Source organism: Streptomyces sp. NPDC008137 (assembly GCF_042957035.1).
GTDB lineage: Bacteria > Actinomycetota > Actinomycetes > Streptomycetales > Streptomycetaceae > Streptomyces.
The window spans coordinates 1-57,443 of sequence record NZ_JBIBHN010000003.1; the positions used below are offsets into that span (position 1 = coordinate 1).

The 57,443-nt window shown below is 72.0% G+C and carries 48 protein-coding genes and 1 pseudogene; 33 read left to right on the plus strand and 16 right to left on the minus strand.

The window, feature by feature from the left end; genetic code table 11:
* Positions 1-210: 210 nt before the first annotated feature.
* The 4 genes from alr (at position 211) to ACFZBT_RS06025 (ending at position 3,577) form a co-directional block, all read left to right on the plus strand.
* Complete coding sequence (gene alr, locus ACFZBT_RS06010) at positions 211-1,380, plus strand: alanine racemase (RefSeq protein ID WP_391098929.1); 1,170 nt, start codon at positions 211-213, stop codon at positions 1,378-1,380.
* A 107-nt stretch (positions 1,381-1,487) separates the two neighbouring features.
* Positions 1,488-2,747, plus strand: a complete 1,260-nt coding sequence (locus ACFZBT_RS06015; protein ID WP_391098931.1) for an alpha/beta fold hydrolase — start codon at positions 1,488-1,490, stop codon at positions 2,745-2,747.
* Positions 2,716-3,234, plus strand: coding sequence for a tRNA (adenosine(37)-N6)-threonylcarbamoyltransferase complex ATPase subunit type 1 TsaE (gene tsaE, locus ACFZBT_RS06020; RefSeq protein ID WP_391098934.1), 519 nt, complete (start codon positions 2,716-2,718; stop codon positions 3,232-3,234). The genes ACFZBT_RS06015 and tsaE overlap by 32 nt, the downstream gene beginning before the upstream one ends.
* Positions 3,235-3,409: 175 nt before the next feature.
* Positions 3,410-3,577: a hypothetical protein gene (locus tag ACFZBT_RS06025; RefSeq protein WP_391098937.1), complete on the plus strand. Its 168-nt coding sequence runs from the start codon at positions 3,410-3,412 to the stop codon at positions 3,575-3,577.
* 117 nt (positions 3,578-3,694) lie between these two features.
* On the opposite strand, the gene ACFZBT_RS06030 is transcribed toward ACFZBT_RS06025, so the two are convergent.
* The 6 genes from ACFZBT_RS06030 to ACFZBT_RS06055 form a co-directional block, all read right to left on the minus strand.
* On the minus strand, positions 3,695-4,048 hold the full coding sequence (locus tag ACFZBT_RS06030) for a MerR family transcriptional regulator (RefSeq protein ID WP_391098940.1): 354 nt from the start codon (positions 4,046-4,048) through the stop codon (positions 3,695-3,697).
* A 563-nt stretch (positions 4,049-4,611) separates the two neighbouring features.
* Positions 4,612-4,923 carry an SCO5918 family protein gene (locus ACFZBT_RS06035; RefSeq protein WP_391098943.1) on the minus strand — a complete coding sequence of 104 codons (312 nt, stop codon included), beginning with the start codon at positions 4,921-4,923 and terminating at the stop codon, positions 4,612-4,614.
* Positions 4,924-4,972: 49 nt separating this feature from the next.
* Complete coding sequence (locus ACFZBT_RS06040) at positions 4,973-5,206, minus strand: hypothetical protein (protein WP_391099844.1); 234 nt, start codon at positions 5,204-5,206, stop codon at positions 4,973-4,975.
* A 128-nt stretch (positions 5,207-5,334) separates the two neighbouring features.
* Positions 5,335-6,846: a DEAD/DEAH box helicase gene (locus tag ACFZBT_RS06045; RefSeq protein ID WP_391098946.1), complete on the minus strand. Its 1,512-nt coding sequence runs from the start codon at positions 6,844-6,846 to the stop codon at positions 5,335-5,337.
* 190 nt (positions 6,847-7,036) lie between these two features.
* A complete protein-coding gene (locus tag ACFZBT_RS06050; RefSeq protein WP_346184139.1) occupies positions 7,037-7,240 on the minus strand; it encodes a cold-shock protein in 204 nt (67 codons plus the stop codon).
* Positions 7,241-7,641: 401 nt separating this feature from the next.
* Positions 7,642-8,196 (minus strand): hypothetical protein, encoded by a 555-nt coding sequence (locus tag ACFZBT_RS06055; protein ID WP_391098950.1) that lies wholly within the window; start codon positions 8,194-8,196, stop codon positions 7,642-7,644.
* Positions 8,197-8,456: 260 nt separating this feature from the next.
* On the opposite strand from ACFZBT_RS06055, the gene tsaB reads away from it, so the two are divergent.
* Genes tsaB through ACFZBT_RS06075 form a run of 4 tightly spaced genes read left to right on the plus strand, consistent with a single transcriptional unit; the run spans position 8,457 to position 10,963 of the window.
* Positions 8,457-9,110, plus strand: coding sequence for a tRNA (adenosine(37)-N6)-threonylcarbamoyltransferase complex dimerization subunit type 1 TsaB (gene tsaB, locus ACFZBT_RS06060; RefSeq protein ID WP_391098953.1), 654 nt, complete (start codon positions 8,457-8,459; stop codon positions 9,108-9,110).
* A complete protein-coding gene (gene rimI, locus ACFZBT_RS06065) occupies positions 9,107-9,613 on the plus strand; it encodes a ribosomal protein S18-alanine N-acetyltransferase (protein WP_391098955.1) in 507 nt (168 codons plus the stop codon). Before tsaB ends, rimI begins: the two co-directional genes overlap by 4 nt.
* Entirely contained in the window at positions 9,606-10,709 is a 1,104-nt protein-coding gene (tsaD, locus tag ACFZBT_RS06070; RefSeq protein WP_391098958.1) for a tRNA (adenosine(37)-N6)-threonylcarbamoyltransferase complex transferase subunit TsaD, read from the plus strand. Before rimI ends, tsaD begins: the two co-directional genes overlap by 8 nt.
* Positions 10,706-10,963, plus strand: coding sequence for a hypothetical protein (locus ACFZBT_RS06075; protein WP_391098961.1), 258 nt, complete (start codon positions 10,706-10,708; stop codon positions 10,961-10,963). Before tsaD ends, ACFZBT_RS06075 begins: the two co-directional genes overlap by 4 nt.
* 9 nt (positions 10,964-10,972) lie before the next feature.
* On the opposite strand, the gene ACFZBT_RS06080 is transcribed toward ACFZBT_RS06075, so the two are convergent.
* Positions 10,973-13,288, minus strand: coding sequence for a glycoside hydrolase family 3 N-terminal domain-containing protein (locus ACFZBT_RS06080; protein ID WP_391098963.1), 2,316 nt, complete (start codon positions 13,286-13,288; stop codon positions 10,973-10,975).
* Positions 13,289-13,451: 163 nt separating this feature from the next.
* Here ACFZBT_RS06080 and ACFZBT_RS06085 point away from each other — a divergent pair, with 163 nt between their 5' ends.
* The 5 genes and pseudogenes from ACFZBT_RS06085 (at position 13,452) to ACFZBT_RS06105 (ending at position 18,073) form a co-directional block, all read left to right on the plus strand.
* On the plus strand, positions 13,452-14,540 hold the full coding sequence (locus ACFZBT_RS06085; RefSeq protein WP_391098966.1) for a substrate-binding domain-containing protein: 1,089 nt from the start codon (positions 13,452-13,454) through the stop codon (positions 14,538-14,540).
* A gap of 213 nt (positions 14,541-14,753) precedes the next feature.
* Positions 14,754-14,912, plus strand: a pseudogene (locus ACFZBT_RS06090) (cellulose binding domain-containing protein); the annotation flags it as partial.
* A 94-nt stretch (positions 14,913-15,006) separates the two neighbouring features.
* A complete protein-coding gene (locus ACFZBT_RS06095) occupies positions 15,007-16,050 on the plus strand; it encodes an LCP family protein (protein ID WP_391098969.1) in 1,044 nt (347 codons plus the stop codon).
* A 140-nt stretch (positions 16,051-16,190) separates the two neighbouring features.
* Entirely contained in the window at positions 16,191-16,547 is a 357-nt protein-coding gene (locus ACFZBT_RS06100; RefSeq protein WP_391098971.1) for a YciI family protein, read from the plus strand.
* A gap of 254 nt (positions 16,548-16,801) precedes the next feature.
* Positions 16,802-18,073: a sigma-70 family RNA polymerase sigma factor gene (locus tag ACFZBT_RS06105; protein ID WP_391098973.1), complete on the plus strand. Its 1,272-nt coding sequence runs from the start codon at positions 16,802-16,804 to the stop codon at positions 18,071-18,073.
* Positions 18,074-18,084: 11 nt separating this feature from the next.
* Here the strand turns inward: ACFZBT_RS06105 and ACFZBT_RS06110 are convergent, their stop codons facing one another.
* Positions 18,085-19,248, minus strand: coding sequence for an SAM-dependent methyltransferase (locus tag ACFZBT_RS06110; protein ID WP_391098976.1), 1,164 nt, complete (start codon positions 19,246-19,248; stop codon positions 18,085-18,087).
* Positions 19,249-19,338: 90 nt separating this feature from the next.
* Between ACFZBT_RS06110 and ACFZBT_RS06115 the strand changes: the two genes are divergently transcribed.
* The 4 genes from ACFZBT_RS06115 (at position 19,339) to groL (ending at position 23,251) form a co-directional block, all read left to right on the plus strand.
* A complete protein-coding gene (locus ACFZBT_RS06115; protein ID WP_391098978.1) occupies positions 19,339-20,262 on the plus strand; it encodes a polysaccharide deacetylase family protein in 924 nt (307 codons plus the stop codon).
* Positions 20,259-21,026 carry a polysaccharide deacetylase family protein gene (locus ACFZBT_RS06120; protein ID WP_391098981.1) on the plus strand — a complete coding sequence of 256 codons (768 nt, stop codon included), beginning with the start codon at positions 20,259-20,261 and terminating at the stop codon, positions 21,024-21,026. The genes ACFZBT_RS06115 and ACFZBT_RS06120 overlap by 4 nt, the downstream gene beginning before the upstream one ends.
* 169 nt (positions 21,027-21,195) lie before the next feature.
* Positions 21,196-21,504: a co-chaperone GroES gene (gene groES / locus ACFZBT_RS06125; protein WP_003974211.1), complete on the plus strand. Its 309-nt coding sequence runs from the start codon at positions 21,196-21,198 to the stop codon at positions 21,502-21,504.
* Positions 21,505-21,625: 121 nt separating this feature from the next.
* Complete coding sequence (gene groL, locus ACFZBT_RS06130; protein ID WP_391098983.1) at positions 21,626-23,251, plus strand: chaperonin GroEL; 1,626 nt, start codon at positions 21,626-21,628, stop codon at positions 23,249-23,251.
* Between the two features lie 72 nt (positions 23,252-23,323).
* On the opposite strand, the gene ACFZBT_RS06135 is transcribed toward groL, so the two are convergent.
* From ACFZBT_RS06135 to ACFZBT_RS06145, 3 genes are all read right to left on the minus strand, one after another.
* Positions 23,324-24,031, minus strand: a complete 708-nt coding sequence (locus ACFZBT_RS06135) for an ester cyclase (RefSeq protein WP_391098986.1) — start codon at positions 24,029-24,031, stop codon at positions 23,324-23,326.
* An 85-nt stretch (positions 24,032-24,116) separates the two neighbouring features.
* Positions 24,117-24,890, minus strand: coding sequence for an SDR family NAD(P)-dependent oxidoreductase (locus tag ACFZBT_RS06140; protein ID WP_391098988.1), 774 nt, complete (start codon positions 24,888-24,890; stop codon positions 24,117-24,119).
* A 94-nt stretch (positions 24,891-24,984) separates the two neighbouring features.
* Positions 24,985-25,653, minus strand: coding sequence for an MOSC domain-containing protein (locus ACFZBT_RS06145; RefSeq protein WP_391098990.1), 669 nt, complete (start codon positions 25,651-25,653; stop codon positions 24,985-24,987).
* Positions 25,654-25,733: 80 nt separating this feature from the next.
* On the opposite strand from ACFZBT_RS06145, the gene ACFZBT_RS06150 reads away from it, so the two are divergent.
* Positions 25,734-26,630 (plus strand): LysR substrate-binding domain-containing protein, encoded by an 897-nt coding sequence (locus ACFZBT_RS06150; RefSeq protein WP_391098993.1) that lies wholly within the window; start codon positions 25,734-25,736, stop codon positions 26,628-26,630.
* A 48-nt stretch (positions 26,631-26,678) separates the two neighbouring features.
* Here ACFZBT_RS06150 and ACFZBT_RS06155 read toward each other — a convergent pair whose 3' ends face one another.
* Positions 26,679-27,008, minus strand: a complete 330-nt coding sequence (locus ACFZBT_RS06155) for a WhiB family transcriptional regulator (protein ID WP_184591351.1) — start codon at positions 27,006-27,008, stop codon at positions 26,679-26,681.
* A 380-nt stretch (positions 27,009-27,388) separates the two neighbouring features.
* On the opposite strand from ACFZBT_RS06155, the gene ACFZBT_RS06160 reads away from it, so the two are divergent.
* The 4 genes from ACFZBT_RS06160 to ACFZBT_RS06175 all read left to right on the plus strand — a co-directional run bounded on the left by ACFZBT_RS06160 (position 27,389) and on the right by ACFZBT_RS06175 (position 32,120).
* Positions 27,389-28,000, plus strand: coding sequence for a response regulator transcription factor (locus tag ACFZBT_RS06160; protein ID WP_003948568.1), 612 nt, complete (start codon positions 27,389-27,391; stop codon positions 27,998-28,000).
* Positions 28,001-28,616: 616 nt separating this feature from the next.
* Positions 28,617-29,204: a sigma-70 family RNA polymerase sigma factor gene (locus ACFZBT_RS06165; RefSeq protein WP_184591349.1), complete on the plus strand. Its 588-nt coding sequence runs from the start codon at positions 28,617-28,619 to the stop codon at positions 29,202-29,204.
* Between the two features lie 166 nt (positions 29,205-29,370).
* The gene (guaB, locus tag ACFZBT_RS06170) at positions 29,371-30,879 is read left to right on the plus strand and encodes an IMP dehydrogenase (RefSeq protein WP_391098996.1); all 1,509 of its coding nucleotides are present in this window, start codon (positions 29,371-29,373) and stop codon (positions 30,877-30,879) included.
* 116 nt (positions 30,880-30,995) lie between these two features.
* Entirely contained in the window at positions 30,996-32,120 is a 1,125-nt protein-coding gene (locus tag ACFZBT_RS06175) for a GuaB3 family IMP dehydrogenase-related protein (protein WP_391099000.1), read from the plus strand.
* 646 nt (positions 32,121-32,766) lie between these two features.
* Here ACFZBT_RS06175 and ACFZBT_RS06180 read toward each other — a convergent pair.
* The gene (locus ACFZBT_RS06180) at positions 32,767-33,975 is read right to left on the minus strand and encodes a nucleotide sugar dehydrogenase (RefSeq protein WP_391099003.1); all 1,209 of its coding nucleotides are present in this window, start codon (positions 33,973-33,975) and stop codon (positions 32,767-32,769) included.
* Between the two features lie 270 nt (positions 33,976-34,245).
* On the opposite strand from ACFZBT_RS06180, the gene ACFZBT_RS06185 reads away from it, so the two are divergent.
* Positions 34,246-35,952, plus strand: a complete 1,707-nt coding sequence (locus tag ACFZBT_RS06185) for an FAD-dependent oxidoreductase (RefSeq protein WP_391099005.1) — start codon at positions 34,246-34,248, stop codon at positions 35,950-35,952.
* An 82-nt stretch (positions 35,953-36,034) separates the two neighbouring features.
* On the opposite strand, the gene ACFZBT_RS06190 is transcribed toward ACFZBT_RS06185, so the two are convergent.
* Positions 36,035-37,078: a serine hydrolase gene (locus tag ACFZBT_RS06190; RefSeq protein WP_391099007.1), complete on the minus strand. Its 1,044-nt coding sequence runs from the start codon at positions 37,076-37,078 to the stop codon at positions 36,035-36,037.
* Positions 37,079-37,250: 172 nt separating this feature from the next.
* On the opposite strand from ACFZBT_RS06190, the gene ACFZBT_RS06195 reads away from it, so the two are divergent.
* The 8 genes from ACFZBT_RS06195 (at position 37,251) to ACFZBT_RS06230 (ending at position 52,329) form a co-directional block, all read left to right on the plus strand.
* The gene (locus ACFZBT_RS06195) at positions 37,251-39,293 is read left to right on the plus strand and encodes a protein kinase (protein WP_391099009.1); all 2,043 of its coding nucleotides are present in this window, start codon (positions 37,251-37,253) and stop codon (positions 39,291-39,293) included.
* A 154-nt stretch (positions 39,294-39,447) separates the two neighbouring features.
* Positions 39,448-41,976, plus strand: coding sequence for a protein kinase (locus ACFZBT_RS06200; protein ID WP_391099011.1), 2,529 nt, complete (start codon positions 39,448-39,450; stop codon positions 41,974-41,976).
* A gap of 167 nt (positions 41,977-42,143) precedes the next feature.
* Positions 42,144-43,874 (plus strand): protein kinase, encoded by a 1,731-nt coding sequence (locus ACFZBT_RS06205; protein WP_391099014.1) that lies wholly within the window; start codon positions 42,144-42,146, stop codon positions 43,872-43,874.
* 105 nt (positions 43,875-43,979) lie between these two features.
* Positions 43,980-45,194, plus strand: a complete 1,215-nt coding sequence (locus ACFZBT_RS06210) for a protein kinase (RefSeq protein WP_391099017.1) — start codon at positions 43,980-43,982, stop codon at positions 45,192-45,194.
* A gap of 82 nt (positions 45,195-45,276) precedes the next feature.
* The gene (locus ACFZBT_RS06215; RefSeq protein WP_391099019.1) at positions 45,277-46,938 is read left to right on the plus strand and encodes a protein kinase; all 1,662 of its coding nucleotides are present in this window, start codon (positions 45,277-45,279) and stop codon (positions 46,936-46,938) included.
* A 71-nt stretch (positions 46,939-47,009) separates the two neighbouring features.
* Positions 47,010-48,695, plus strand: coding sequence for a protein kinase (locus ACFZBT_RS06220; RefSeq protein WP_391099022.1), 1,686 nt, complete (start codon positions 47,010-47,012; stop codon positions 48,693-48,695).
* Between the two features lie 144 nt (positions 48,696-48,839).
* Complete coding sequence (locus tag ACFZBT_RS06225; protein ID WP_391099024.1) at positions 48,840-50,468, plus strand: succinic semialdehyde dehydrogenase; 1,629 nt, start codon at positions 48,840-48,842, stop codon at positions 50,466-50,468.
* A 73-nt stretch (positions 50,469-50,541) separates the two neighbouring features.
* A complete protein-coding gene (locus ACFZBT_RS06230; RefSeq protein WP_391099027.1) occupies positions 50,542-52,329 on the plus strand; it encodes a GMC family oxidoreductase N-terminal domain-containing protein in 1,788 nt (595 codons plus the stop codon).
* Between the two features lie 82 nt (positions 52,330-52,411).
* Here the strand turns inward: ACFZBT_RS06230 and ACFZBT_RS06235 are convergent, their stop codons facing one another.
* Complete coding sequence (locus ACFZBT_RS06235) at positions 52,412-53,374, minus strand: LAETG motif-containing sortase-dependent surface protein (RefSeq protein ID WP_391099030.1); 963 nt, start codon at positions 53,372-53,374, stop codon at positions 52,412-52,414.
* Between the two features lie 231 nt (positions 53,375-53,605).
* Here ACFZBT_RS06235 and ACFZBT_RS06240 point away from each other — a divergent pair, with 231 nt between their 5' ends.
* Positions 53,606-54,742 carry a hypothetical protein gene (locus tag ACFZBT_RS06240; RefSeq protein WP_391099033.1) on the plus strand — a complete coding sequence of 379 codons (1,137 nt, stop codon included), beginning with the start codon at positions 53,606-53,608 and terminating at the stop codon, positions 54,740-54,742.
* A 459-nt stretch (positions 54,743-55,201) separates the two neighbouring features.
* Here ACFZBT_RS06240 and ACFZBT_RS06245 read toward each other — a convergent pair whose 3' ends face one another.
* A complete protein-coding gene (locus tag ACFZBT_RS06245; RefSeq protein ID WP_391099036.1) occupies positions 55,202-55,504 on the minus strand; it encodes a chorismate mutase in 303 nt (100 codons plus the stop codon).
* Between the two features lie 355 nt (positions 55,505-55,859).
* Here ACFZBT_RS06245 and guaA point away from each other — a divergent pair, with 355 nt between their 5' ends.
* Positions 55,860-57,440, plus strand: coding sequence for a glutamine-hydrolyzing GMP synthase (gene guaA / locus ACFZBT_RS06250; RefSeq protein WP_391099038.1), 1,581 nt, complete (start codon positions 55,860-55,862; stop codon positions 57,438-57,440).
* The last annotated feature ends 3 nt before the right edge of the window (positions 57,441-57,443 follow it).

The window sequence follows — 57,443 nt, forward strand, 5'->3', positions numbered from 1 at the left end:
TCCGCCTTGCAGCTGCACGCACCAGGCCCCGCTCACCGGCGTCGAAGAAGTGCTGCCGATTCCCTGCGCCGTGATCCAAACGACAGGCCCTAGTCCTCAAGCGCCGGACGGGCTGAAGATGCGGCTGAGGGGCCTCGTCCTCAAGTGGCACGGGCGGAAAGCGGGGTCGCTGCCCCGGCAGTGTCGGGGCGCTCTGAGACACTGTTCGCGATGAGCGAGAGAACAGCCCCGCGGACCGCGCCCCTGCGGGCCCGTGCCGAGATCGATCTGGCCGCCCTGCGGGCCAATGTGCGGGCCCTGCGTGCCCACGCGCCGGGCGCGGCCCTGATGTCCGTGGTGAAGTCCGAGGCGTACGGCCACGGGGCTGTGCCGTGTGCCCGGGCCGCTGTCGCAGCCGGGGCGGACTGGCTGGGCACCGCCACGCCCGAGGAGGCCCTCGCCCTGCGGGCCGCCGGGCTGCCGGGCCGCATCATGTGCTGGCTGTGGACGCCCGGCGGGCCCTGGCGCGAGGCGATCGAGGCCGACATCGACGTGTCGGTCAGCGGGATGTGGGCCCTGAAGGAGGTCAGCGCGGCGGCCCGGACCGCCGGGCGGCCCGCCCGGGTGCAGCTCAAGGCCGACACCGGCCTCGGGCGGGGCGGCTGCCAGCCCGGTGACGACTGGGCTCAGCTGGTCGGCGGGGCCCTGCGCGCCGAGGCCGAGGGGCTCCTGCGCGTCACGGGACTGTGGTCGCACCTCGCCTGTGCCGACGAGCCCGGGCATCCCTCCATCGCCGCCCAGCTCGCCCTGTTCCGGGAGATGGTCGCGTACGCCGAGGAGCGGGGCGCCCGGCCCGAGGTCCGGCACATCGCCAACTCGCCGGCCACGCTCACCCTGCCCGAGAGCCACTTCGACCTGGTCCGCACCGGCATCGCCACCTACGGCATCTCGCCCAGCCCCGAGCTGGGCACCCCGGCCGACTTCGGGCTGCGCCCGGTGATGACGCTGTCCGCCTCGCTCGCCCTGGTCAAGCACGTACCGGGCGGGCACGGGGTGAGCTACGGCCACGGGTATGTGACGCCCGGCGAGACCACCCTCGGCCTCGTCCCCCTCGGGTACGCGGACGGCATCCCGCGGCACGCCTCGTCGGCCGGACCGGTCCTGGTCGAGGGCAAGTGGCGCACGATCGCGGGGCGGGTCGCCATGGACCAGTTCGTGGTGGACCTGGGCGGCGACGAGCCCGCGGCGGGCGCCGAGGCGGTGCTCTTCGGGCCCGGGGACCGCGGTGAGCCCACCGCGGAGGACTGGGCCCAGGCGGCCGGAACCATCGCATACGAGATCGTGACACGGATCGGAACGCGCGTTCCGCGCGTCTATGTGAATGAGGAACAGGACGGGTAACTCGCACAGGGGGCCGTCACACGAAAAACGACAGGCACCCTGGCAACACCAGCACCATCCGACCCAGTGAGTCACCCGATGAGAACCCCGGCGAAGAGGAGCGGTACGTGAGCGAGAGCAGTGCGGAGGCCGTCGCGAACGCAGCCTCCGCGGCCGTCGCGGCCTCCGCCGCGGGGGCGGCGGGAGGCTGGCGCCGGGCGACCGGCATCGCCGGCGTCGCGATAGGCGTGGTGGCCGCGGGCGCGGCCGCCGGTGTCGCCCTGGAGCGGATGACGGTCGGCCGGGGCATGCGCCAGAAGGCCCGCCTCGCCCTGGACTCGGCGGGACCGTACGGCTCGCTGCGCGGCATGCCGGGCAAGGCGTTCGCCGACGACGGTACGGAGCTGTACTACGAGGTCGACGACCTCGACCCGGAGGCGGCGCCCGCCGCCATCGGCCCGCGCCGACGGAGGCTCTTCGGGCGCAAGGCACCCGCCCCCGTCACCGTCGTCTTCAGCCACGGCTACTGCCTCAGCCAGGACTCCTGGCACTTCCAGCGGGCCGCGCTGCGCGGCGTCGTACGGACCGTGCACTGGGACCAGCGCAGCCACGGCCGGTCCGGCCGCGGCGTGGCCCAGACGCGGGACGGCGAGCCGGTCACCATCGAGCAGCTCGGCGCCGACCTGAAGGCCGTCATCGACGCGGCCGCCCCCGAGGGGCCGATCGTGCTGGTCGGCCACTCGATGGGCGGCATGACGGTGATGGCGCTGGCCGACCGGTACCCCGAGCTGATCAGCGAGCGGGTCGTCGGGGTCGCCTTCGTGGGGACGTCGTCGGGGCGGCTCGGCGAGGTCAACTACGGGCTTCCGGTCGCCGGCGTCAACGCGGTACGGCGGGTGCTGCCCGGCGTGCTGAAGGCGCTGGGGCAGCGGGCCGACCTGGTGGAGAAGGGGCGCCGGGCCACCGCTGACCTGTTCGCCGGGATCATCAAGCGGTACTCCTTCGCGTCCCGGGACGTCGATCCGGCCGTCGCCCGGTTCGCCGAGCGGATGATCGAGAGCACGCCGATCGACGTGGTCGCCGAGTACTACCCGGCGTTCAACGACCACGACAAGACCGAGGCACTCGGGTGCTTCGCCGACCTGCCGGTCCTCGTCCTGGCCGGGGTGCAGGATCTGGTCACACCCAGTGAGCACAGCGAGGCCATCGCCGATCTGCTGCCGGACGCCGAGCTGGTGCTGGTGCCGGACGCGGGGCATCTGGTCATGCTGGAGCACCCGGAGGTGGTCACCGACCGCCTCGCCGACCTGCTCACCCGCACGGGTGCCGTCCCGGCAGGGGCTACCGTGAAGGGCTATGGAAGCACCAGCACCGCACAGCCCGGCTGAGCCCGGATCCGTCCAGATCACCGTCACGTCCCCCGAGCAGATGCGGGAGCTGGGCCGCCGGCTCGCGAAACTGCTGCGCGCGGGTGACCTGGTGATGCTCAGCGGAGAGCTCGGGGCGGGCAAGACGACACTGACCCGTGGGCTGGGGGAGGGCCTCGGCGTACGCGGGGCCGTCACCTCGCCGACCTTCGTGATCGCCCGGGTGCATCCCTCGCTGGGCGACGGGCCGCCCCTGGTCCATGTCGACGCCTACCGGCTCTCCGGCGGGCTCGACGAGATGGAGGACCTCGACCTCGATGTCTCGCTGCCCGAGTCCGTGATGGTCGTGGAGTGGGGCGAGGGCAAGGTCGAGGAGCTGACCGAGGACCGGCTCCAGGTCGTCATCCACCGCGCGGTGGGCGACACGACCGACGAGGTCCGGCAGATGACGATCACCGGAGTGGGCGAACGCTGGGCGTCGGCGGACCTGAGCGTGCTCGCCGCGTGAGGTCGTGAGTCCGTGAGTTCGTGAGCCGCGTACGTCGCGGTGTGCGGTCTTTTGATGAACGTTCCGACAAGACGTCGGCAAGATGTTGCGTTCGGCGTCTTGTGCGTGGTCACATGGTATCCAGTCCGTGGTTAGGTGAACCTAACTTCGTTGCCCCGGCCTTCGGGAGGCATCCATGCCGGCTACAGAGAGCAAGGCGCAGCCGCAGCCGTTCGCGGTCGCCGGGGTGTCCATGCGCGATCTGCTGGCGGCCGGCGAGGCGGCGGCCCTGGTCTCCACGCCCCCGCGCGCTCCCGAGCCGGAGTTCTCGGAGCGGGCCCCGGAACACCGCGAAGCGGCTTAGGGCCAGGCCCTGGTGGTGTGACCGCACCGTTCGCCGGGTCGGTGCTCGTGGCGGCAGGTCGTGCGCCGGGCGGCGCCAACGAGGGGCGAAGCCGCCCGAGCCCTGGAGCGGGGGCGCTCAGCTGGAAGCGGGACCGGAACTGCCGGGAACCTCGTGCCCGGCACGGCGGCGGTACTCGGCGTTGATGCGCTGGGCTTCCTCGAGCTGGTCCTCGAGGATGACGATGCGGCAAGCGGCGTCGATCGGGGTGCCTCGGTCGACGAGCTCTCGGGCGCGCGCCGCGATCCGCAGCTGATAGCGGGAGTACCGGCGGTGTCCGCCCTCCGAGCGGAGCGGAGTGATCAGCCGGGCCTCACCGATGGCCCGGAGGAAAGCCGGGGTGGTGCCGAGCATCTCGGCGGCCCGCCCCATCGTGTACGCGGGGTAGTCGTCGTCGTCCAGACGATCGCTGAGCGGTGTATCTGCTGTCATGTCACCTCGTTGTGCAACGCGTCGAGGGGCCCTGGTGCCGTACGGCACCAGGGCCCCGAAGGAAATTCAACACCATCTGTCGGCCCTCATGCTGCGCCGACCTTCTGCTTTCCGCTACCGGCCCTGCGGGAGGGGGGTGCGGGGATCGCGGTGCGTGACCGGGGACCACCTTCCAATCCGGGGTCTTGCGGTACCCGGGCCGAGTGCTCCTCGGGCCGGGCGATCCTGATGGCGTCTGCTCCTCCGTCCCTCTTCCGAACCAGTCACTGGGCGAACTGGTACTGCGGAACCGTTCACGTACTGCACCCGCCAGTTCGTGTCTGCCGGGTCTCGCTTGACCTCGTCTACGAGAAAAATGCTAACCGTGCCAGAGCTCAATGTCTACTCTGACGAGAGTAGATTTCAGCTCCCTGGTGGCGCAGATAGCCTGTGGTCGGCCTTGATGGGCGGCAGCCTCGGACCCCGGGAGGGGCGGAACGGACGGTGAGACGGCGATGAGGGCCCTGCCGACGCGCGTCGGCAGGGCCCTCATCGGGATCTTGGTGGCGGTTTCCCGCCCGTGCTCATCCCTCCAGGGGCGGGGCGCCGAGCAGTGCCGACGCCGTCTGGAGCGGAGTGGGGACCCGCGCGGCCGCGGTCGGGGCATGGTCGTGGCAGGTGAAGCCGAGACGGGTCATGGCCCGGATGACTTCGCCGCTGGTGAAGTCGCGGCGGTCCTGCCGGGTGATGACCTCGCCGACCTGCTTGACCGGGTAGCGGCGGCGGCCGATGGCCACGGACTCAGCCGTGACGAGCTCGGGCGTGATGCCCTTCATCGAGGTCAGTACTCCGCTCTTGGTCAGGTCGAACGGGTACCGGGCGATGACGCAGCGCATTGTGCCCCCGCGGGGAGAAGGAGAACGGGCTGATCGGGCCCGAGGCGGATCAGTGGGAGAGGTCGAGGACGATGTCCCGTAGACGGACCCGGTCCGTGTACGTGGCACTGTCGCGGTGAACGGCGAGTTCGGCCCGGGTGACCGAGCCCGTGCACTGGTCGTCCCCGTCGCACAGGAGGAGGTACTCGACCCGGGCACCGGCCATGACGGACAGAGCGACCTCCACCGTCATGTCGTCCCGGACCCGGGGGCCGGACGCGGGCATGTCGTAGGCCAGGGCCATGGGGGAGAGATCCGCCTCGTGTCGCCGTTCCTGAACCGGTGTCAAAGCCGCCTCCTCGTAGATGGGTGAGCTCTTGATCGACGCGCTCAAGGCGTGTCGCCCGTCAGCGACGTCCCCGGACGGCACATCTAGGCCGTCTGGTCGAAGGAGGGCCGCTGTGGCCTGCGCCGCCCCGCTCGCCCGGTGGCGCGCCCCTGGGCGGGACGGTCGTGGCGGCCTCGGGACGAGGGAGCGTCGGAAGACGCGGCGCGGCGGGAGCGGGGCGTGGCCGGCGGGGTGATGACGACGGGGACACCGGAAGGGGCCTGGGCGCCAGTGATGCGGCTCAGCTCCGCTTCACCCGAACGCACCGCGGTGATCCGGGGGGTGATGGCGGCCGAAGCCATCAGCCGGCTCATGCTGCGGCGCTGGCCGGGGGTCACGAGGGTGACGACGCTGCCGGACTCTCCGGCGCGGGCGGTCCGGCCGCCGCGGTGCAGGTAGTCCTTGTGGTCGCCCGGTGGATCCACGTTGACGACCAGGTCGAGGTTGTCGACGTGGATACCGCGGGCCGCGACGTTGGTCGCCACCAGCACCGTCACATGTCCGGTCTTGAACTGGGCGAGTGTCCGCGTGCGCTGGGGCTGGGACTTGCCACCGTGCAGCGCCGCGGCGCGGACGCCGCTGTCGAGCAGGTGCCGGGTCAGCCGGTCCACGGCGTGCTTGGTGTCCAGGAACATGATCACCCGGCCGTCTCGCGCGGCGATCTCGGTGGTCGTCCGGAACTTGTCCGCTTCGTGTACGTGGAGCACGTGGTGGTCCATCGTGGTGACAGCCCCCGCCGACGGGTCGACGGAGTGGACCACCGGGTCCGTCAGGTAGCGGCGGACCAGCAGATCGACGTTGCGGTCCAGGGTGGCCGAGAACAGCATCCGCTGCCCTTCGGGACGCACCTGGTCGAGCAGGGCGGTGACCTGGGGCATGAAGCCCATGTCGGCCATCTGGTCGGCCTCGTCGAGGACGGTGATGCCGATGTCGTCCAGTCGGCAGTCGCCACGATCGATGAGGTCCTTGAGCCGCCCCGGCGTCGCGACGACGATCTCCGCCCCGGCCCGCAGCGCACCGGCCTGCCGGCCGGCCGACATCCCGCCGACCACGGTCGCCAGCCGCAGTCGCACGGAACGGGCGTACGGGGTGAGCGCGTCGGTCACCTGCTGGGCCAGCTCGCGGGTGGGGACGAGGACCAGGGCGAGCGGCTGCCGGGACGCCGCGCGCCGGCCCGCTGTGCGGGCCAGCACCGCGAGGCCGAAGGCGAGGGTCTTGCCCGACCCGGTACGGCCGCGGCCGAGCACGTCACGTCCGGCGAGGGAGTTCGGCAGGGTCGCCCCCTGGATGGGGAACGGCACGGTCACGCCCTCGTGGCCGAGCGCGGCCAGCAACGGCTCCGGCAGGGCGAGGTCGGCGAACGACTCGACGGCGGGCAGCGCGGGCGTGATCGTCTTCGGCAGTGCGAACTCGCCCTGGCGTGCGGCCGGTCGACGCTCGTAGCCGTTGGAACGCCGCGACGCTCCCGAGCGCTGGGCGGCAGTACTCCGGGAGCGGTCGTAGGTGCGGGTTGTGCGGGTCGTGCGGGTCGTGCGGTCAGTGCGTGCGCGGTTCAAGCGGAACCTTCCTCGATGTGGGCACGTAGGCACGTAGCAAGGAATTTTCCGCAGCAAAATGAAAGGCGCAGAGAATCGCCAGAAACGAGCCGGAGATGACGGGCGGGAGTCGGCGCCCTGAAATGCGGCGAGCTGGGGCCCGCACCCCAAGGTGCGGGCCCCAGCTGCGAAGTATGCGTTGCCGCCGGTGTCAGGCGGAAACGATGTTCTCGGCCGTCGGGCCCTTCTGGCCCTGCGCGATGTCGAACGACACCTTCTGGCCTTCCTGGAGCTCGCGGAAGCCCTGGGCGGCGATGTTCGAGTAGTGGGCGAAGACGTCGGCGCCGCCGCCGTCCTGCTCGATGAAGCCGAAGCCCTTTTCCGCGTTGAACCACTTCACGGTGCCAGTAGCCATGTCAATTCTCCTTCGGAGACGATGTTCGAAATTCACCCTCTGTGAATTCCGCGTCGCCGTGCTGATTAACCGTCGGAAAATGAACCTTCTGGCAACCACACCTGCAACTGAGATCGACATTAGCACGGCGAGCTGGGACCTGTGCGGTCGAAAATTCTGATCCGTTCTGCGGTCGAGGAATACTCGCAGTGGACCGCAGCTATTTCTCACGTCACGGATACAGATATTGGTTCCGTGCGGGTGAAGTGTTCCTGCCGATCACTTCCGGCGCAGCGCCATGACCTCCGCCGATGAGCCATCCGCCGATGCCGTCGCCATGGCCGGACGAGGTGACGGCGAGCGCGCTGAGACCCCGCTGTCGCGATGAAGGTCACATCGCTCCGCCCTGTGCGGTCACCGCACTAGCGGACCACGACGACCTTGCGGCCGATCGTCGCGAACGTCCACATCGCGTCGCCGTTCACGCGTGACTCGCGGATGCCGCCCGTGCGGACCTTCGGGTCGGGGGTGGCGGTCGAGCCGGGCACGGCCGCGCTGAAGCCGATGACCACGCCGTCCACGCTGGTGAAGCGCACGACGTGCTCGACGGGGATGCCGTCCGAGCCGGTGATCGCGTTCGATCGGGAGGTCACCGAGTAGCTGCCCGGGGCCGGATCCACCGCGCTCGGGTCGACCTCGAACGTGCGCGTGACCACCTCGTCAGTGCCGACCAGCCACACCCGGTCGCCGCTCAGGGAGTACACGACCCGGGCGCCCTGGCCGGAGCCGCCGGGCAGCGCGGAGGGGTCCTTCTCGGGCTGGGGCGCCTTCGAGGCGCCGGCCTTCGGCGTGGCGCCCGCCTGGGGCCTGCCGAGGCCGGCCGGGACGGTCGCCGACGCCTGATAGGCCAGGTAGCCGACCGTCGTGAGGGCCGCGGCGGTGAGCCCGGCCACGATTCCCGAGCTGCTGACTGCCACCGGCGGCCACCTCCGCGTCGTACGTACCTGCCGTGACGGTAGGTGACGGTAGCAGCAGGTGACGGCCCGGCAGGCGCTGCTCCGCCGGGCTCGATGCCCGTGTCGAACGTCCTCCCCGCCGCGCGATCCCGGGCACGCGCGCCCGCCGCGCCGCCGGGTCGTCCCCGAACGGCCGGAACCGGTCCGGCCCCGGGCCTCGCGACCGACGGGCGGAGGGCGGTACGTCCGACTCGGGCCCGGCGGAGCCGTAGGCTGTTTGCGTGCTCTTGCTCGCTCTGGATACCGCCACACCCGCCGTCACCGTCGCGCTGCACGACGGCCGCGACGTCATCGCCTCGTCGAGTCAGGTGGACGCGCGGCGGCACGGGGAACTGTTGCTGCCGGCGATCGACCGGGTGCTCGCCGAGGCCGGTCTGAAGCTGGACGCCGTCACCGGGATCGTCGCCGGCACCGGTCCGGGCCCGTACACCGGGCTGCGGGTCGGGCTGATGACCGCCGAGACCTTCGGGCTGGCGCTCGGCGTCCCCGTGCACGGCCTGTGCACGCTGGACGGCCTCGCCTTCGCCGCCGACCTCGGGGGCCCGTTCGTCGTGGCGACCGACGCCCGCCGCAAGGAGGTGTACTGGGCGCGCTACGCCGACTCCCGCACCCGACTCACCGACCCGGCCGTCGACCGGCCCGCCGACATCGCCGAGCAGGTCGAGGGCCTGCCCGCGGTCGGCGCGGGCGCGCTGCTCTACCCGGACACCTTCCCCAAGGCGCACGAGCCGGAGCACGTCTCCGCCGCCGCCCTCGCCCGGCTGGCCGCCGAGAAGCTGGCGGCGGGCGAGGAGTTCCCCGCGCCCCGGCCGCTGTATCTGCGCCGACCGGACGCCCAGGTCCCCAAGAACTACAAGGTGGTCACCCCCAAGTGACCGAACCCGTGGTGTGTGCGCTGCGCGAGATGCGCTGGTGGGACATCGACCCCGTACTGGAACTGGAGCGGGACCTGTTCCCCGAGGACGCCTGGTCGCGTGGCATGTTCTGGTCCGAACTGGCCCACTCGCGCGGGCCGGAGGCGACCCGGCGGTACGTGGTCGCCGAGGCCGACGGGCGGATCACCGGCTACGCCGGACTGGTCGCCACCGGTGAGCAGGCCGACGTCCAGACCATCGCCGTAGCCCGGGACCGGTGGGGCACCGGCCTCGGCGGGCTGCTGCTGGCGGAGCTGCTGCGCGCGGCGACCGCGTTCGAGTGCGCCGAGGTGATGCTGGAGTGCCGCGTCGACAACGTCCGCGCGCAGAAGCTCTACGAGCGCTTCGGCTTCGAGCCCATCGGCTTCCGGCGCGGCTACTACCAGCCCGGGAACGTGGACGCCCTGGTGATGCGACTCACCGACCCTTCAACTTCCGTACAAGGAACCGAGATCAATGGCTGACGAACCGCTCGTCCTCGGAATCGAGACCTCCTGCGACGAGACCGGCGTCGGCATCGTCCGCGGCACCACCCTGCTGGCCGACGCCATCGCCTCCAGCGTCGACGAGCACGCCCGCTTCGGCGGCGTGGTCCCCGAGGTCGCGAGCCGTGCCCACCTGGAGGCGATGGTCCCCACCATCGACCGCGCGCTGAAGGAGGCGGGCGTCAGCGCCCGCGACCTCGACGGCATCGCCGTCACGGCCGGTCCGGGCCTCGCCGGTGCCCTGCTGGTCGGCGTCTCGGCGGCGAAGGCCTACGCGTACGCGCTCGGCAAGCCCCTGTACGGCGTCAACCACCTCGCCTCGCACATCTGCGTGGACCAGCTGGAGCACGGCCCGCTGCCCGAGCCGACCATGGCGCTGCTGGTCTCCGGCGGCCACTCCTCGCTGCTGCTGTCCTCGGACATCACCTCCGACGTCCGCCCGATGGGCGCGACCATCGACGACGCGGCCGGCGAGGCCTTCGACAAGATCGCGCGGGTGCTGAACCTGGGCTTCCCGGGCGGCCCGGTCATCGACCGCTACGCGCGCGAGGGCGACCCGAACGCGATCGCGTTCCCGCGCGGCCTGACCGGCCCGCGCGATCCGGCCTACGACTTCTCCTTCTCGGGGCTGAAGACGGCCGTGGCCCGCTGGATCGAGGCCAAGCGGGCCGTGGGGGAGGAGGTCCCGGTGCGCGACGTGTCGGCCTCCTTCCAGGAGGCGGTCGTGGACGTGCTGACCCGCAAGGCCGTCCGGGCCTGCAAGGACGAGGGCGTCGACCACCTGATGATCGGCGGCGGTGTCGCCGCCAACTCCCGGCTGCGCGCCCTGGCCCAGGAGCGCTGCGAGGCGGCCGGGATCCGGCTGCGGGTGCCGCGGCCCAAGCTGTGCACGGACAACGGCGCGATGGTCGCCGCGCTCGGCGCCGAGATGGTGGCCCGCAACCGGGCCGCGTCGGGCTGGGACCTGCCGGCCGACTCCTCACTGCCGGTGACGGAGCCTCATGTGCCGGGCGGTCACCAGGGCCACCACCACGACCATGTGCACGAGGTCAGCAAGGAGAACCTCTACCCGTGACGGTCGCCCTGATGTGGGAGGCGCGGGCCGTGGCCGGGCGGGGCGAGGACCTGCTCGCCTGGGCACGCGCCCAGGAGCTGTCCCGCGAGCCGCTGCGCCGGGAGACCCTGCGCGCTCCCCAGGACCGGGTCCTGGTCCTCACCTGGTGGGACGCTCCGTACGACGCCGAGCTGCCCGAACTGCCGGAGCCGGACGGGGAGCTGGTGACCCGGGCGGTGCACCGGTGGCGGTTCGAGTCGCTCGGCGTGGACTGAGCGGGCCGGTCACTCCACGCCGCCGACCTCCGTCTCGCAGCGCAGCCGCCGGTCGGTGCCGAGGACCCGGACCGGGCCGGTGAGGGTGAGACGCGCGGTGTGCCGTACGTCCGCGCTCGATGCCGCCAGCCGCAGTTCCAGGGCGCCCGGCTCGACCACCCGGCGGCCCGCGCGGTCGGTGAAGGACGACAGGTCCGCGTGGAAGCGGAACGTCACCCGGACCGCTTCGCCGGGGGCCGCCGGCACCCGCTGGTAGCCGATCAGCCGCATGTCGGGGCGGGTCACGGACGCCACCGGGTCGTGCAGATACAGCTGCACGACCTCCGCGCCGTCCCGGTCGCCCGTGTTGCGGACCGTTACCGACACGTCGTACGAGCCGTCCGTGCCGATCTCGACCGGACCAGGGTCGCTGCTCTCCCAGGCGAACGCCGTGTACGAGCGGCCGTGGCCGAAGGCGTACAGCGGCGTCGGGTCGAGGTTGCTGACCTCGCCCGCGAGTCCGAGCGGCGGCTGGAGATACGTCCAGGGCTGGCCGCCGGGGACCTGCGGGACGCTCACGGGGAGCCGGCCCGACGGGTTCACACGGCCCGACAGCACGCCCGCGACGGCCGGACCGCCCTCCTCGCCGGGGAAGAAGGCCTGGACGACGGCTCCCAGGCGCCCGTGCCACCGCCCGAGGGCGTACGGCCGGCCGGTCAGCAGGACCAGGACCACGGGCACCCCGGTGGCGATCAGCGCGTCCAGCAACTCGCCCTGGGCCCCCGGCAGACCGAGGTCCGTCGCGTCGCAGCCCTCGCCCGAGGTGCCGCGCCCGAACAGGCCCGCCCGGTCGCCGAGGACCGCCACGCACACGTCCGCCTCGGCGGTGCGGGTGACGGCCTCCTCGAAGCCCGCGGTGTCCGGGTCCGTCACGTCGCAGCCCTGCGCGAACGTCACCTTGGCGTCGGGGAGTTCGGTGCGCAGGGCGTCGAGGACGGTCGGGATCTCGATGCCGGTCGGCACCTCGGGGTGGTGGGTGAGGACGTGGGACGGGAAGGAGTAGCAGCCCAGCATGGCCAGGGCGTCGGCGGCCCGGGGGCCGACCACCGCGATCCGGGTGTCGGGGGCCAGCGGGAGCAGGCCGTCGGGGTTGTCGAGCAGGACCACCGACTCCTCGGCGAGGCGGCGGGCCAGGATGCGGTTGCCCGTGGAGTCCAGGTTCACCGCGGTGGCCGGCTCGGGGGTCCAGTCCTCGTCCAGCAGGCCCAGTTCGCACTTCTGGAGCAGGACCCGGCGGGCCGCGCGGTCCACGAGTTCCTCGGGGACCTGGCCCGACCGGACGGCGGCCGGCAGCGGATCGCCGTAGCACTTGAGGGTGGGCAGTTCGACGTCGATGCCGGCTTCGAGGGCGGCGTGGGCCGCCTCGGCCGGGGTGCCGGCGACGCGGTGCAGGGTCTGCAGGAATCCGATGCCGAAGTAGTCGGCGACGACCGTGCCGGTGAAGCCCCACTCCTCGCGCAGGAGCCCGGTCAGCAGCTCGGGGTCCGCCGAGGCCGGCACGCCGTCCCGCTCGGTGTAGGCGGCCATCACCGAGCGCGCCCCGCCCTCGCGCAGCGCCATCTCGAAGGGCGGGAGCGTGACGTCCGCGAACTCGCGGACACCGGCCCGTACCGGTGCCAGATTGCGGGCGCCCGCCGAGGATGCGTACCCGGCGAAGTGCTTGAGCGTGGCGACGACCCCGGCCGACTCCAGGCCCCGCACATAGGCCGAGCCGACCGTGCCGACCAGGTACGGATCCTCGCCGATCGTCTCCTCCACCCGGCCCCAGCGCGGATCGCGTACGACGTCCAGCACGGGCGCGAGGCCCTGGTGGACGCCGGCCGAGCGCAGGTCGTCGCCGATCCGGCGGGCCATCTCCTCGACCAGCGGCGGATCCCAGGTCGCGCCCCAGGCCAGCGGCACCGGGTAGGCCGTCGCCTGCCAGGCGGTGAAGCCGGCCAGGCACTCCTCGTGCGCGATCGCCGGGATGCCGAAGCGGCCGGCCTCGGTGATACGGCGCTGAGCGCGGGCCAGGGCACGCACGCCGAGAGCCGGGTCCACGGGGGCGGTGCCGAAGGAGCGTGTGAGCTGGCCCAGGCCGCGCGTGATCAACTCGTCCCATGCTTCGGCGGAGTAGTCCACGGTCATGTCGTGCTGATGCGGAGCGACCCCCTCGCCGTCCGTCGAAGCGCCCACCCACACGCCGTACAGCTGGGCGGTCTTCTCGTCCAGGGTCATCCGGGAGAGCAGGTCGTCGACGCGGGCGGCGGCGGGCAGCGCGGGGTCACGCCAGGGCACGGTGGTCATGAAGCTCCTGTCGGGTGGACGGACGGCCCTCTCACGGACTGTGCTGACGAGCGCTTCTCGTGAACGTGTCTACGAATGTTTCGATGTGTGCTCCGAATGTTCCGGGAACCTATGGCGCCACGAGGACTTCGTCAAGAGGGCCCGCAGGGTTACGATCGCCGCCATGACTTCCCCGGAGCCCGCTGAAAGCCGGCCGCAAACCCGGACGCAAGACCGGACGCAAACCCGGACGCAGGGGCGCACCGCGCAGACCGCGACGCTCGCCGAGATCGCCCGTGAGGCCGGTGTGTCGGCGCCGACTGTTTCGAAGGTCCTGAACGGCCGTGCCGATGTCGCCCCGGCCACCCGGGCCCGTGTCGAGGACCTGCTGCGCGCCCACGGCTACCGGCGCCGCCGCGCCGAGGCGACCCGTTCGCCCCTGATCGACCTGGTCTTCCACGAGCTGGAGAGCGCCTGGGCGATGGAGGTCATCCGGGGCGTGGAGAACGTGGCGCGGGACGCCGGGCTGAGTGTGGTGCTGTCGGAGAGCGCCGGGCGGCTCACCCCCGGGCGGACCTGGGCCGACCAGGTCGCCGCGCGCCGCCCGCACGGCGTCGTCCTGGTGCTGTCCGGGCTCGACGCGTCCCAGCGAGCGCTGCTGACCAGCCGCTCCATCCCGTTCGTGGTTATGGACCCGGCCGGCGACCCGGGCGCCGACGTGCCGTCGATCGGCGCGACCAACTGGCAGGGCGGCCTCGCGGCCACCCGGCACCTGGTCGAGCTGGGGCACCGCAGGATCGGCGCGATCACCGGGCCCTCGCAGATGATGTGCAGCCGCGCCCGGGTCGACGGCTACCGGGCCGCCCTGGAGACGGCCGGGCTGCCGGTGGACCCCGGGCTGATCGCGGACGGCGACTTCCACCACGAGGCCGGCTACCGGCGGGGCCTGGAGCTGCTGCGCCGCCCGGACCGGCCGACCGCCGTCTTCGCCGGGAACGACCTCCAGGCGCTCGGGCTGTACGAGGCCGCGCGCGAACTGGGGCTGCGCATCCCCGAGGACCTGAGCGTGGTCGGGTTCGACGATCTGCCGGTGGCGCCCCTGGTCGGGCCGCCGCTGACGACCGTACGGCAGCCGCTGACGGAGATGGCCGAGGCGGCGGCCAAGCTGGTCCTCGACCTGGGCCGCGAGGGTTCCCCGGCGGCGACCCGGGTGGAGCTGGCGACGAGCCTGGTGGTGCGCAGCAGTACGGGGGAGCCGCCGGCCGGAAGGTGACGTATTGACGGGTGGGCTTGACGGGTGGGCGGGCGTCTCCGCACTCCTCCGAAGCCAATCGGTTGCACCACCGAAACTTTCGGAGGCATCGCGATGAGATCGCTGAGATCAAGCATGAGATCGCTGAGATCGGGCTTCGTCACCTCCCTGCCGGCCGGCGCCGTGACGGCCGGTTCCCTGCTGGTCGCGGCTCCCGCGGCACACGCCGCCGACACCCCGCCCTGGAACGCGAGCTGCACCCAGTCGGGGGCGGCAGTCAGTTGTGTGAACGCCTCGCACAACGGTTCGGTGCCGGATGGTGGTTCGGTGACGTTCGGGTTCAACGGCTCGTGGAGCGGGAGCAATCCGGTGCTGGTGGTGACACTGGGGTGAGAACGGGCCCGTCCGGCCCACGAAGTCTGAGAATTTCCGAAGAAAAGGCGCGGCGAGGGCCCTGCCCGTAATAATTCGGACTTACGTTCCTGGCGTGACGGGACGCGAGGGGAACGGCGACGAGAGCAGAGGCACGGGCCGGCGGTCGACCGCGCTGCGGACCGCCGGCCTCACCCTGACGGCCCTGCTGATGCTGGCCGCCGCGGCGGCGGGCTGGGCCTACTGGCAGCTCGACAGCAACATCAAGAGCATCGACATCGACAACGCGCTGGGCGACAACCGCCCGCCGAGGCCGGTGATCGCACCCTCGCCCTCCGCTTCCGCTCTGCCCAGCGGGGCGCTCAACATCCTGGTCCTGGGCTCGGACTCGCGCGGCGGCGAGGAGAACCAGAGGCTCGGCGGCGGCGACAGCTCGGGTGCCCGCTCCGACACGGCGATGGTCGTCCACCTCGACGCCGGGCGGACCAGCGCGACGGTGGTGAGCATCCCGCGCGACACCCTGGTCACGCGCCCGTCCTGTCCGCGCTCCTCCGGAGGGGCGACGGCGGTGGCCTATCAGTCCATGTTCAACAGCGCGTACGCGGTGGGCGGTCCGGTCTGCGCCGTGAAGACGGCCGAGTCGCTCACCGGCGTCCGCATGGACCACTACATCGAGATCGACTTCTCCGGCTTCGCGAAGCTCGTGGACGCGCTGGGCGGCGTCACCGTCACCACCGAGGAGGACATCGCCGACGACCACAGCCATCTGCGTCTGAAGGCGGGCACCCACCATCTGGACGGCACCCGGGCCCTCGCCCTGGCCCGTACCCGGCACGGCATCGGCGACGGCAGCGACCTCGGCCGCATCGGCCTCCAGCAGACGCTGGTGAAGGCGCTGCTGGAGCGGATCGCCGCACAGAACCTGCTCACCGACCCGGCGAAGCTGTACCGGGTCGCGGACGCGGTGACCGCCGGCCTCACCACCGACACCGGCCTGGACTCCCTGACCGATCTGACCCGGCTCGGGCAGAGCCTTCAGGGCCTGTCGGCGAGTCGGGTGCGGACGGTGACGATGCCGGTGGTGCGGGCGCCGTCGGACCTCAACCGGGTGGTGGCCGAGGAGCCCGAGGCGGGGAGGCTGTGGGAGTCACTGCGCTGACCTGCGGGAACGTGGCTCAGGGTTGAGCCGGAAAAGAATCTCGAAGAAAACGCGGCGACCGTGTCGATCCCGGGGTCTCCCGATCGACGTAGGGATGAGAGCGGGGAAGGGCCCCGCTCCGAAGGACCCGAGGAGTCACCATGCCGCGCTTTCTCACCCTGATCCGCATCGACGAGAAGAACGCACCGGCCGAGGGCCCGAGCCCCGAGCTCATGGAGCGGATGGGCGCGCTCCTGGAGGAGATCACCAAGGCCGGGGTCATGCTCGACACGGCCGGGCTCACCCCGAGCTCGGACGGCAGCCGGGTGACCTGGGAGGGCGGTCGGCTGTCCGTCACGGACGGGCCGTTCACCGAGGCCAAGGAGGTCATCGGCGGCTACTCGATCAGCCAGTGCAAGGACAAGGCCAAGGCGATCGAGTGGGCCAAGCGGTTCCTGTCCGTGCACGAGGACTACTGGACGATCACGGCTGAGGTCCGGCAGATCACCGAGGACTGACGGGGCCTGGCCTGGCGCCTTGCGGTTTCGTCGTGGGTCGGGGCCGTGTCGGGGGGTGTCCGTCCTCGGAACGTCGCGATGGGGTCGGACGCCGACTGACTGTTCGTTGACGCGACAACCGCTGCGGGCGGACACCCCCCGACACGGCCCCTTCCGCGCGTGCGCGGGTGCGGGTCCGCGTCGCTGCCGGCTGGCTTGCCGTGGGTGTCTGACTGAGTGAATCGCTTGGACGGGTGCCGCCGAGGGTGTCTGATGTGGGCTGTGACAGCGCAGCCCGCCCCGGACCCGAGCGGCACCGGCACGGCAAAACGGTCTTCCGCATCGAGTCGCCCCGCGTCATCGCCGGCGTCGCCCGGATCGTCCGGGACGTCGGCATCGCCGAGGAACTCGCGCAGGACGCCCTGGTCGCCGCCCTGGAGCAGTGGCCGCGGGACGGGGTGCCCGACAACCCCGGCGCCTGGCTCATGGCCACCGCCCGCAACCGCGCCGTCGACCTGGTCCGCCGACGGGAGAACTACGCCCGCAAGCTGACGGAGATCGGCCGCGATCTGTCGACCGTGTCTGCCCCCGAGGAGCCCGCGGACCCCGACGACATCGACGACGACCTGCTGCGCCTGGTCTTCACCGCCTGCCACCCGGTGCTGTCCACCGAGGCCCGCACCGCCCTCACCCTGCGCCTCCTCGGCGGCCTCACCACGGCCGAGATCGCCCGCGCCTTCCTGGTCCCCGAGGCGACGGTCGCCCAGCGGATCGTGCGTGCCAAACGCACCCTGGCCACGCGGAACATCGCCTTCGAGGTGCCCTCCGGACCCGACCGCGAGGCCCGTCTCGGCTCCGTCCTCGACGTCATCTACCTCATCTTCAACGAGGGCTACGCCGCCACGGCCGGCGACGACTGGCTCCGCCCGTCCCTGTGCGAGGACGCCCTGCGGCTGGCCCGGGTGCTCTCCTCGCTCATGCCGAAGGAGTCCGAGGTGCACGGCCTGACCGCGCTCCTGGAGTTCCAGGCGTCCCGCACGGCGGCCCGCACCGGCCCCTCCGGTGAACCGGTTCTCCTGGAGGAGCAGGACCGGGCCCGCTGGAACCGCATGCTCATCGCCCGTGGCGTCGCGGCGCTGGGCAGAGCCGATGCCGCCTCCTCGGGCGCTCCGGGCCCGTATCTGCTGCAGGCCGCCATCGCCGGCTGCCATGCGCACGCGTACACGTACGAGGAGACCGACTGGCCGCGCATCGCCGTGCTGTACGGCCTGCTGGCCGCCCGCTCCCCGTCCCCGGTCGTGGAGCTGAACCGCGCGGTGGCCGTCTCCATGGCCGAGGGCCCGGCCGAGGCCCTGACGATCGTCGACGCCCTGACCGACGACCCCGCCCTGCGCGACTACCACCTGCTCCCCAGCGTCCGGGCCGACCTGCTCGCCCGGCTGGGCCGAACGGCGGAGGCCCGGGCCGAGTTCGAACGGGCGGCGTCGCTGACACGGAACGAGAGGGAGCGGGAGCTGCTGCTGCGCCGGGCGGCGGAACAGTCCTGACGGTGTCCCGGCTACGCGGGGTGCCCGATGAGCATCGCCGGTGCGCCCGCCACCCGGGTCAGGAACACCGTGGCCGCGTGCGGGCCCTGCGGCTTGACCTTCTTGCGGAGTTCCTCCGGCTCGACGGCCGAACCCCGCTTCTTGACGGTGAGCGTGCCGACCTGGCGTTCCCTCAGCAAAGCCTTCAGCTTCTTGACGTTGAAGGGGAGATGGTCGGTGATCTCGTAGGCGGTGGCGTAGGGGGTCGGGCGCAGGGTGTCGGCCGTGACGTACGCGATGGTCGCGTCGAGCAGGCCGCCGTCGACCCGGTCGGCCACCTCGGAGACCAGGTGGGCCCGGATCACGGCGCCGTCGGGCTCGTACAGGAAGCGGCCGGGTGGGCGGACCTCCGGGTCGGGCAGGCCGCGGGAGGGCAGGGTGCGGGGGCCCGGCAGCAGGGTGGCCCGGACCGCCCCCGGCTCGGTGCCGAACCACAGCACCGCCTCCTTCACGTCCCCGCCGTCGGAGATCCACTCGGCCTCCGCGTCCTCGGGCACCGCCTCGTGCGGGATGCCGGGGGCGATCTTCAGCGCGGCGGCCCGGGGGGCCCTGCGGGCGGCCGACACCGCCCAGGACAGGGGCGGTGAATAGGCCTCGGGGTCGAAGATCCGGCCCCGGCCGCCGCGCCGGGCGGGGTCGACGAAGACGGCGTCGTAGCCGGTCGTGTCCACCTCCGTGACATCGGCCTCCCGCACCTCGATCAGGCCGGCGAGACCCAGCGCGTCGGCGTTCGCCCGCGCCGCCGCGGCCGTCATCGGGTCCCGGTCCACGGCCAGCACCCGGATCCCGGCGCGCGCCAGCGCGATCGCGTCCCCGCCGATGCCGGAGCACAGGTCGGCGACCGAGGTGATCCCCAGGTCCTTCATCCGCTGGGCGCGATAGGCCGCCACACTCGCCCGGGTCGACTGCTCCACCCCGTTCGGCGTGAAGAACATCCGCCCCGCGTCCTCGGCCCCGAACTTCACCGCGGCCCGCTGCCGCAGCCGCGCCTGGCCCAGCGCCGCCGACACCAGCTCGGCGGGATGCGCCCGGCGCAGCCGCGTCGCCACGGCCAGCTCCTTCGCCGGGTCGGTGTCCCGCACCTCGTCGAGGAGGGCGCGGCCTTCGGGGGTGAGGAGGAGGGCGAGATCGTTCACCGGATCATTGTGGGCCAGTCGGTGGACGGTGTGCCGTCGGCCGCGGTGTCGGGGCGGGTTCGCGGCCGCCGACTGCGAGGATCCGGCATCATGCGAGCAGTCGTACAAAATGACAAAAGACGGGCAACGGGCGGCGTACGCATCGGACTCGTCGTGCTCGCCCTCGCCGCCATCGCCTCGGGCTGCGCGCAGACGGACGCCGGCCGGGTCGCCCCGGCCGGCGGTCAGCAGCCCCTCGAGGCGCCCCCGGCCCGCGCGCTCGACTCCTACGCCACCAAGCTGCGCGCCGCGCACGCCGCCCGTATCGCCGCGGCGCACCGCTGGGGGCTGCGGAGAGTCCCGCTGGCGGCCCCGCCGGCTCCCGGGAAGAAGCCCAGGATCAGGACCCGTAAGGGCTTCGAGGTGGACGGCCACCGGGAGCTGGACCTGCCACCCGTCTTCACCACGATCCCCACCCGGGACAAGGTCGTCTTCCTCACCATCGACGACGGCGCCGAGAAGGACCCGGAGTTCCTGCGGATGATGAGCGACCTCGACGTCCCGTACACCGCCTTCCTCAGCGGCTACCTGGTGAAGGACGACGACCGCTACTTCCGGCAGATGCAGTCCAGGGGCGTGGTCCTGAACAACCACACCCTCTGGCACCGCTACATGCCGGGTTTGTCGTACCGCGCGCAGCGGCGCGAGATCTGCGGCATGCAGCGCTTCATCGAGCGGCGTTACGGCACCCGCCCCACCCTCTTCCGCCCGCCCTTCGGCAGTTACGACAGGGCGACCCTGCGCGCGGCGAAGGCCTGCGGCATCGAGTACGCGCCCCTGTGGAACGCGGAGGTCTTCGCCGACCACTGGGAGTACCGCGAGGCGGACCGGAGGCTGCGCCCGGGCGACATCGTCCTCAGTCACTTCCGGGGCCGCGAGCAGTGGAAGGGCGCGATGCCCGACATGATCCGCCGCTTCCTGAACAAGGTCACGACCGAGGGATACGCGGTGGGGCGGCTGGAGGACTACCTGTGAGGCGGCTGCCGACGGCCGCCGCGCTCTGTGCGGGCCTGCTCCTGCTGGCCGGATGCGGCGGGGCGGCGGGGGAGCGGGCGGCAGCGGACGGCCGGGGCCAGGACCCGGCATCCGCGGCCGGCCCCCTCGCGCGTCCGGCGCTTCTGCCGCCCGTCGTGGACCGGGTCCGCACCCGGGACCCGGTCGTCTTCCTGACCTACGACGACGGCGCCGAACGCGACCCCGCCTTCGCCGGCCTCGTCCACGAACGGCGGCTTCCGGTCACCCTGTTCCTCACGGACAGCGTCGCGGGCCCCGGATACGGCCGGCTCGCCCGGCTGCGCGCGGTCGGCGCGTCCCTCCAGAACCACACCCTCGACCACCCGGCCCTGCGCGGCCTGCCCTACGCCGGCCAGCGCGCCGAGATCTGCGGCCAGCAGCACAAACTCCGCACCCGCTTCGGCGTCCGCCCCCACCTCTTCCGCCCGCCCTACGGCACCTACGACCGGGCGACCCTGCGCGCCGCCGCCGACTGCGGCAGCACGGCGGTCGTCCTCTGGCGGGCGTCCCTGTCCGCCGACGGCGAACTGACGTACACCCACGGCGAGCGGCGCCTTCGCCCCGGCGACATCATCTCCGTGCCATCGGCCCCGACGGAGCCCCTGTCGCCGACGGAACGGACCGTCCGGCTGCTGGGGGAGATCGAGGGGCGGGGGCTGCGGGTGGGGCGGCTGGAGGACTACCTCCGACACGAACTCCCCGGCCGACGCGCCGCGGGCAATTAGCAGTCCGCTTGACCGAGTGCTAATCGCGGTCATAGTCTCGGCTCTGGCACTCACCACTGGAGAGTGCCAACACAGCGACGGGCAGGTCCGGCACCCGCGACGACGGATCCACCTGGTCGCCACCTCAGACAGTTAACCCCGTGAGATCTCCGAAGGGGGAGGTCGGATCGTGACGACCACCAGCTCCAAGGTTGCCATCAAGCCGCTCGAGGACCGCATTGTGGTCCAGCCGCTCGACGCCGAGCAGACCACCGCCTCTGGCCTGGTCATCCCGGACACCGCCAAGGAGAAGCCCCAGGAGGGCGTCGTCCTGGCCGTGGGCCCGGGCCGCTTCGAGGACGGTAACCGTCTTCCGCTCGACGTCTCCGTCGGCGATGTCGTGCTCTACAGCAAGTACGGCGGCACCGAGGTGAAGTACAACGGCGAGGAGTACCTCGTCCTCTCGGCTCGCGACGTGCTCGCGATCGTCGAGAAGTAATTCACCCCGCATTACCAGCATTGCAGTGAACTGCGCCCCTGGCCCCCGCGATCTTATGAAGCCGGGCGTCGGGGGCGCGGTTCGTTTCACCCACGTTTTCCGAGAGGGCTGAACCGCTCCCATGGCGAAGATCCTGAAGTTCGACGAGGACGCCCGTCGCGCCCTCGAGCGCGGCGTCAACAAGCTTGCCGACACGGTCAAGGTGACGATCGGCCCCAAGGGCCGCAACGTCGTCATCGACAAGAAGTTCGGCGCCCCCACCATCACCAACGACGGTGTGACCATCGCCCGTGAGGTAGAGGTCGAGGACCCGTACGAGAACCTCGGTGCCCAGCTGGTCAAGGAGGTGGCGACCAAGACCAACGACATCGCGGGTGACGGTACGACCACCGCGACCGTGCTCGCCCAGGCGCTCGTGCGCGAGGGCCTGAAGAACGTCGCCGCCGGCGCCTCCCCGGCCGCCCTGAAGAAGGGCATCGACGCCGCCGTCGCCGCCGTCTCCGAGGACCTCCTCGCCACGGCCCGCCCGATCGACGAGAAGTCCGACATCGCCGCGGTCGCCGCGCTGTCCGCCCAGGACCAGCAGGTCGGCGAGCTCATCGCCGAGGCCATGGACAAGGTCGGCAAGGACGGTGTCATCACCGTCGAGGAGTCCAACACCTTCGGTCTGGAGCTGGACTTCACCGAGGGCATGGCCTTCGACAAGGGCTACCTGTCGCCGTACTTCGTGACGGACCAGGAGCGCATGGAAGCCGTCCTGGACGACCCGTACGTCCTCATCACGCAGGGCAAGATCTCCGCCATCGCGGACCTGCTGCCGCTGCTGGAGAAGGTCATCCAGGCCAACGCCTCCAAGCCGCTGCTGATCATCGCCGAGGACGTCGACGGCGAGGCGCTGTCCACCCTCGTCGTGAACAAGATCCGCGGCACCTTCAACGCCGTCGCCGTGAAGGCCCCCGGCTTCGGCGACCGCCGCAAGGCGATGCTGCAGGACCTCGCGGTCCTCACCGGCGCCACGGTCGTCTCCGAGGAGGTCGGCCTCAAGCTCGACCAGGTCGGCCTGGACGTCCTCGGCTCCGCCCGCCGCATCACCGTCACCAAGGACGACACCACGGTCGTCGACGGCGCCGGCAACAAGGACGACGTGCAGGGCCGCGTCGCCCAGATCAAGGCCGAGATCGAGTCCACCGACTCCGACTGGGACCGCGAGAAGCTCCAGGAGCGCCTCGCGAAGCTGGCCGGCGGCGTGTGCGTCATCCGCGTGGGTGCCGCCACCGAGGTCGAGCTCAAGGAGCGCAAGCACCGTCTGGAGGACGCCATCTCCGCGACCCGCGCCGCGGTCGAGGAGGGCATCGTCTCCGGTGGTGGCTCCGCGCTCGTCCACGCCGTGAAGGTCCTGGAGGGCAACCTCGGCAAGACCGGCGACGAGGCCACCGGTGTCGCCGTCGTCCGCAAGGCCGCCGTCGAGCCGCTGCGCTGGATCGCCGAGAACGCCGGCCTGGAGGGCTACGTCATCACCTCCAAGGTCGCCGAGCTCGACAAGGGCCAGGGCTTCAACGCCGCCACCGGCGAGTACGGCGACCTGGTCAAGGCCGGCGTCATCGACCCGGTCAAGGTCACCCGCTCCGCCCTGGAGAACGCCGCCTCCATCGCCTCCCTCCTCCTCACGACCGAGACCCTGGTCGTCGAGAAGAAGGAAGAGGAGGAGCCGGCCGCCGCGGGCCACGGCCACGGCCACGCCCACTGAGGCACCGACCTCGTAGCAGAAGCCCCCGTTCCGCCTCGCGCGGAACGGGGGCTTCTCCCTTGTGCGGGTGCTTCACAACTCCAGCGGATCGAGCGCCCCGAGCTGCTGCATCAGCCCCAGCCGGTCGTACTGCCACCAGCCCTCGGCGATCTTCCCGTCCGGAGTGCACCGGTGGACGGTCGTCCCGGTCATGGTGACGTCCTTCCCGGTCGGCGGAATCCCGAGGAAGTCGCCCTTGTGGTGCCCCTTCCAGGTCCACCGGGTGCACACCCGGTCGCCCTGGGCGAGCTGGTCCTCGATCGTGAACGAGAAGTCGAACCCGCCTCGCCACACCTCCACCTCGCGCCGCAGCGCGTCCAGCCCGATGACATCCTGCACATTGGCGGGATCGTGGTCGTGGTAGTCCTCGATGAACACGTCGTTGAACGGGGGCGCCGCACCCTGCCCGGGCGCCTGCTCGAAGAACCCGCGCGCGGCGGCCGCGTACAACTGCTCGTCCCGCACCACGTCCAGATCCGTGAACGTCGGTGCCTCGTCGCAGAGCGCCACCATGTCCTGGAAGATCCGGTCGGTCTCCGGAAGCCCGGAGTTCCGCATCGCCTCCTCGTACGACGGGAACTCCACGATCTCGACCACGTGCGACGCGTCGGCCCGGTCCTTCGCCACCACACTGTGCGACGCGGTCCGCTTCCCTTTGGTCTGCTCGACCCACCTGTCCATCAGCCGGTTCATCTCGTCGAGCCGGCTGGTCCTGCATTCGATGAGCTGTACGAAGGTCATGGCCTCGCCTCCGGCCCCCCTGGGTCCGGTGGAACAGCTCCAATTGTCCCAACGGGAGCTGCCAGTCGCCTCCTGACCCCAGGTCCTACTGCGGTCCGTACTTCCGCCCGGTCCTGGACGACACCGCCCCGAGCATCCCTCTGGGCACCAGCTTCGCCGCACCCATCAGCGCCTTGTAGCGCGGATCCGGGATCGACAGCGTCTTGCCCCGGGCCAGATCGTGCAGCGCCGCCGCCACCAGCTTGTCCGCGTCGAGCCACATCCAGCCCGGGATGTTGTCCGTGCCCATACCGGCCCGGTCGTGGAACTCCGTGCGCACGAAGCCGGGGCAGAGCGCCATCAGCCGTACGCCGCTGCCGGCCAGGTCGCGCGCCGCGCCCTGCGTGAACTGCACGACCCAGGCCTTGGACGCACCGTAGGTGCCCCGCGGGACGAACGCGGCGACCGACGCGACGTTGACGACGCCGCCCCGGCCGCGCTCCCGCATGCCCTCGGCCGCCGCCGACGTCAGCCGCAGCACCGCCTCGCAGTGCACCTTGAGCATCCGCAGCTCATCGGCCATGGAGACATCGAGATAGCGGCCCTTGTTGCCGAAGCCGGCGTTGTTGACCAGGAGGTCGACGGGGTTCTTGCGGTCGCCCAGCCGGGCGGCCACCGCCTCGATGCCCTTGTCCTGAGCCAGGTCGGCCGTCAGCACCTCCGCCTCGATGCCGTGCCCGTCGTGCAGCTCGGTCGCCTGTTCCCTGAGCCGCTTGGTGTCGCGCGCCACCAGCACCAGGTTGTGCCCGTCGGACGCCAGTCGCCGCGCGAACGCGGCCCCGATGCCTGCCGTCGATCCCGTAATCAGAGCCGTTGTCATGGCAGAAGGTTAGTGACCCGGACTGAGTGCGTCCGCTTCCGGACGGGGCCTTCGCAGGTTAAGGGTCGGTGGAGACCATCGCGGTGAGACGCTGTCAGGCCCCGTTCTTCTCCACGTACTCACGCGCCCGGCGCAGCACCTCCGGGTGCAGCGCCTCGCCCGCCGCCAGCAGCCGCGGCAGCAGGGTCCGTTCGGTGGTCACCGCCCGGAACTGCAGGGCCACGGTGACATCGTGGTCCGGCCGGTGCAGGATCTCGACGGCGTCGCCCGCGCGGATCGCCCCGGGCTCGATCACTCGCAGATAGGCTCCCGGCGCGCCCCGCCGGGTGAACCGCTTCACCCAGTGCTTCTCCTCCAGATGACCCTGGAACGTACGGCACGGGATCCGCCCGGAGGTGATCTCCAGGACCACCTCGGGCCCGATGCGCCAGCGCTCACCGATCAGCGCGCCGGACACGTCGAGCCCCTGGGTCGTGAGGTTCTCGCCGAACGCCCCGTCGGCCAGCGTCCGGCCCAGCTCGCGCTCCCACTCGTCCAGGTCCTCACGCGCCATCGCGTACACCGCCTGGTCGTCGCCGCCGTGGTGCTCCAGCTTGCACACCGCGTCCCCGGCCAGCCCGCTCCCGCCGATGCCCTTGGGCCCGGGCGCCGACACCCGCACCGCCCCGTCCACCGGCCGCTTGTCGATCCCGGTCACGCCCGCCGGGTTGTCCGTGTACGGCACGGTCTGGGCACGGCCCAGATTCACAGACAGAAGCTTCATACCCGCACGGTAAGGGACCGGGTCTCAAAGCGGCGACGCATTATTCGTCTCGGATTCAAAGGGTCGCTTATTCTCGAAGGGTGATCGAAGCCCGTCATCTCCGCGTACTGCGCGCCGTCGCCGCCACCGGTTCCTTCTCCGCCGCGGGGCGTGAGCTGGGCTGCACCCAGCCCGCCGTCAGCCAGCAGATGAAGGCCCTGGAGACCTCCGTCGGCACGCCACTTCTCATCCGCACCGGGCGCGAGATGCGCCTGACCCAGGCCGGCGAGGCGCTGGTGCGGCACGCCGCCGGGATCCTCGCCGGGCTCACGGCCGCGGAGGAGGAGATCGCCGCCATCGCCGGGCTGCGCGCGGGACGGGTCCGGCTCGTCTCCTTCCCCAGCGGCAGCTCCACCCTCGTACCGACGGCCCTCGCCGCCCTGCGCGCGGCACATCCGGGCACCCGCGTCTCCCTGGAGGAGGCCGAACCGCCCGCGTCGGTCGGCCTGCTGCGCGAGGGCGACTGCGACGTGGCGCTCGCCTTCCGCTACGAGGGCGCGGCGGGTGCAAAGGAGTGGGACGACCTCGTCGTACGGCCGCTGCTGTCGGACCGGCTCGTCGCCCTCGTGCCGGAGCGGCACCGGCTCGCGGGTGCGGGGACCGTCGCCATCGGCGAGCTCGCGCGGGAGTCGTGGATCGCGGGCTGCCCCCGCTGTCGCGGCCAGTTGGTCGAGGTGTGCGCGGCGGCCGGCTTCACGCCCCGCATCGACTTCGCCACCGACGACTACCCGGCGGTGGTCGGCCTGGTCGGCGCCGGACTGGGCGTGGCCGTACTGCCCCAGCTGGCCGTCGAGTCGGTGCGGCCCAGGGGAGTGCGCACCGTGACGCTGGAACCGGCGGTGCGGCGGGAGATCGTCGCGCTCACCCTGCCCGACCTCGCACAGGTCCCGGCGGTGTCGGCGACGCTGGACCAGCTCGCGCGGGCGGCCGTCCGCTAGCGAAAACCACGCGCAAGCACGCGCGCGTCTGTCTGCAGAAACGTTATTTCAGTGGTGCGAGGCGGTGTGCCCGCCCGGTGCCGACGCCGACACCAGCCGGTTGCGCGCCCGCCCCATGAGCTCTTCGCGCTCGTCCTCGGTCAGCCCGCCCCACACGCCGTACGGCTCACGCACCGCCAGGGCGTGAGCTGCGCACTCGGCGCGTACCGGGCACCTCATGCAGACCTCTTTGGCCGAGTTCTCGCGAGCACTCCGAGCCGCACCGCGCTCGCCCTCCGGATGGAAGAAGAGCGAGCTGTCCACCCCGCGACAGGCAGCCAGCAGCTGCCAGTCCCACAGGTCCGCGTTCGGTCCGGGAAGGCGGGAGAAATCTGCCATTACGTGACCCCTTGTTGCCGTTCTGGGCGGATCCGGTGTCTACGACCGTACAACTACGATCTAAGGAGATGAAAATATGACTCATTGCGAATCTAGCTCCAGACACTGGCAAAGCGGAAGAAATGGGTCTGAATGGGGCATAGGTTGTGATGAAAGTTCGCGGGTCTGCTGCGCATGTCTGCACCGTGTCCGCCCCCTCACGTAGAGTGCCGAAGATGACAGCCGACCCCGTAACTCTTTCGAGTGACCGTCGTTGAGAGGGCGAGGCGGTTGAAGGAACAAGCGCTCGGACAGGCGTCCGAGACGGTCGACCGCACAGGTGACGAATCCGTACCAGCCTGGAGGCTCAAGGTGACGCGCATCAGCTGCGGAGGGCGGTCATGACTTCCGTCCTCGTCTGCGACGACTCCCCGCTTGCCCGAGAGGCGCTCCGTCGCGCGGTCGCGACCGTGCCCGGCGTAGAGCGCGTGACGACGGCGGCCAACGGCGAGGAAGTCCTCCGCCGCTGGGGGGCCGACCGCTCGGACCTGATTCTGATGGACGTACGCATGCCCGGCCTGGGCGGCGTCGAGACGGTCCGGCGGCTGCTGTCCGCCGACCCCGGTGCGCGCATCATCATGCTCACCGTCGCCGAGGACCTGGACGGCGTGGCGCTCGCGGTCGCCGCCGGTGCCCGCGGCTACCTGCACAAGGACGCCTCCCGCGCCGAACTGCGCGCGACGGTGACGCAGGCCCTGGCCGACCCGACCTGGCGGCTCGCCCCGCGCCGGCTGCGCTCGGCCGAGATGGGCGCCGCGCCCACGCTCACGGCGCGTGAGATCCAGGTCCTCGAAGGCATGAGCCACGGCCGCTCGAACGCGGAGATCGGCCGCGAGCTGTTCCTCTCCGAGGACACCGTCAAGACGCACGCCCGGCGCCTGTTCAAGAAGCTCGGCGCCTCGGACCGGGCCCACGCGGTGGCGCTCGGCTTCCGGTGGGGCCTGGTGCGCTAGGTCGTGTCCGCAAAGTCCCTCCTGCCCCGCGAAGCCTGGCACGCACTCTCGCCGCACCGCACACAGTCCCGAGTACGCCCAGTACGAGGGACCGCGTCCGGCGCACCGAGAGCGCGCACCCGCCGCAAGGCCCGCCCTCCGGGCGGACGAAGGGACTTTGCGGACACGACCTAGGGCCTGCCGTTCGGATCGGGTCGCAGGGAGCTGACGGCATCGCGTCGGCGCCGGCTTCGAGGCGGGTTGTCCGGCGCGGGTCGTGGAGCGGGGGCGTGTGGACGCCCCCGCGAGAGCCGGGCCCACGCTTGCCCGTGGGGGCCCACGACCCGGGGATGGTCCGAACAGCAGGCCCCAGGGGCGGCCGCGTGGGTCGGAGCGGTCGTGGCGGGGGTACGGAAAGCCAGGTGGGCGGGGGTGGACCAGGGGTCCGCAGGGCGCCCGCTGCTTGTTTCGTCGCCGATGCCGCATCCTTGAGGGTGTGGAGTTCCTCGGGGACGAGTCGGTCGAGCGGAAGGGGAGGGCGCAGGGGATGAGTTCCGGCGCACCTGCTCATAACGCTTCGGTGCACAACAACGGGCGCGGTGCCGCGGACCCGGTGGCCGCAGGGCACCATGGACCGATGCGCGATGACGAGGCGGTCAATGCCCAAGGGGCGATCGGCGCGCTCGTCCACCGCGCCGTCGACGGGGACGAGCAGGCCACGCACGATCTGCTCGCCCATGTCCACCCCCTGGCGCTGCGCTACTGCCGCACCCGGCTGTCCCGTCTCCCGGGCGACGCCCGGCATTTCGTGGAGGACCTCGCCCAGGAGGTGTGCGTGGCGGTGCTCCTCGCGCTGCCCCGCTACCGGGACACCGGGCGCCCCTTCGAGGCGTTCGTCTTCGCCATCGCCGCCCACAAGGTCGCCGACCTGCAGCGCGCGGCGATGCGTCACCCCGGCTCGACGGCCATCCCCTCCGACGAGATGCCCGAGCGCCCCGACGACTCCCTGGGACCGGAAGAGCGCGCGCTGCTGAGCAGTGACGCGGAATGGGCCAAGAAGCTCCTGGCCAACCTGCCGGAGAACCAGCGGGAGCTGCTGCTGCTGCGTATCGCGGTGGGGCTCACGGCCGAGGAGACGGGCCAGATGTTGGGAATGTCACCCGGCGCCGTCCGGGTGGCGCAGCACCGGGCGCTGAGCCGGCTGCGAGCCCTCGCCGAGCAGTAGTCCTCGTCGAGCAGCAGCCCTTCAGCAGCCCTCGGTTGAACAGGCGGTGGGCGGCCTCCGTACGAACATACGAAGCCCGGAGCGGACCGGAACCGTGGAATGAGACAGCCGCGCTTCCCGTTAGCATGGACATCCGCACCGATCAAGGCCATTTGGGGAAGGTGTCATGACTGCCAACGTCGACGGAGTGCCCGGAAAATTCGCGACACTCGGGCTGACCTACGACGACGTGCTGCTGCTGCCGGGCCCGTCGGACATGGCACCCGACGAGATCGACACCGCCTCGTACGTCTCGAAGAACGTGCGGGTCAACATCCCGCTGCTGTCCGCCGCCATGGACAAGGTCACCGAGTCGCGCATGGCGATCGCGATGGCCCGCCAGGGCGGCGTCGGCGTGCTGCACCGCAATCTGTCCATCGAGGACCAGGCCAACCAGGTCGACCTGGTGAAGCGGTCCGAGTCGGGCATGGTGGCCGACCCGATCACGGTCCACCCGGACGCCACGCTCGCCGAGGCCGACGCGCTGTGCGCCAAGTTCCGCATCAGCGGCGTCCCGGTCACCGACCCCGGCAAGAAGCTGCTCGGCATCGTCACCAACCGCGACATGGCCTTCGAGACCGACCGCACCCGCCGGGTCCGCGAGGTCATGACGCCGATGCCGCTGGTCACCGGCAAGGTCGGCATCTCCGGTGTCGAGGCCATGGAGCTGCTGCGCAAGCACAAGATCGAGAAGCTGCCGCTGGTCGACGACGAGGGCGTCCTCAAGGGCCTGATCACCGTCAAGGACTTCGTCAAGGCGGAGAAGTACCCGAGCGCCGCCAAGGACGCGGAGGGCCGTCTCCTCGTCGGTGCCGCCGTCGGTGTCGCCGGTGACTCCTACGAGCGCGCCCAGGCCCTGATCGAGGCGGGCGTCGACTTCATCGTCGTCGACACCGCGCACGGCCACTCCCGGCTGGTCGGCGACATGGTCGCCAAGATCAAGTCGAACGCCAACGGCGTCGACGTCATCGGCGGCAACATCGCCACGCGCGACGGTGCCAAGGCCCTGGTCGACGCGGGCGTCGACGGCATCAAGGTCGGTGTCGGCCCCGGCTCCATCTGCACCACCCGCGTCGTCGCCGGTGTCGGTGTCCCGCAGGTCACGGCCATCTACGAGGCCGCTCTCGCCGCCAAGGAGGCCGGTGTCCCGGTCATCGGCGACGGCGGTCTGCAGTACTCCGGCGACATCGCCAAGGCCCTGGTCGCCGGCGCCGACACCGTGATGCTGGGCTCGCTGCTGGCCGGCTGCGAGGAGTCGCCGGGCGAGCTGCTCTTCATCAACGGCAAGCAGTTCAAGTCGTACCGCGGTATGGGCTCCCTGGGTGCCATGCAGACCCGCGGCGACCGCAAGTCCTTCTCCAAGGACCGCTACTTCCAGGAGGGCGTCGCCTCCGACGAGCAGCTGGTCCCCGAGGGCATCGAAGGCCAGGTGCCCTACCGCGGCCCGCTCTCCTCGGTCGTCCACCAGCTGGTCGGCGGCCTGCGCCAGTCGATGTTCTACGTCGGCGGGCGGACCGTGCCGGAGCTCCAGGAGGGCGGCCGGTTCGTCCGGATCACGTCCGCGGGCCTCAAGGAGAGCCACCCGCACGACATCCAGATGACCGTCGAGGCGCCCAACTACAGCCGTAGCAAGTGACCCGCACGCGCGCGTGAGACGGACCCTGGGCGGTCCCGGAGCATCCGGGACCGCCCCTGTCGTACCCGTCGGCGATACTGGAAGACGCTGCAACGCAACAGGGAAAGGCCACAGACGTGACTGAGATCGAGATCGGGCGCGGCAAGCGCGGCCGCCGGGCGTACGCCTTCGACGACATCGCCGTCGTCCCCAGCCGCCGAACCCGGGACCCGAAGGAGGTCTCGATCGCCTGGCAGATCGACGCCTACCGCTTCGAGCTGCCGTTCCTGGCCGCCCCCATGGACTCGGTCGTCTCCCCGGCCACCGCCATCCGCATCGGCGAGCTCGGCGGCCTCGGCGTGCTGAACCTCGAGGGCCTGTGGACGCGCCACGAGGACCCGCAGCCCCTGCTCGACGAGATCGCCGAGCTGCCCGCCGAGGCGGCGACCCGGCGGCTCCAGGAGATCTACGCCGCGCCGATCAAGGAGGAGCTGATCGGCGCCCGCATCAAGGAGGTGCGCGACTCGGGCGTGGTCACGGCCGCCGCGCTCTCCCCGCAGCGCACGGCCCAGTTCTCCAAGGCCGTCGTCGACGCGGGCGTGGACATCTTCGTCATCCGCGGTACGACGGTCTCCGCGGAGCACGTCTCCGGCGCGTCCGAGCCGCTGAACCTGAAGCAGTTCATCTACGAGCTGGACGTCCCGGTGATCGTCGGCGGCTGCGCCACGTACACCGCGGCCCTGCACCTGATGCGCACCGGCGCGGCCGGTGTGCTCGTCGGCTTCGGCGGCGGCGCCGCGCACACCACGCGCAACGTGCTCGGCATCCAGGTCCCGATGGCGACGGCCGTCGCCGACGTGGCCGCCGCGCGCCGTGACTACATGGACGAGTCCGGCGGCCGGTACGTGCACGTGATCGCGGATGGCGGTGTCGGCTGGTCCGGCGACCTGCCCAAGGCGATCGCCTGCGGTGCCGACGCGGTCATGATGGGCTCCCCGCTCGCCCGCGCGACCGACGGTCCGGGCAAGGGGCACCACTGGGGCATGGAGGCCGTGAACGAGGAGCTGCCGCGCGGCAAGAAGGTCGACCTCGGCACGGTCGGGACCCTCGAGGAGATCCTCACCGGCCCGTCCCACACCCCCGACGGCTCGATGAACCTCTTCGGCGCCCTGCGCCGCGCCATGGCCACCACCGGCTACAGCGAGCTGAAGGAGTTCCAGCGCGTCGAGGTGACGGTGGCGGACTCGCAGCACCGGCGGTAAGGCTTTCGGACTCAGAAGGGCCTGGTCACTCGGTGAGTGGCCGGGCCCTTTCGCATGCCCAACCCGCTTTGGCGGGGCGCGTGTCGGGGATGGGGGCGCACGGTTGCCTTCGGGCCGTTCGGCCCCCTGAAAGGCGGTTTCGAGGCGCTAGTGTCCGTGATCGGCGCCCAGGTTCTTCTGGGCTCCCCCTTCCAAGGACACGGTTCCGGACCCCGGCCCCTCGGGGCCCGGCCCGATTCCGACGTGCTGCCCACCGGGTCAATGGGCAGCGTCGTGGAAGGGGGCGCCCATGGGCCGCCACCGCAAGCCCACCCGCTGGGACCGACTCCGTCTTCGGATGGTGCAGTGCCGGAGGAGGTGGATCTTGCGGATTTTCGGATGGTGAGCGGCCGCCCCCATGTGAACTAGGGGCGGACACTCCGTGATCCATCCTGGAGCCTGCCGCAGTGACCCCTGCGGTGGGCTCCGCCTTGTTTCGGATGGTGAGCGGCCGCCCCCAAGAAGCCTAGGGGCGGACACTCCGTGATCCATCCTGGAGCCTGCCGCAGTGACCGCTGCGGTGGGCTCCACCTGTGTCCGTAAGGTACCCGCGCCGCACGCCGCATGCCACCAGCCTTCAGGGTTCACGCACCCCACGCGCCCCCTTTCACAACCGATGCGCCGCCCCCGCAGGTGTCGCACCCCGCGTGTCCAGGAGCAGCTGCGCCTTCACTGACAGGCCCTGGAGGTCGTACGTGCGGTGCTGCTGGAGGAGGATGGTCAGGTCCGCGTCGGCGGCCGCTTCGTAGAGGGAGTCCGCCCGGGGGACGGGGCGGTCGAGGACGCTCCAGTCGGGGATGTACGGGTCGTGGTAGCTGACCGAGGCGCCCAGGTCCGTCAGCCGCAGGGCGATCTCCCGGGCGGGTGTGCCCTCCAGGTCGGCCAGGTCGGGCTTGTAGGTGACGCCCAGGAGCAGCACGCGTGCGCCGCGCGCGGACTTGCCGTGTTCGTTGAGGAGCTGGGCGCCGCGCTGGACGACATAGCGGGGCATGCGGCTGTTGACCTGCTGGGCCAGTTCCACCATGCGCAGGCTGCGGCCGCCGTGGGCGGTCAGGTCCTGTGGGAGGGTGTGGCCGCCGACGCCCGGGCCGGGGCGGAAGGCCTGGAAGCCGAACGGCTTGGTCTCCGCGCAGCGGATCACGTCCCACAGGTCGACGCCCAGGTCGTGGCAGAGCGCGGCCATCTCGTTGACGAGGGCGATGTTGACGTGCCGGTAGTTGGTCTCCAGCAGTTGCACGGTCTCCGCCTCGCGCAGTCCACGCGCGCGTACCACCTTGTCCGTGAGCCGTCCGTAGAAGGCGGCGGCCGACTCGGTGCAGGCCGGGGTGAGGCCGCCGATGACCTGTGGCGTGCCGGCGGGGGTGAAGTCGCGGTTGCCGGGGTCGACGCGGCTGGGGGAGTGGGCCAGGTGGAAGTCGCGGCCCGCCCGCAGCCCGGAGCCCTCTTCGAGGAGCGGACGCAGGAACTCCTCCGTCGCCCCCGGGTACACAGGTGACTCCAGGATCACTGTGGTGTGCGGGCGCAGGTGGGCGGCCAGGGTGCGGGCGGCGGTCTCCACCTGGCTCAGGTCGAGCCGGCCGTCCGCACCCGGCGGGGTCGGTGCGCAGATGACCGCGGTGCGTACCCTGCCGAGTTCGGCGGCGTTCGTGGTCTGCCGGAAGCCCCCCGAGAGCATCCGGCGCAGTTCGGCGGGGCTGAGGGAACCGGTTTCGGGTCCGGTCCGGTACCCGATGGTGGGGACGCCGGCGGCGACGGCGGCCTGAGCCAGGGGCAGGCCGTAAGGGCCGAGTCCGATGACGGCGAGATCTGCGGGCACGGCGTGGCCGTCCTTCCCGTAGCCGAAGTGGGACAGGTGCGCAAGCCCTGTGGACAGGACGGGCGAGTGCAATGTCAGACTAGGAGTAAATATGACCGTTATGTGGGATTGCCTGGCCGAGTTTCGGTGAGTGTCCCGTGTGGGTTGTCCACAGGCTGGGGCCCGTGGTGGCTGAAGTCGGGCAACCCGGTCAGAATTTTGGGCATGGGGGATACGGACGGGGCCTCACCCGACGGGTGCGGCCGGCGCGACCGATGAGCGGGAGGCAGTGTGAGGACAGCGACACTCGGGCCGGCGCAGCGAGCCGAGTCACTTGCATCCATGGCCGAGCGGGAGCTGGACGTGCTGGTCGTGGGCGCGGGCGTGGTCGGTGCGGGCACCGCCCTCGACGCCGTGACCCGGGGCCTGGCCACGGGCCTGGTCGAGGCGCGCGACTGGGCTTCGGGCACCTCCAGCCGGTCCAGCAAGCTGATCCACGGCGGCCTGCGCTATCTGGAGATGCTCGACTTCGCGCTCGTCCGGGAGGCGCTGAAGGAGCGCGGCCTGCTGCTGGAACGGCTCGCCCCGCACCTGGTGAAGCCCGTGCCGTTCCTGTACCCGCTGCAGCACAAGGGCTGGGAGCGCCTGTACGCCGGGTCGGGCGTCGCGATGTACGACGCCATGTCCATGGCGCGCGGCCATGGCCGGGGCCTGCCGGTGCACCGCCACCTGACCCGTTCTCACGCCCTGCGCGTGGCACCCTGCTTGAAGAAGGACGCCCTGGTCGGGGCGCTCCAGTACTACGACGCCCAGATGGACGACGCCCGCTATGTGACCAACCTGGTGCGCACGGCGGTGGCGTACGGCGCCAAGGCCGCCAACCGCGCGCGGGTGACGGGCTTCCTGCGCGAGGGCGAGCGGGTCGTCGGCGCGAGGGTGCAGGACGTCGAAGGGGGCGGGGAGTACGAGATCCGTGCCAAGCAGGTCGTCAACGCGACCGGCGTGTGGACGGACGACACCCAGGCGATGGTCGGGGAGCGCGGCCAGTTCCACGTCCGGGCGTCCAAGGGCATCCACCTGGTCGTGCCGCGCGACCGGATCCACTCCACGACCGGGCTGATCCTGCGCACGGAGAAGTCCGTGCTGTTCGTCATCCCCTGGGGCCGGCACTGGATCGTCGGCACCACGGACACCGACTGGGACCTCGACAAGGCCCACCCGGCCGCGTCCAGCGCGGACATCGACTACCTGCTGGAACATGTGAACTCCGTGCTCGCGGTGCCCCTCACCAGGGACGATGTCCAGGGTGTGTACGCGGGCCTGCGGCCGCTGCTCGCGGGCGAGTCGGACGCCACCAGCAAGCTGTCGCGCGAGCACACGGTGGCGCATCCGGTGCCCGGGCTCGTCGTCGTGGCGGGCGGCAAGTACACGACGTACCGGGTGATGGCCAAGGACGCGGTGGACGCGGCGGTGCACGGGCTCGACATGCGTGTCGCCGAGTGCGTCACCGAGGACGTGCCGCTGCTGGGCGCCGAGGGCTACCGGGCGCTGTGGAACGCGCGGGCGCGGATCGCCGCCCGGACCGGACTCCATGTGGTGCGGGTGGAGCACCTGCTGAACCGGTACGGGGCGATGACCGAGGAGGTCCTGGAGCTCATCGCCGAGGACCCGTCGCTGGGTGAGCCGCTGGCGGCGGCCGACGACTATCTGCGCGCCGAGATCGTGTACGCGGCCTCGCACGAGGGGGCGCGGCATCTGGACGACGCGCTGACCCGGCGGACGCGCATCTCGATCGAGACCTTCGACCGGGGCAGCCGCAGCGCACGTGACGCCGCCGGGCTGATGGCGCCGGTGCTCGGCTGGGACAAGGATCAGATCGAGCGTGAGGTCGAGCACTACCAGAAGCGGGTGGAGGCCGAGCGGGAGTCGCAGCGGCAGCCCGACGACCTCACGGCGGACGCGGCGCGGCTGGGGGCGCCGGACATCGTGCCCCGGTAGGCACCCGCCGCTTCGGGGCCCCCTCCCGACGTCACTCGAACGAGTGTCGCGAGCGGGGATCTCCGTTCGGGGCCCGGTCGTTCTACGAGGTGCGGGGGCAGAACTCGGCCGCGAGCACCGCGGGTTCGAGGTCGGGATCCGAGATCGCGTCCGTGTTCACGCGGAAGGTGAGGACCCGCCGCCCGTCGCCGGTCACCGCGGTGCGCACATAGCTGCCGGAGATGTGCCCGTTGTGGCCCCACACCGTGGTGCCGCACGGAAGCTTCTCGGGAAACAGGCCCATGCCGTACGTGCCGTGTGCGGCACGGGTGTCGAGCATCTCGCGCAGCCAGCGCGTGGGCAGCAGCCGCCCGTCGAGCAGGGCCGCGTAGAAGCGGTCCAGATCGGCGAGCGTGGTCACCAGTTCGCCCGCGGCGCCCGCCACCCGGGGGTCGAGAGCGGTGACGTCGGTTCCGTCGGCGGTGTAGGCGCGGCCGTGCGGGGAGGGCAGTGAGGAGCGGGAGCCGGGGAAGGAGGTGCCCGTCAGACGCAGGGGAGTGAGGATGCGGTGCTCGGCCTCGGTGGCGTACGAGTGGCCGGTCACCTGCCGGACGACCAGGCCGAGCAGGACGTAGTTGGTGTTCGAGTAGGCGAAGCGGCCGCGCGCGGCCGGAGGGTGGGTGAGCGCGATGCGTACGGCCTGACGGGGTGTGACGGGTGCCGTTCCTCCGGTGTCCGCGGTGAAGTCGTACAGGCCGCTGGTGTGGGTGAGCAGGGAGCGCAGGGTCAGCGCGCGGCCGTCGTTGCCGGCTCCCCGCACCAGGCCGGGCAGGTGCCGCTCCACGGTGTCGGACAGCGACAGCCGGTGCTCGGCCGCCAGTTGCAGCACGACCGTCGCGATGAACGTCTTCGTGATGCTGCCGGCGCGGAAGTGGTCCGACCGGGCGATTCCGGGACCGGCATGGGCATAGCGGGTGGCGCTTCCCTCCCGGGCCAGCAGGGCCGCGGCGGGGGCTCCGCCCCGGGTCACGAGCAGTGGCAGCACCGTGTCCGTGGGCGGGGCGGTCAGTGCCGAGGAGTCGGCCGGGGGCAGGCCGAGCAGGGCGACGGCCAGCGGCAGGGCCGGCAAGGCCCGGAACGGCGGCATGCGGGCTCCTCCCTCGTCAGGGGCCATCATGCAAGGCGGCGCGGGGCGCGGCGCACCCGGGTTCCGGGCAAACCGGCCCGGCACCCCGTGCCCAGGGGCCCCCTGGGCACGGGGCACTTGTCGGGTGAGAGACAATGGAGGCTCTGTCAGGGCGGGTTGTATGAGGGGACGCATGTCGGAGGCGGAGCGGGCGGGCACATCTCGTCAGGACACTCGTCAGGACAACAGGGAGCGTCTCCTGGCGGGGCGCTACCGGCTGGGCGACGTGCTCGGCCGTGGCGGCATGGGCACGGTGTGGCGCGCCGAGGACGAGACGCTGGGGCGGACGGTCGCCGTCAAGGAGCTGCGGTTCCCGACCAACATCGACCAGGAGGAGAAGCGGCGGCTGATCACGCGGACGCTGCGCGAGGCCAAGGCCATCGCGCGGATCCGCAACAACAGCGCCGTGACCGTCTTCGACGTGGTCCAGGAGGACGACCGGCCCTGGATCGTGATGGAGCTCGTCGAGGGCAAGTCGCTCGCCGAGGTCATCCGGGAGGACGGGCTCCTCGAGCCGAAGCGGGCCGCCGAGGTCGGGCTCGCCGTCCTCGATGTGCTGCGGTCCGCGCACCGCGAGGGCATCCTGCACCGCGACGTGAAGCCGTCGAACGTGCTGATCTCCGACGACGGCCGGGTCGTGCTCACCGACTTCGGTATCGCCCAGGTCGAGGGCGACCCGTCCATCACCTCGACCGGCATGCTCGTCGGCGCGCCCTCCTACATCTCCCCGGAGCGGGCGCGTGGGCACAAGCCTGGCCCGGCCGCCGACCTGTGGTCGCTCGGCGGGCTGCTGTACGCGTCGGTGGAGGGAGCGCCGCCGTACGACAAGGGGTCGGCCATAGCGACTCTCACCGCGGTGATGACCGAGCCGCTGGAGGAGCCGAAGAACGCGGGCCCGCTGACGGACGTCATCCACGGGCTGCTCACCAAGGACCCCGCCAAGCGGCTCGACGACGCGGGTGCCCGGGCGATGCTGAACTCCGTCATCAACGCGCCGGAGACGGCCGAGCCGGAGCCGATGGACGCGACGAAGGTCGTGCCGCTGCCGAAGCAGCCGGACAAGGCCTCGCGCAAGGGTGATTCGGCGGGCGCCGGGAGCAAGCGGGGCGAGGAGGCCGGGGAGCGGCTGCGCGGGGCGTTGCGCTCCGTGCGCAAGGCCGCGGCCGGACCGGCCGCGGCGTCGGCGGCGACCCGCGCCAGGACCGAGGACGACAAGCCCGCTTCCGGACCGAAGGACGAGGCGGCCGCCGGGGGCGCGGGCGCGGCCGTGTCGCAGTCGGGCCCGAAGCAGGCCTCGGGTGCCGTGGCTTCCGGGTCCCGTGAGCAGGGCCGGCAGGACGCGAAGGCGTCCTCCGAGGGGCGCAGTTCGGGGTGGCCCGTCATGCCGCCCCCGGATCTGCCGCCGCGCCAGGTGCCCCGGGCGCCGCTCACCGACGTGGTGTCGCGTCGGACCCTGGTGATCATCGCCGTGGTCGTGGTGCTCGCCGTGCTCGGCACGGTGCTCACCATCGCGTTCAGCGGGAACGGCCAGGGCTCGAAGGGGGCCGGGGGCGAGAGCGGCGGCAAGGCCGTCGCCACCGCGTCGGGCAGCGCCGACACCAAGGGCGACGAGAAGGGCGGCACGCGCCCCGACAACACCGCGACGCAGCCCACGCCGTCGGGGCCCGCCTCGAACACCGAAACGAGCGGCGGGGCGAGCGGGTCGGCCGGTGACGGCAAGGACGGGTCCGCCGGAAAGGGCACCGCGGCGGAGTCGACTCACAAGGGGGACCAGGGGTACTCGATCGGCCTGCCGAAGGGATGGAAGTTCCAGTCCACGGGCTCCGCCGGCGACCGGTTCACCGGGCCCGACGGGCAGAAGCTGCTCATCGCCTGGACGTCCACGCCCAAGGGCGACCCGGTGGCCGACTGGAAGAACCAGGAGCGCTACATGCAGCGCGCCGAGTACAAGAAGATCCGAATAGAGAAGGTGGACTACCGCGGCTGGAACACCGCCGACTGGGAGTTCACCTACCGGGAGAGCGGCACCAAGTACCGCACCATCGACCGCGGGTTCGTCGTCGACGACTCCCAGGGCTACGCGCTGATGTACACGGCGAAGGCCGACGGCTGGGGCGACCAGTTGCGCAAGGACACGTGGGCGACGCTGGCCAAGACCTTCGAACCCAAGTCCTGAGCGTGAGCCTCCCCGGGTTTGGGGAGGCAGATCTGGGCATCCCCACATTGCGGGTTGCCTGCGGCACGTATCGTAAATATTTGCGGTCCGTGCGCAGCCGGAACGGGCCGTGGGGCGAACGGATGTGACCGACCGGGCTGACGGGGGAGGCAACGTGGACGACTATGCGGGCCGGGTACTCGCCGACCGCTACCGCCTGCCGCTGCCGCCGTCCGACGAGTACGAACTCACCGAGACCCGGGCCTTCGACACCTACAGCGGACAGGAAGTCCTGGTCCGGCAGGTGCCGTTGCCGGAGGTGGTCGAGGCCGAGGTCCACGACGCGGAGGGACTGCCCGACGGTTTCACGGCGCGTGACGGTTTCACCGCGCGTGACGGTGGCGCGCGGCGGTCCGCCGGACGCCCGGGCACCCGGCGGCCCACGGATCCGGTGGTACGGCGCGCGGTCGACGCCGCCCAGGCCGCCGCGGCCATTCCCGACCATCCGCGGCTCGACCAGGTCTTCGACGTGTTCGCCGAGGGCGGTTCGCTGTGGATCGTCAGCGAGCTGGTGGCCGCGCGACCGCTGGCGGCCCTGCTCGCCGAGAAGCCGCTGACGCCGTACCGGGCGGCCGAGGTCGCCTCCGACGTCCTCATGGCGCTGCGGGTGCTGCACGGCCACGGCTGGGTGCACCGGAACGTCACCGCGCGGACGGTGCTGGTCTGCGACGACGGCCGGGTGATGCTGACCGGTCTCGCGGTGGGCGCCGCGGAGGAGGCGCTGTGCGGGTACGACCCGGTTCCGGCCGCCGAAGAGCCCCAGCGGGGGCCGGCCCCCGAGGGCGGTGCCGGGCCGGTCAACGGCGCCGGAGGCCCGGGCGGCCTCGGTGGCGCGGCCGATCCTGAGGCCGCGCGGCGAGCCGCCATAGAGGCACGGGAGGCCAGGGGACTGCCCGCGGCCGGGGGTGGCACGGCGGGCGGGGGCCAGGTCGTGCCCGCCCGCGGGAGTGCGGACGACAGCGGTGACCCACGGGTCGCGCGCGCCGGGGCCATCGCGGCCTACCGGGCGGGTGCCCGGGCCGCCGCACGGGTCCAGGAGGCGCAGGAGGGCGGCCGGGCCGCACTGCCCGGAGCCAGGTCCGCCCCGGACGGCGGGCCCGCGTCCCACGGCGACGGTTCGGCGCAGTCGCCGTACATCCCCGGGCAGGGCACGGCACCAGGAGCGGGGCCGCCGGGCCGGATAGCCGACCCCTACGGCGTGGCCGGCGCCCCCCGGACGACCGCCTGGCACGGTGCCACGCCCCGGGGCGGAACCGGCGGCGCGCCCCTGCCGCAAGGGCAGGGCCAGGAGCAGGCGGCTCTCCCGCCGGCCCCGGACCCCGCCGGCCAGGGCGCGCCCGCCCGCTGGGACGAGCTGGTCGCCGACACCCCCGCAACCCGGCGCGGACCGGCCACGGCCCTGGCGGCCGAGCGGGCGCGGCAGGCCCGGATGGCGGTGGTGGGGCCGGTGACGGAGCGCTGGGCGCCCGAGCAGGCCGGACCCGTGCACGAGAACTGGCAGTTGGCCGCCCCGATCGGTCCCGCGACCGACCTGTGGGCGCTCGGCGCGCTGCTCTTCAGGGCCGTACAGGGGCATGCGCCCTACCCGGAGGAGTCGACGGCCGAACTGGTGCAGATGGTGTGCGCGGAGCCGCCCGCGTACGCCGAGGAGTGCGGGCCGCTCCGGCCGGTCGTGGAGTCGCTGCTGCGTCAGGACCCGACCGAGCGCCTCGACTTCGAGGAACTGCGCGGCTGGCTGCGCTCGCTCGTGCGCTCGGCGCCCGAGCCGGAGGCCGGGGTGCACGTCGTCGCGGCGCCGCCCGCCGACGCGAGCCGGCTGCCCGTCGTACGCCGCCGTGGCGAGCTCGTGCGCAGGCGGAAGGCCGGGCTGCCCGCGCACCACGGGCGGCACAAACGGGCCAAGCGTGAGTCCCGGTCGCCGAACCGCCTCGGCCGCACGCTGCTCCTGCTGGTCCTGCTCGCGATGGCCGCCGCGATCGCGTACGCCATGCTCTTCATGCCCAAGTCGAAGACCGACGGCGCGGAAGGCACGAGCGGCACGGACCGTGCCGGTTCCGCCGGTGAGGTCAGCCAGGCGCCCGAGCCGGACGCCAGCAGCGAGCCCCGGCCCGACCAGACGTCGCCGGGGGCGGAGAAGAGCCCGTCGGGGTCGGCCGGTTCCGCCGAGACTCAGACCGCCGGCCCCGATGTCGCCGACGGTTTCACCCTGCGCAAGGACCCGGCGGGGTTCCAGGTCGCCGTCGCCAAGGGCTGGGACCGCACCCCGCGCAACGGCAGCGGCCAGGTCGTCTACGCGAAGGGCGACTTCGAGCTCATCGTCGTGCCCGGCCGGGACAGCGCGTCGGAGTACGGCGGTGACCCGATGGCCTACCAGCGGGAGCGGGAGCGCGAGTTGCAGCCGTACCGCGACTCCAGCTGGGCCACCTCCACCGGGCTGAAGACCATCGAGGTGGGCGGACGGACCATGGCCGAGGGGCAGTTCACCTGGACCGGCGGCGACGGGGGCGAGCTGTATGTGCGCAACCTCGCGATGCTGGTCGAGGGGCGGTACCACGTGGTCCAGGTGCGCGGGCCGGAGGCCGAGCGGGACGAGGTGACGCGGTTGTACGAGCAGGCGGCGGCGACCTACAGGGCGACGGGCTGAGCGTCCGGCGCGCCGCCTGTACGCGGTAGTTCAACCCCTGGTTGCCTCACGTCCCAGCAGGCGACAACCGTCACAGTGCGGTCACCGTGGTACCCCGCTTGTTCCCTGGGGAGCGGCGGGTCCTTACGCTGACCCTGTCAAGACCATTGCGGGGCAACGTGAATCAGATGCAGGGCCAGCTCGTCGCGGGCCGCTACCGGCTCGCCGACTCCATCGGCAGCGGCGGCATGGGCCGGGTGTGGCGCGCCCATGACGAGGTGCTGCACCGATCCGTCGCCATCAAGGAGTTGACGGCGGCCCTCTACGTCTCCGAGAGCGAACAGGCCATCCTCCTGGCGCGCACCCGGGCGGAGGCACGGGCCGCCGCGCGGATCAACCACTCGGCGGTCGTCACGGTCCACGACGTGCTGGAGCACGACGGCCGCCCGTGGATCGTGATGGAACTGGTCGAGGGCCGCTCGCTGGCCGACGCGGTCAAGGAGGAGGGGCGCGTCGAGCCGCGCGAGGCGGCACGCGTCGGCCTCTGGGTGCTGCGGGCCCTGCGCGCCGCGCACACCGCCGGTGTCCTGCACCGCGACGTCAAGCCGGGCAACGTCCTGCTCGGCAGGGACGGACGCGTCCTGCTCACCGACTTCGGCATCGCCCAGATCGAGGGCGACACGACCATCACGCGGACCGGAGAGGTCGTCGGCTCCGTCGACTACCTGGCGCCCGAGCGAGTACGGGGTCACGACCCGGGTCCGTCATCCGACCTGTGGGCGCTCGCCGCGACGCTCTACACGGCCGTGGAGGGCCGGTCGCCGTTCCGCCGCACCACCCCGCTGACCACCATGCAGGCGGTGGTCGAGGAAGAGGCCGCACAGCTGCGGCACGCCGGTCCGCTCGGGCCCGTCATCACTGCCCTGCTGCGCAAGGATCCGGCCACCCGGCCCGACGCGTCCGAGGCCGAGCGGATGCTCGCCGAGGCGGCGGAGGGGCGGCAGCCCAGCGGGGCGCAGGCGTACGTCCCTACGCAGCACGGGGGGACGCCGTACCGGGACGCCCACAGCGGCACGGGCACGGCGGGCACGGGCATGTCCGGCACCGGCTCCGGTTCGCACACCCGGACACCGCTCCCGCCGCTGGCCGGCACGCCCGCCACCGGCACGCCCGCCCCCGGGACGCCGACGTCCGGGACCCCGGTCGCCGGCCATCAGGGGACCGGCCCCACCACCATCGGTCCGGCTGCGGGGGGCTCGCAGCAGGCGAGTTCGGGTTCGGGCCGTCGTCGTCGGCTGCGCACGCTCGCCCTCGTCGTCGCGCTCGCGGCCATCATCGGCGGCGGCACCGCCGTGGTGCTGCAGCAGTGGGACGAGAGCCGCCGGACACCGGCCGACGCCTCGGCGTCGGTCGGCCCCACGAGCACGCGGCAGCCCGGCGGATCGGTGCCCGAGAGCTGGATCCGTCACAACGACCCCGTGGGTTTCAGCCTCTCCCTGCCCAAGGGCTGGAAGCGCAAGCCCTTCAGCGAGAAGGGGGAGCTCAAGCAGATCGACTACACGCCCGACGGCGGACGGCACTTCGTCCGGATCGCCATCGACACCTCACCGGACTTCGCCGACCCGTACGCACACCAGCTCGACCTGGAGCAGCAGCTCCAGCGGCTCCAGGACTACAAGCGGGTCGCCCTGGAGCGGAACGTCTACCGCGACCGCGAGGGCGCCCTGTGGGAGTACACCTGGACCGCGAGGGCGAAGGACACCCCGTTCCCCGGCCCGCGCCGGGCCATCGAGGAGACGTACGTCGCCCGCGACGGCACCGAGTACGCGCTCTACATGTCCTCGCCGACGGCGGACTGGGCGAAGGCGCGCAAGCAGTTCACCTCGCTGCTCCAGGGCTGGCAGGAGAAGACCTCCTGACGCGGGGGCCCGTGCGGACGGAGCCCTGCTGACGCGGGCCGTCTGTTTCGGCCACCCACGGGCGCCGCCCCGGAGCCGATCCGTCCGGTGGGGCATGATTGCCGCATGGGCACCGAGGGGCACAACACGCGTGTCATCGCGGGCCGCTACCGGTTCGAGGAGAGACTCGGGCGCGGTGGCATGGGCGTCGTGTGGCGGGCGACCGACCAGCTGCTCGGCCGGGGCGTGGCCGTCAAGGAGCTCCCCTACGACGAGACGCTCTCCGCGGCGGAGGCACGCCGGCAGCGGGACCGTACGCTGCGCGAGGCCCGGGCCGTCGCCCAGCTGAGTCATCCGCACATCATCGTGGTCCACGACGTCGTCGAGGACGACGAACGCCCGTACATCGTCATGGAGCTGATCGAGGGCGGTTCGCTCGCCGACCGGGTCGCCGCCCGGGGTCCGGTGGACGCCGCCGAGGCCGCACGCATCGGCATCGACCTGCTGGGCGCGCTGCGCGCGGCGCACGCGGCCGGGGTCCTGCACCGCGACCTCAAGCCCGCGAACGTCCTGCTGGAGGCCGGAACCGACCGGGTCGTCCTCACCGACTTCGGCATCGCCCAGGTCGCGGGCGCCCCCACCCTCACCGAGAACAACTCCTTCGTCGGCTCGCCCGAGTACACCGCGCCCGAGCGGATGTCGGGGGCCAGGACCGGGCCCGAGTCCGACCTGTGGTCGCTGGGCGCGCTGCTGTGCGCGGCCCTCAGCGGCGAGTCGCCGTTCCGCCGCGACTCGCTGGGCGGCATCCTGCACGCGGTCGTCGCCGCCGAGATCCGGCCACCCGCGCAGGCTGGGCCGCTCCTGCCCGTCGTACAGGGCCTGCTCGAACGCGATCCGGACCGGCGGCTGGACGCGGACCGGGCGGAGCGGATGCTGCGGGCCTTTCGCGAGACGGGCCGGACGCCGGAGGCGCCGCCGCCCGGGTACGTGCCGACGGTCCGGGACACACCGGGCGGACGGCCGCTCGGCACAGCGCGGGACGCCGCCGGCCGGCAGCCGTTCATGCCGCCGTCGTCCATGCCCGCACCGGGCCGGCTCGCCAAACACCTGATGCGGCAGCCCACCCGGAGGGTGCTCGTGGCCGCGCTGCTGGTCGCCGCGATGGCGGGGGCGGGAGTGTCCGCGGCGGCGCTGCTCATGGACGAGAGCGGTGAGCCGGGAGGAGGCTCCACACCGACGAGTTCGGCTCCCGGGACGCCCACGCCCAAGCCCTCGTCCCCGAGCGCCCCCGCCCCCACGACCACTCCGGTCAGCTCTCCTACCGGAACAAACGGGAGATAAGCCCTCGGTCAGGGTCACGGGTCTGTGACCGGTTCGCGGCATTGGTGGATACGTAAGCGCTTGGCGCGATATGGATGACCTCATGAGCAACGACGGGGGAGCCGGATCCGGGGCCGACGAGCCGACAAGTTTTGTTCTGCAACCTCCCAACCCGCAGGTGCCGGTACCGGGCAACCCGTACGCGACGCCCACCCGGGTCGTGTCGCCCCGGTCGGCGACCGAGGCGCCGGCGGCGACGCCGACGGCCGAGGAACCCGGCGCCGGGCGGCTCATCGCCGGGCGTTACCGGCTGATCGCCAAGCTCGGGCACGGCGGCATGGGCACGGTGTGGCGTGCCGAGGACGAGACGGTGGACCGGGAGGTCGCCGTCAAGGAGCCCCGCGTCCCGGATCATCTTCCCGACCGCGAACGCGCCAACGCCTTCGAGCGCATGCGCCGCGAGGCGCGTGCCGCGGCCCGGCTCGACCATCCGGCGGTGGTCGACGTCCACGACGTGGCGGTCGTGGACGACCAGCCGTGGATCGTGATGGAGCTGGTGCGGGGCCGGTCGCTGGGCGACGCGCTCCAGGAGGGCACCCTGTCCGCGCGCGAGGCCGCCCGGATCGGCCTGGAGGTGCTCGGCGCGCTGGAGGCCGCGCACGCGGCGGGCATCCTGCACCGCGATGTGAAACCGGACAACGTGCTGCTCGGCCGGTACGACCGGGTCGTCCTCACGGACTTCGGCATCGCCCAGATCGAGGGCGAGACCAGCCTGACCGACACCGGCGGCTTCGTCGGCTCACCGGAGTACATCGCGCCGGAACGGGTGCTGGGCCAGCGCCCGGGCCCGGCCAGCGACCTGTGGTCCCTGGGCGTCGTGCTGTACGCGGCGACCGAGGGCGTCTCGCCGTTCCGCCGCAGCAACACCCCCGCCACGCTGCAGTCCGTCCTCAACGCCACGCCCGCTCCGCCCGCCTCCGCCCCGGGCCCGCTGGCCGAGGTCATCACGGCCCTGCTGCACAAGGACCCGGCCCGCCGCCCGAACGCGGCACAGGTGCGTGCCCGGCTGGAGGCGGCCGCGAACCCACCCGCCGCACAGCCCACCCAGGTCGTGCGGGCCACAGCCCAGGGCGCCGCCGGACGGGGCATCCGGCTCGGCCGCGGGGCGTGGACCGGGCTCGGCGTGGCCGTCGTCGTGGCGGCGGTGACGGCGGGCCTGGTCGTCGCGGACCCGTTCGCCGGGCCGTTGCCCGACGGCTGGCAGACCAAGCGGGAGCAGAGCCTCGCCGTGTCGCTGGCCGTCCCCGACGAGTACCGGCGGACCGTGCCCGACCGGAAGACGGACCAGGGGCACTGGGTCACGTACACCGACTGGAGCGGCAGCATCTGGATCGGCCTGACCCTCGACAGGAAGGCGGAGGACACCGGCGGCAACATCGCGGGCTCCGCGGCCGCCGAGATGTACGACGACGACAGCAGGTTCAAGGAGAGCGGCAGCTACGACCTGGACATGCCCCGGAACCCGAGCACGAACCCCAGGGTGACCACGTACAGGGACGAGAAGGCCGCCGAGAACACCGTCTCCTACGCGACCGACGACAGCGAGAACCCGCGTCCCCGCGAACTCCGCATGTTCTACTACCGGACTCCCGGCGGCGACATGTACAAGCTCACCGTCAGCTACCCGGGCAAGGGCGACTTCACCGGCCGCGGACGTGAGGTGGCGAGCACGGCGATCGCGAATCTGGACATAGACAAGACCTGAACCCGGACATCCAACACCCCCGGAAACGGCCCGCGTCGACAACCGCACGCCCCGCACGGTACTGATGGGGCATGAGCAACGACGGGGGCGGGGCGGGCGCCCAGGGCCGGCTGATCGGTGGGCGCTACCGGCTGATCGAGCGTATCGGCTCCGGCGGGACGGGCACCGTCTGGCGGGCCCGCGATGAGCTCGTACAGCGTGAAGTCGCCGTCAGGCAGCCCTGGTTGCCGGGCGGCCCGGAGGACGAGAGCCACCGGCGTGCGGCCCACCGGCTCCACCGTGCGGCCCGGGCCGCCGCCCGTGTCGACCATCCCGCCGCGGTCACCATCCACGACGTGGTCGTCGAGGCGGAGCGGCCGGACGAAGGCCAGCGCCCTTCGGGCCCCGAAGAGATCGACGCGGCCGAGGCCCTCGACGGACTCCCCTGGATCGTCATGGAGTCGGTCCCGGGCGAGTCCTTGCAGGACACGCTCCGGCACGGCCCCGTCGACGCGCGCGAAGCGGCCCGGATCGGCCTCGCCGTTCTCGGTGCCCTGCGCGCCGCGCACTCCGTCGGCATCGTGCACCGGGATGTGAAACCCGCCAATGTGCTGCTCGGCCCCGAGCGGCGTGTCGTCCTCACCGACTTCGGCCTCGACCATGCCGGCGGCAAGGAATCCCTCATGGCCGACGGGGAGTTCGTCGCCCCCGAGCGGCTGTCCGGCCGTACCGCCGGGCCCGCGTCCGACCTGTGGTCCCTCGGTGCCCTGCTGTACGCCGCCGTGGAGGGCTCGTCCCCGTTCCGCCGCACCACGCCGGAGGCGACACTCGCCGCCGTCCTCGCCGCCGAGCCGGCCGAACCGGCCGAACCGAAGCGGGCCGGACCGCTCGGCCCGCTGATCGCCCGGCTGCTGGCGCACGACCCCGCGCGGCGGCCGACGGCCGAGGAGGTCGCGAAGGAACTGGAGGCGGTCGCGGGACCACCGCCCCTCGCGCCCCTCGCGGAGACACCCGCCGGGGACCAGGAGGCCGAAGACATACGGGAGCCGGCGGACGACCCAGGCCCCGGCCCGGGTTCAGGGCCCGTTCGGGGTTCAGGCCCCGTTCCGGGTTCAGGGCCCGTTCCCGGCTCAGGCCCCGGCCCGGAAACCCACCCGGACGCGGCCGCGGCACCACCGGAGTCGCCGAAACGGCACGGCCTCCTCCGCCCCACCCCCCTCGCCCTCCTCGGCGCACTGCTCGCCGGCGGCATCGGCGCCGCCACCCACCTCGGCGGCACCGACAGCGCGGAGAGCGCCGAACAGACCGCCGAGACGACGGACACCTGGACCCCGCACCACGATCCGGACCTGGCGGCCGTACTCCGCCTCCCGCGCCACTACCGCGAACTCGACCGGACCGGCAGCGCGACCGACCAGCCCCGCACCGTGCTCTACGGCGACGAACGGGGCGGCACCATCCAGGTCCGCCTCCTTCTCTGGGACCGGGCCCCGGGCTCCCCGATGGACCAGGCCCGGAAGGCACCCGCCGTCCCGGGGGACACCGATGACACCCGGTACGACCGCACCCGCGTCCAGGGCCACGAGGCCGCCCTCGCCGACACCGCCTACCGCGCGGACGAGGGTCCTCGACGCGTCCTGCGCCTGCTGATCCGCACCGGCGACGACCGCATGTACGAACTGCGCGTCGACATGCCCAGAGGCACGCCGGAGGAGGAGGAAGGCACCTCGCTGTTCGAGGGCGCCCGCGACCGGCTGGGGATCGGCTCGGGATCGTAAAAGGCTGAATTACACCGACTGTCACCGCACAACGCGCTGATCAGGGCGTTTGTTGCCAGCAGCCACTGGCGTCGTGTGTGCACTCGGTGAAGCCGTATTACCGACGGGTACCCAAAGCCTCCGCCGGGGCATACTCTGCGCCTCATGACGGACGCGCACGCCCCGGAGAAGACCGGCACGGCACAGACCGGCACGAACCCCCTCGCCCCCGCCCCGGAGGGCGCCCGCACCGCCGCCGACGTGGTCACGCCGGAGCTGGTCGCCCAGCTCACCAAGGGCGTGGCCGGCTCCGGCCGCACCGCCAACCACACGCCGTTCACCGGGGAGAAGCTGGCCGACCTCCCCGAGTCGACGCCCGAGGACGTGGCGAAGGCCTTCGAACTGGCCCGCACCGCCCAGGCCGTGTGGGAACAGACGCCCGTACGGCAGCGCGCCGCCGTCCTGCTCCGCTTCCACGACCTGGTGCTGGAGCGCCAGGCCGAGGTGCTCGACCTGATCCAGCTGGAGACCGGCAAGGCCCGGCTGCACGCCCACGAGGAGGTCCAGGCCGTCGCGGTCGCCGCCCGGCACTACGGTCGCAAGGCCCCCGCCTACCTCCGGCCCAAGCGGCACGCCGGTGCCATGCCGACCCTCACCAAGGTCACCGAGCTGCGCCACCCGCGCGGTGTGATCGGCCAGATCGCCCCCTGGAACTACCCGCTGGAGCTGTCGGTCGGCGACGCGATCCCGGCCTTCGTGGCGGGCAACGCGGTCGTCATGAAGCCGGACACGGAGACCTGCCTCACCGCCCTGTGGGCCCGCGACCTGCTCATCGAGGCCGGCCTGCCCGCCGACGTCTTCCAGGTCGTCCTCGGCGACGGCCCGGTCGTCGGCCCGGAGGTCGTCCGGCACGCCGATTACGTCTCCTTCACCGGCTCCACCCGCACCGGCCGCGAGGTCGCCCAGGGCGCCGCCGCCCGGCTGGTCGGCGTCTCCCTCGAACTCGGCGGCAAGAACGCCATGCTGGTGCTGGAGGACGCCGACATCGAGAAGGCGGCGGCCGGGGCCGTCCGCGCCTGCTTCTCCTCCGCCGGCCAGCTCTGCATCTCCATCGAGCGGCTGTACGTCCACGAGTCGATCGCGGACGCCTTCCTGGAGCGCTTCGCCGCCCGTACGAGGACGATGCGCCTGGGCAAGTCGCTGGCGTACGGCGCCGACATGGGGTCCCTGGTCGGCGAACGCCAGCTGGAGACCGTCACGCGGCACGTGGAGGAGGCGGTCGCCAAGGGCGCCAAGGTCCTCGCCGGCGGGACGGCCCGCCCGGACATCGGCCCGTACTTCTTCGAGCCGACGATCCTCGACGGGGTCGGCACGGAGATGTCCGTCTGCGCCGAGGAGACCTTCGGCCCGGTCGTCTCGGTCTACCGCTTCAAGGACGAGGACGAGGTCATCGAGCGCGCCAACGCCACGGCGTACGGCCTGAACTCCTCGGTCTGGACGAAGAACGCCCGGCGCGGCCAGGAGGTCGCCGCCCGGCTGCGCACCGGCACGGTCAACATCAACGAGGGCTACGCCCCGGCCTACGGCAGCGTCCAGTCGCCCATGGGCGGCATGAAGGACTCCGGCCTCGGCCGCCGCCACGGCTCCGAGGGCATCCTCAAGTACACCGAGGCCCAGACGGTCGCCCACCAGAGGGTCCTCCCGATGGCCCCCTCCCTCGGCATGGACGACGAGAAGTACGCCCAGTTCATGAGCCGCAGCCTCCGTCTGATGAAGGCATTCCGCTTCAGGTAGACGCCCTAGGGGCGCGGGGAACTGCGCGATCAACCACTGACGGCCCGCACGCGAAACTCAACGAGGAGAACACGTGCCTCAGGACGCTCACGACTACGACGTCATAGTCGTAGGCTCCGGCTTCGGCGGCTCCGTAACCGCCCTGCGCCTCACGGAAAAGGGCTACAAGGTCGGAGTCCTCGAAGCGGGCCGCCGCTTCACCCGCGAGAACCTCCCCAAGAACTCCTGGGACCTCAAGAACTATCTCTGGGCGCCGAAACTCGGCATGTACGGCATCCAGCGCATCCATCTGCTGGGCAATGTCATGGTCCTGGCCGGCGCGGGCGTCGGCGGCGGCTCCCTCAACTACGCCAACACCCTCTACGTCCCGCCGAAGCCGTTCTTCGAGGACCCGCAGTGGCGGGAGATCACGGACTGGCAGGACGAGCTGAAGCCGTACTACGACCAGGCCCGCCGCATGCTGGGCGTACGGCTCAACCCGACCATGACCCCGTCCGACGTCCACCTCAAGGCCGCCGCGGAGAAGATGGGCTGCGGCGACTCCTTCCACCTCGCCCCGGTCGGCGTCTTCTTCGGCGACGGCGAGGACGCCGACGGCACGGCGAAGGCGAAACCGGGCCAGGAGGTGCCCGACCCGTACTTCGGCGGCGCGGGCCCGGCCCGCAGGGCCTGCGCGGAGTGCGGCGAGTGCATGACCGGCTGCCGCCACGGCGCGAAGAACACCCTCAACGAGAACTATCTGCACCTGGCCGAGAAGGCCGGCGCCGTCGTCCACCCGCTGACGACGGTCGTCTCCGTCACCGACGACTCGCGTGGTGGATACGCCGTCGCCACGCTCCCCACCGACGACCGCCGCAAGGCGAAGGGCCGCACCTACACGGCCCGCCGGGTCGTCCTCGCCGCCGGCACCTACGGCACCCAGACCCTCCTGCACCGCATGAAGGCGGGCGGACAGCTGCCGTACGTCTCCGACAAGCTGGGCGAGCTGACCCGTACCAACTCCGAGGCCCTGGTCGGCGCCCAGACCGACGACCGGCGCTACCGCAAGGCGCACGGCGGCCGGAAGGCCGACTTCACCCGGGGCGTGGCCATCACGTCCTCGATCCACCCCGACGAGAACACCCATATCGAGCCGGTCCGCTACGGCAAGGGCTCGAACTCGATGGGCGGCCTGTCCATCCTCCAGGTCCCCTACGCCCGTGGCGCCTCGGGCACGTCCCGGGTCCTGGGCTTCCTCGCCCACGCGGCGAAGCACCCCCTGCTGGTGCTGCGTTCCCTGTCCAACCGCCGCTGGTCGGAGCGGACCATCATCGGCCTGGTGATGCAGTCGCTGGACAACTCCCTGACGACATATCTGAAACCCTCGGGCGCCGGACGCGGCCTGCTCACCGCGCGCCAGGGCCACGGCGCCCCCAACCCCAAGCAGATCAAGGCCGCCACGGAGAGCGCCTCGGCCCTGGCCGCCGAGATCAACGGCTTCGCCGGCTCGAACGTCGGCGAGCTGATGGGCACCCCGCTCACCGCCCACTTCCTGGGCGGCTGCCCCATCGGCGCCTCCCGCGAGACCGGCGTGATCGACCCCTACCACCGCCTCTACGGCCACTCCGGCATCTCGGTCGTCGACGGCGCCGCGGTCTCCGCCAACCTGGGCGTCAATCCGTCCCTCACCATCACCGCCCAGGCCGAGCGGGCGATGTCGTACTGGCCCAACAAGGGCGAGCCCGACCCCCGGCCGAAGCAGGGCGCGGCCTACGAACGTCTTCAGCCGGTCGAGCCCAAGTCCCCGGCCGTCCCGGCGGACGCGTTCGGCGCACTGCGGCTGCCGTTCCTGGGCCTGCCCGCGGTGCCGCCGAAGAAGTAGCCGAAGCCGGTACACGGAAGAGGGACCTGCGCCCCCCTCCGAGCGCAGGTCCCTCTTCCGTCTTGCGTAAAGCTCTGGCGTGTTACGCCTCGACGCCGGCCTTGCGGCGACGCACCACGAAGATCGCACCGGCACCGGCGACGACCGCGGCACCGCCGACGAGGCTGATCATCGGCAGGGCGGAGCTGGAGCCGGTCTCGGCGAGGCTGCCGGTGACCTCCGGCGTGGTGCCGCTCGGCTTCTCGTCGGTGACGGGCGCCTTGCCGCCTTCCTGCGGCTTGGTGCCACCGGTGTCCGTACCGGCCGAGACGATCTGGAACTTGTAGGAGATCCCACCGACGCCGGTGCACTCGGCGTCGTTGTCGCCGTAGACGGTCGCGCCGATCGCGAAGCCGGCGCCGACCGGGGCGGACTTGCTGACGTTGAGGCGCATCGGGATGTTGACCTCGTAGTCGGGCTTCAGCTCGTCGGTGTAGCCGACGTAGCCGACCGCGTAGCCGTCCTCGTTGAGGTCGACCCAGATCTTGTCCTGGGGGTCCCAGGCCTGGAGCTGGACCTGCTTGCTGGAGAACAGGTCCTCGCCGTACTTGCCGCCGGAGGCTCCTGCGTAGAAGTCGAGCTCGTTCAGCGTGGAGTCGGAGTTGTTGAGCACGTTCAGCGAGAACTTGTGCCAGCCGCTGCCCGCCGCGATCTTGCCGGCCAGGCCGGAGATGCTGACGTCGACCTTGGTGTCCTCGCAGACCGAGGGCTCGGGGTCGGGGGACTCCGACTCCTCGGGCTCGGACGCGGAGGGCGCCGGGGAGGACTCGCTCGCGGAGGCGCTCGGCGTGGGCGTCGTCTCCGGGGAGGACTCGCTCGCGGACGCGCTCGGAGTCGGCGTCGTCTCAGGCGTGGACTCGCTCGCCGACGGCGAGGGGGACGTCTCGGGAGCGGACTCGCTCACGGACGCGCTCGGAGTCGGCGTCGTTTCGTCGGTCGCGTACGCGGCCGGTGCCGCGAGCAGTGCCACCGGGGCTATGACCGCCGTAGCGGCCGCTGCTGCCATGGCGCGGCGAAGCTTCATGAAGACCTCGGAGAGTCCGGCGTACCGCAGGGTGCGGTACGAACGTTGGGGGAGGCCTCCGCGTGTGGGGCGCGGGAGTGCCCGTGGTTCTGCAGGTTTGATCCGTGAAACCTGTGAATGGTTGCACTGGCCTTCACAGGATTCTTATGTGGGCTGAGTCACATACATGACCTTCTTGTGAAGGCGCTTGCCGAACGCCTAGAACTGACGCTCGTGTCTGACAAACCGTCCGATGATCAGTCGTCGGCCTCCGAGATCCCCGACGACGTCTGGGAACAGTTCATCCGCGACTCCGAACGGGGCACCCGCGGCTCCGCCCCGAAGGAACCGTCCGCCCGGGCGCGCATGGTGACCGAGCGGCTGCGCCGGCAGGAGGAGCGGGGCGAGGTGCCCCCGGGGTGGCGCACCTCCCACGTGTCGCCGGAGACGAGCCGCCGGACGGGCCGCCGCCGCACGCTGTGGACCGTGCTCGGTGTCGCGGTCGCCGTCGCCGTGGCCGTGGTGGCCCTGAAGCCGTCGTTGCTGCCCGGTGACCCTTTCGGCACGGGTGAGTCCGAGGCCGGCGAGGCCTCCTCCCTGCCCGCCGAGACGGCGGCGCCCACCACCGCGCCCGGGGCGTCGGACCCCGAAACCCCCACCCTGGACGAGCCCTTCGCCGGCTCCCCGGCGCTGCGCTGGGCCGACGGCGAGGCCGGCATCGTCCTGCCCGAGGCGAAGGCCGTCGGCCCGGTCTCGAAGGACCGAGTGGAACAGGCCCTCAAGCTGACGAAGAAGCTGCTGGTCGCCGCCAACCTCGACCCGGCGACGGTACGCGGCGAGCGTCCCGAGGCCGCGCTCTCCGTGCTCGACCCCAAGCAGCCGGGGCTCCTCGACGGTCTGAACACCGCCCTGCGCTCCCCGAGCGACAAGCACGACCCGTTGACGATGTTCAGCCGTTTCGACCCCGACGAGATACGGCCGGTCGGCGACGTGATCAAGACGCGCGGACGTATGACGTTCGAGAAGGGCTCGCACGCCGGGGTCGCGGTGCGCGCCGACTACACCTTCGTCTACCCCGTCATGCGCGCCGACGGATCGACCGAGGTCACCCGCACGATCGTGCGCAGGGTCCTCGACGTCGAACTCGCCGATCCCGCCCGCTACCGGGTCACCCCGGGCCGGCTGACCGTCCGGGAGTACGACGAGGAGATCGGCAACTCCTCCTGCGACGTCAACGACGGCTACCTGCACCCGGAGTTCCCGTCGAGCGGGGAGAAGGGCCCCGACCCCACCGGCCCGACGACGGATCCGTACGACCGCAGCAGGAGCCTCGACGACGGTCACGCCTGCGGGACGGTGACCCGCACCTGAGCAGGTGCCAGAGGCAGCCCCGGCGAGCAGCCCCGGCAAGCGGGCGCGACGTGCACGGGCGAAGGGCCCCGCGGGGGTGGAGCCGCGGGGCCCTTCTTCTCGTCAGCACCGACGTCAGGGCAGCGCCGGTGCCTGGAAGCGGCGCCGGGGGGTGCGCCGCTGGTCTCGACTCCTGGCAAGGTCCGCCGGGCGGCCCCGGGCGTCCCCGGAGCCGTCCGTTCTCTTGGGTGACCGGGCTGCTGTCCCCTGCCGTCCGGTCACTTCCCTGGAGCGAGGTCCCACGACGCACGGCACGATCCGTACGTCTCATCGCTCCAGTGAGCCACGCGTGGTTCTTTCGGGCCCGCCCCTGGCTGGCACGGACAACGAGACCAACGAGGGGGCGCGGGGGCGGTCACGCGCCGTACGGGTGAGACGGGTGCGTACGTCTGTCCCGGGAACGCGGATTCTCCGGAGAATTCAGATCTTGCCCCGGCACAGCTCCAGCAGGGTCATCGCGAGGGCCGTGCCCGGCTTGCCCAGCGCGTCCCTGTAGTGGCCGAGCACCTCCATCTCGCGGGAGAGGTTCACGCGCCGGCCGCCGGAGGTGATCCGCGCCTCCTGGATGACGGCCGACACCGCCACCCGTTCCTGGATCAGGCCGATGATCCGGTCGTCGAGCGCGTCGATCCGCTCGCGTGCGCCGGTGATCACCTCGGCGGCCTCGGAGGTGCGGGCGCCGGTCACATCGGTGGCGGTGGTGGTGGCGGTGGGAACGGTCATGGGAGGGGCTCCTTGTCGTCGGGGGTGCCCCGGAGCGGCAAGGCCCGGACGACGGCAGACGCCCCGGGCCTTGTCGGCCCGGGGCGCCTGGGAAGTCGCTTGTCAGTTGCTCAAGCAGCACGACCATGGCAGCCGGCGGGCCGGATGCCATAGGTAAAGCGGAAGGTCTGGTGCGTGAGCATGGCGCTCAGTATGCACCGGGGCGGCGCGGCGTCCAAGCGGGTTCGCATCGTGAGACACGTAGGGCGGGACGAGAGGCCCCGAGCCCGGGCTTCCGTGGGCGGGACGCCGCGCACGAGCACCTCGGTAGAATCGGGTGGCACAAGACCCCCGCCCCACCGCCGGAAGGCACCCCGTGTCATCAGCGACTCCCGCTGCCAACGCCCCCGACACCGTCCTGGTCGTCGACTTCGGCGCGCAGTACGCCCAGCTCATCGCCCGTCGTGTCCGCGAGGCGCGGGTCTACAGCGAGATCGTGCCGAGCACCATGCCGGTCCAGGAGATCCTCGCCAAGAACCCCGCGGCGATCATCCTCTCCGGCGGCCCCTCGTCGGTCTACGAGGAAGGCGCCCCGAGCCTCGACCGCGCCATCTTCGAGGCCGGCGTCCCCGTCTTCGGCATGTGCTACGGCTTCCAGCTGATGGCGCGGACCCTCGGCGGCACCGTCGACAACACCGGAGCCCGCGAGTACGGCCGCACCGGCCTGCACGTCTCCAAGTCGTCCTCCACCCTCTTCGAGGGCACCCCCGCCGAGCAGGCCGTCTGGATGTCGCACGGCGACGCCTGCTCCGCCGCCCCCGAGGGCTTCTCCGTCACGGCCTCCACGGACGTCGTGCCGGTCGCCGCGTTCGAGAACGACGAGAAGAAGCTCTACGGCGTCCAGTACCACCCCGAGGTGATGCACTCCACGCACGGGCAGCAGGTGCTGGAGCACTTCCTGTACCGGGGCGCGGGCCTCAAGCCGAACTGGACGACCGGCAACGTCATCGAGGAGCAGGTCGCCGCGATCCGCGAGCAGGTCGGTGACCGGCGCGCCATCTGCGGGCTGTCCGGCGGTGTGGACTCCGCCGTCGCCGCCGCCCTCGTCCAGAAGGCCATCGGCTCCCAGCTGACCTGCGTGTACGTCGATCACGGCCTGATGCGCAAGGGTGAGACCGAGCAGGTCGAGAAGGACTTCGTGGCCGCGACCGGCGTCCAGCTGAAGGTCGTGGACGCGGAGGAGCGGTTCCTCAAGGCGCTCGCCGGGGTCTCCGACCCCGAGGAGAAGCGGAAGATCATCGGCCGCGAGTTCATCCGCGTCTTCGAGCAGGCCCAGGCCGAGATCATCGCCGACCAGGGCCCGGCCGTGGAGTTCCTCGTCCAGGGCACCCTCTACCCGGACGTGGTCGAGTCCGGCGGCGGCACCGGCACCGCCAACATCAAGTCCCACCACAACGTGGGCGGCCTGCCCGAGGACCTCGAGTTCCAGCTGGTCGAGCCGCTGCGCCAGCTGTTCAAGGACGAGGTCCGGATGGTCGGCCAGGAGCTCGGCCTGCCGGACGAGATCGTCCAGCGCCAGCCCTTCCCCGGCCCCGGTCTCGGCATCCGTATCGTCGGCGACGTCACCAAGGAGCGCCTGGACCTGCTGCGCGAGGCCGACGCCATCGCCCGCGAGGAGCTCACGGCCGCAGGCCTCGACCGGGACATCTGGCAGTGCCCGGTGGTCCTGCTCGCGGACGTCCGCAGCGTCGGCGTCCAGGGCGACGGCCGTACGTACGGCCACCCCATCGTGCTGCGCCCCGTCTCCTCCGAGGACGCCATGACGGCCGACTGGTCTCGTCTGCCGTACGACGTCCTGGCGAAGATCTCGACCCGGATCACCAACGAGGTGCGCGACGTCAACCGCGTCGTTCTCGACGTGACGTCGAAGCCGCCGGGGACGATCGAGTGGGAGTGACCC

Bases quoted from the DNA above. Each gene is read 5' to 3' on its own strand.
- tsaE (WP_391098934.1), top strand. From the start codon at position 2,716: ATGGAAGCACCAGCACCGCACAGCCCGGCTGAGCCCGGATCCGTCCAG.
- ACFZBT_RS06135 (WP_391098986.1), bottom strand. From the start codon at position 24,031: ATGACCTTCGTACAGCTCATCGAATGCAGGACCAGCCGGCTCGACGAG.
- ACFZBT_RS06035 (WP_391098943.1), bottom strand. From the start codon at position 4,923: ATGCGCTGCGTCATCGCCCGGTACCCGTTCGACCTGACCAAGAGCGGA.
- ACFZBT_RS06160 (WP_003948568.1), top strand. From the start codon at position 27,389: ATGACTTCCGTCCTCGTCTGCGACGACTCCCCGCTTGCCCGAGAGGCG.
- tsaD (WP_391098958.1), top strand. From the start codon at position 9,606: ATGGCTGACGAACCGCTCGTCCTCGGAATCGAGACCTCCTGCGACGAG.
- ACFZBT_RS06025 (WP_391098937.1), top strand. From the start codon at position 3,410: ATGCCGGCTACAGAGAGCAAGGCGCAGCCGCAGCCGTTCGCGGTCGCC.
- ACFZBT_RS06190 (WP_391099007.1), bottom strand. From the start codon at position 37,078: ATGCCGCCGTTCCGGGCCTTGCCGGCCCTGCCGCTGGCCGTCGCCCTG.
- guaB (WP_391098996.1), top strand. From the start codon at position 29,371: ATGACTGCCAACGTCGACGGAGTGCCCGGAAAATTCGCGACACTCGGG.
- ACFZBT_RS06050 (WP_346184139.1), bottom strand. From the start codon at position 7,240: ATGGCTACTGGCACCGTGAAGTGGTTCAACGCGGAAAAGGGCTTCGGC.
- ACFZBT_RS06195 (WP_391099009.1), top strand. From the start codon at position 37,251: ATGTCGGAGGCGGAGCGGGCGGGCACATCTCGTCAGGACACTCGTCAG.
- ACFZBT_RS06085 (WP_391098966.1), top strand. From the start codon at position 13,452: ATGACTTCCCCGGAGCCCGCTGAAAGCCGGCCGCAAACCCGGACGCAA.
- ACFZBT_RS06235 (WP_391099030.1), bottom strand. From the start codon at position 53,374: ATGGCAGCAGCGGCCGCTACGGCGGTCATAGCCCCGGTGGCACTGCTC.
- ACFZBT_RS06155 (WP_184591351.1), bottom strand. From the start codon at position 27,008: ATGGCAGATTTCTCCCGCCTTCCCGGACCGAACGCGGACCTGTGGGAC.
- groL (WP_391098983.1), top strand. From the start codon at position 21,626: ATGGCGAAGATCCTGAAGTTCGACGAGGACGCCCGTCGCGCCCTCGAG.
- ACFZBT_RS06205 (WP_391099014.1), top strand. From the start codon at position 42,144: ATGCAGGGCCAGCTCGTCGCGGGCCGCTACCGGCTCGCCGACTCCATC.
- ACFZBT_RS06215 (WP_391099019.1), top strand. From the start codon at position 45,277: ATGAGCAACGACGGGGGAGCCGGATCCGGGGCCGACGAGCCGACAAGT.
- ACFZBT_RS06040 (WP_391099844.1), bottom strand. From the start codon at position 5,206: ATGGCCCTGGCCTACGACATGCCCGCGTCCGGCCCCCGGGTCCGGGAC.
- ACFZBT_RS06100 (WP_391098971.1), top strand. From the start codon at position 16,191: ATGCCGCGCTTTCTCACCCTGATCCGCATCGACGAGAAGAACGCACCG.
- ACFZBT_RS06245 (WP_391099036.1), bottom strand. From the start codon at position 55,504: ATGACCGTTCCCACCGCCACCACCACCGCCACCGATGTGACCGGCGCC.
- ACFZBT_RS06225 (WP_391099024.1), top strand. From the start codon at position 48,840: ATGACGGACGCGCACGCCCCGGAGAAGACCGGCACGGCACAGACCGGC.
- ACFZBT_RS06145 (WP_391098990.1), bottom strand. From the start codon at position 25,653: ATGAAGCTTCTGTCTGTGAATCTGGGCCGTGCCCAGACCGTGCCGTAC.
- ACFZBT_RS06115 (WP_391098978.1), top strand. From the start codon at position 19,339: ATGCGAGCAGTCGTACAAAATGACAAAAGACGGGCAACGGGCGGCGTA.
- ACFZBT_RS06080 (WP_391098963.1), bottom strand. From the start codon at position 13,288: ATGACCACCGTGCCCTGGCGTGACCCCGCGCTGCCCGCCGCCGCCCGC.
- ACFZBT_RS06210 (WP_391099017.1), top strand. From the start codon at position 43,980: ATGGGCACCGAGGGGCACAACACGCGTGTCATCGCGGGCCGCTACCGG.
- ACFZBT_RS06165 (WP_184591349.1), top strand. From the start codon at position 28,617: ATGCGCGATGACGAGGCGGTCAATGCCCAAGGGGCGATCGGCGCGCTC.
- ACFZBT_RS06030 (WP_391098940.1), bottom strand. From the start codon at position 4,048: ATGACAGCAGATACACCGCTCAGCGATCGTCTGGACGACGACGACTAC.
- ACFZBT_RS06220 (WP_391099022.1), top strand. From the start codon at position 47,010: ATGAGCAACGACGGGGGCGGGGCGGGCGCCCAGGGCCGGCTGATCGGT.
- alr (WP_391098929.1), top strand. From the start codon at position 211: ATGAGCGAGAGAACAGCCCCGCGGACCGCGCCCCTGCGGGCCCGTGCC.
- ACFZBT_RS06140 (WP_391098988.1), bottom strand. From the start codon at position 24,890: ATGACAACGGCTCTGATTACGGGATCGACGGCAGGCATCGGGGCCGCG.